Source organism: Amycolatopsis sp. NPDC023774, from assembly GCF_040639695.1.
Classification (GTDB): Bacteria; Actinomycetota; Actinomycetes; order Mycobacteriales; family Pseudonocardiaceae; genus Amycolatopsis.
This window is the reverse complement of record NZ_JBFAAJ010000001.1, coordinates 1,058,717-1,115,262: the sequence shown is the minus strand read 5'-3', so window position 1 is coordinate 1,115,262 and position 56,546 is coordinate 1,058,717. Positions and strand designations below refer to the sequence as shown.

General features: G+C 69.9%; 55 protein-coding genes and 1 pseudogene (2 of these 56 running past the window's edge). 19 read left to right on the top strand and 37 right to left on the bottom strand.

Going from position 1 to position 56,546, the window contains the following annotated elements; all coding sequences use genetic code 11:
• The 3 genes from AB0F91_RS05645 to AB0F91_RS05635 form a co-directional block, all read left to right on the top strand.
• Positions 1-285, top strand: the 3' end of a protein-coding gene (locus AB0F91_RS05645; protein ID WP_360595012.1) for a hypothetical protein. The gene continues 285 nt to the left of window position 1, outside the view; the window shows 285 of its 570 coding nt (coding positions 286-570); the start codon falls outside the window, past its left edge; its stop codon occupies positions 283-285.
• A 227-nt stretch (positions 286-512) separates the two neighbouring features.
• A complete protein-coding gene (locus AB0F91_RS05640) occupies positions 513-959 on the top strand; it encodes a helix-turn-helix transcriptional regulator (RefSeq protein WP_360595010.1) in 447 nt (148 codons plus the stop codon).
• A 2-nt stretch (positions 960-961) separates the two neighbouring features.
• A complete protein-coding gene (locus AB0F91_RS05635; protein WP_360595008.1) occupies positions 962-1,492 on the top strand; it encodes a toxin in 531 nt (176 codons plus the stop codon).
• A 515-nt stretch (positions 1,493-2,007) separates the two neighbouring features.
• Here the strand turns inward: AB0F91_RS05635 and AB0F91_RS05630 are convergent.
• Positions 2,008-5,334: an aminotransferase class I/II-fold pyridoxal phosphate-dependent enzyme gene (locus tag AB0F91_RS05630; protein WP_360595006.1), complete on the bottom strand. Its 3,327-nt coding sequence runs from the start codon at positions 5,332-5,334 to the stop codon at positions 2,008-2,010.
• A 177-nt stretch (positions 5,335-5,511) separates the two neighbouring features.
• A complete protein-coding gene (locus AB0F91_RS05625; RefSeq protein WP_360595004.1) occupies positions 5,512-6,453 on the bottom strand; it encodes an NAD-dependent epimerase/dehydratase family protein in 942 nt (313 codons plus the stop codon).
• A gap of 362 nt (positions 6,454-6,815) precedes the next feature.
• Between AB0F91_RS05625 and AB0F91_RS05620 the strand changes: the two genes are divergently transcribed.
• Genes AB0F91_RS05620 through AB0F91_RS05610 form a run of 3 tightly spaced genes read left to right on the top strand, consistent with a single transcriptional unit; the run spans position 6,816 to position 8,855 of the window.
• Entirely contained in the window at positions 6,816-7,406 is a 591-nt protein-coding gene (locus tag AB0F91_RS05620; protein WP_360595002.1) for a TetR/AcrR family transcriptional regulator, read from the top strand.
• Positions 7,407-7,462: 56 nt separating this feature from the next.
• On the top strand, positions 7,463-7,690 hold the full coding sequence (locus AB0F91_RS05615; RefSeq protein WP_360595190.1) for a hypothetical protein: 228 nt from the start codon (positions 7,463-7,465) through the stop codon (positions 7,688-7,690).
• Positions 7,691-7,721: 31 nt separating this feature from the next.
• Positions 7,722-8,855, top strand: coding sequence for an MAB_1171c family putative transporter (locus tag AB0F91_RS05610; RefSeq protein WP_360595000.1), 1,134 nt, complete (start codon positions 7,722-7,724; stop codon positions 8,853-8,855).
• Between the two features lie 27 nt (positions 8,856-8,882).
• Here the strand turns inward: AB0F91_RS05610 and AB0F91_RS05605 are convergent, their stop codons facing one another.
• The 15 genes and pseudogenes from AB0F91_RS05605 to AB0F91_RS05535 form a co-directional block, all read right to left on the bottom strand.
• The gene (locus AB0F91_RS05605; RefSeq protein ID WP_360594998.1) at positions 8,883-9,530 is read right to left on the bottom strand and encodes a DUF998 domain-containing protein; all 648 of its coding nucleotides are present in this window, start codon (positions 9,528-9,530) and stop codon (positions 8,883-8,885) included.
• A gap of 52 nt (positions 9,531-9,582) precedes the next feature.
• The gene (trxA, locus tag AB0F91_RS05600; RefSeq protein WP_360594996.1) at positions 9,583-9,912 is read right to left on the bottom strand and encodes a thioredoxin; all 330 of its coding nucleotides are present in this window, start codon (positions 9,910-9,912) and stop codon (positions 9,583-9,585) included.
• Positions 9,909-10,291, bottom strand: a pseudogene (locus AB0F91_RS05595) (MerR family transcriptional regulator). Before AB0F91_RS05595 ends, trxA begins: the two are co-directional and overlap by 4 nt.
• Before the next feature lie 43 nt (positions 10,292-10,334).
• Positions 10,335-11,522 carry an FAD-dependent monooxygenase gene (locus tag AB0F91_RS05590; RefSeq protein WP_360594994.1) on the bottom strand — a complete coding sequence of 396 codons (1,188 nt, stop codon included), beginning with the start codon at positions 11,520-11,522 and terminating at the stop codon, positions 10,335-10,337.
• 121 nt (positions 11,523-11,643) lie between these two features.
• Positions 11,644-12,294, bottom strand: a complete 651-nt coding sequence (locus AB0F91_RS05585) for a TetR/AcrR family transcriptional regulator C-terminal domain-containing protein (RefSeq protein WP_360594993.1) — start codon at positions 12,292-12,294, stop codon at positions 11,644-11,646.
• 10 nt (positions 12,295-12,304) lie between these two features.
• Positions 12,305-12,787 carry a MarR family winged helix-turn-helix transcriptional regulator gene (locus AB0F91_RS05580; protein ID WP_360594991.1) on the bottom strand — a complete coding sequence of 161 codons (483 nt, stop codon included), beginning with the start codon at positions 12,785-12,787 and terminating at the stop codon, positions 12,305-12,307.
• Between the two features lie 39 nt (positions 12,788-12,826).
• A complete protein-coding gene (locus AB0F91_RS05575; protein ID WP_360594989.1) occupies positions 12,827-14,635 on the bottom strand; it encodes a feruloyl-CoA synthase in 1,809 nt (602 codons plus the stop codon).
• 83 nt (positions 14,636-14,718) lie between these two features.
• On the bottom strand, positions 14,719-15,195 hold the full coding sequence (locus tag AB0F91_RS05570; RefSeq protein WP_360594987.1) for a MarR family transcriptional regulator: 477 nt from the start codon (positions 15,193-15,195) through the stop codon (positions 14,719-14,721).
• A gap of 27 nt (positions 15,196-15,222) precedes the next feature.
• Positions 15,223-17,058 (bottom strand): asparagine synthase (glutamine-hydrolyzing), encoded by a 1,836-nt coding sequence (asnB, locus tag AB0F91_RS05565; protein WP_360594986.1) that lies wholly within the window; start codon positions 17,056-17,058, stop codon positions 15,223-15,225.
• 161 nt (positions 17,059-17,219) lie between these two features.
• Positions 17,220-17,810, bottom strand: coding sequence for a TetR/AcrR family transcriptional regulator (locus AB0F91_RS05560; protein WP_360594985.1), 591 nt, complete (start codon positions 17,808-17,810; stop codon positions 17,220-17,222).
• Between the two features lie 22 nt (positions 17,811-17,832).
• Positions 17,833-19,137 carry an ABC transporter substrate-binding protein gene (locus AB0F91_RS05555; protein ID WP_360594984.1) on the bottom strand — a complete coding sequence of 435 codons (1,305 nt, stop codon included), beginning with the start codon at positions 19,135-19,137 and terminating at the stop codon, positions 17,833-17,835.
• Positions 19,134-20,204 (bottom strand): branched-chain amino acid ABC transporter permease, encoded by a 1,071-nt coding sequence (locus tag AB0F91_RS05550; RefSeq protein ID WP_360594982.1) that lies wholly within the window; start codon positions 20,202-20,204, stop codon positions 19,134-19,136. The genes AB0F91_RS05555 and AB0F91_RS05550 overlap by 4 nt, the downstream gene beginning before the upstream one ends.
• Complete coding sequence (locus tag AB0F91_RS05545) at positions 20,201-21,079, bottom strand: branched-chain amino acid ABC transporter permease (protein ID WP_360594980.1); 879 nt, start codon at positions 21,077-21,079, stop codon at positions 20,201-20,203. Before AB0F91_RS05545 ends, AB0F91_RS05550 begins: the two co-directional genes overlap by 4 nt.
• Entirely contained in the window at positions 21,079-21,786 is a 708-nt protein-coding gene (locus tag AB0F91_RS05540; RefSeq protein WP_360594978.1) for an ABC transporter ATP-binding protein, read from the bottom strand. The genes AB0F91_RS05545 and AB0F91_RS05540 overlap by 1 nt, the downstream gene beginning before the upstream one ends.
• Complete coding sequence (locus AB0F91_RS05535) at positions 21,779-22,588, bottom strand: ABC transporter ATP-binding protein (RefSeq protein WP_360594977.1); 810 nt, start codon at positions 22,586-22,588, stop codon at positions 21,779-21,781. The genes AB0F91_RS05540 and AB0F91_RS05535 overlap by 8 nt, the downstream gene beginning before the upstream one ends.
• A 356-nt stretch (positions 22,589-22,944) precedes the next feature.
• Between AB0F91_RS05535 and AB0F91_RS05530 the strand changes: the two genes are divergently transcribed.
• Positions 22,945-24,939 (top strand): DUF6351 family protein, encoded by a 1,995-nt coding sequence (locus AB0F91_RS05530; RefSeq protein ID WP_360594975.1) that lies wholly within the window; start codon positions 22,945-22,947, stop codon positions 24,937-24,939.
• A 382-nt stretch (positions 24,940-25,321) separates the two neighbouring features.
• On the opposite strand, the gene AB0F91_RS05525 is transcribed toward AB0F91_RS05530, so the two are convergent.
• Together AB0F91_RS05525 and AB0F91_RS05520 are read right to left on the bottom strand one after the other, a co-directional pair.
• Positions 25,322-26,407, bottom strand: a complete 1,086-nt coding sequence (locus tag AB0F91_RS05525; protein ID WP_360594974.1) for a 5-aminoimidazole-4-carboxamide ribonucleotide transformylase — start codon at positions 26,405-26,407, stop codon at positions 25,322-25,324.
• Between the two features lie 549 nt (positions 26,408-26,956).
• Positions 26,957-28,426: an alpha/beta hydrolase domain-containing protein gene (locus AB0F91_RS05520; RefSeq protein WP_360594972.1), complete on the bottom strand. Its 1,470-nt coding sequence runs from the start codon at positions 28,424-28,426 to the stop codon at positions 26,957-26,959.
• A gap of 326 nt (positions 28,427-28,752) precedes the next feature.
• Here AB0F91_RS05520 and AB0F91_RS05515 point away from each other — a divergent pair, with 326 nt between their 5' ends.
• Complete coding sequence (locus AB0F91_RS05515) at positions 28,753-30,213, top strand: alpha/beta hydrolase (RefSeq protein ID WP_360594970.1); 1,461 nt, start codon at positions 28,753-28,755, stop codon at positions 30,211-30,213.
• Between the two features lie 50 nt (positions 30,214-30,263).
• Here AB0F91_RS05515 and AB0F91_RS05510 read toward each other — a convergent pair whose 3' ends face one another.
• From AB0F91_RS05510 to rho, 3 genes are all read right to left on the bottom strand, one after another.
• Positions 30,264-30,671 carry a YbjN domain-containing protein gene (locus tag AB0F91_RS05510; protein ID WP_220243591.1) on the bottom strand — a complete coding sequence of 136 codons (408 nt, stop codon included), beginning with the start codon at positions 30,669-30,671 and terminating at the stop codon, positions 30,264-30,266.
• 318 nt (positions 30,672-30,989) lie between these two features.
• Positions 30,990-31,481 carry a MarR family transcriptional regulator gene (locus tag AB0F91_RS05505; protein ID WP_360594968.1) on the bottom strand — a complete coding sequence of 164 codons (492 nt, stop codon included), beginning with the start codon at positions 31,479-31,481 and terminating at the stop codon, positions 30,990-30,992.
• A gap of 28 nt (positions 31,482-31,509) precedes the next feature.
• The gene (gene rho, locus AB0F91_RS05500) at positions 31,510-32,577 is read right to left on the bottom strand and encodes a transcription termination factor Rho (protein WP_360594966.1); all 1,068 of its coding nucleotides are present in this window, start codon (positions 32,575-32,577) and stop codon (positions 31,510-31,512) included.
• 576 nt (positions 32,578-33,153) lie between these two features.
• On the opposite strand from rho, the gene yidC reads away from it, so the two are divergent.
• Both yidC and AB0F91_RS05490 read left to right on the top strand, forming a co-directional pair.
• Entirely contained in the window at positions 33,154-33,558 is a 405-nt protein-coding gene (gene yidC / locus AB0F91_RS05495) for a membrane protein insertase YidC (protein ID WP_360594964.1), read from the top strand.
• A gap of 27 nt (positions 33,559-33,585) precedes the next feature.
• On the top strand, positions 33,586-33,819 hold the full coding sequence (locus AB0F91_RS05490) for a hypothetical protein (protein WP_360594962.1): 234 nt from the start codon (positions 33,586-33,588) through the stop codon (positions 33,817-33,819).
• Positions 33,820-33,822: 3 nt separating this feature from the next.
• Here the strand turns inward: AB0F91_RS05490 and AB0F91_RS05485 are convergent, their stop codons facing one another.
• Positions 33,823-34,218: a hypothetical protein gene (locus AB0F91_RS05485; protein ID WP_360594961.1), complete on the bottom strand. Its 396-nt coding sequence runs from the start codon at positions 34,216-34,218 to the stop codon at positions 33,823-33,825.
• A 107-nt stretch (positions 34,219-34,325) separates the two neighbouring features.
• On the opposite strand from AB0F91_RS05485, the gene AB0F91_RS05480 reads away from it, so the two are divergent.
• The gene (locus tag AB0F91_RS05480; protein ID WP_360594959.1) at positions 34,326-34,901 is read left to right on the top strand and encodes a carbohydrate ABC transporter permease; all 576 of its coding nucleotides are present in this window, start codon (positions 34,326-34,328) and stop codon (positions 34,899-34,901) included.
• A gap of 15 nt (positions 34,902-34,916) precedes the next feature.
• On the opposite strand, the gene AB0F91_RS05475 is transcribed toward AB0F91_RS05480, so the two are convergent.
• The 3 genes from AB0F91_RS05475 to AB0F91_RS05465 all read right to left on the bottom strand — a co-directional run bounded on the left by AB0F91_RS05475 (position 34,917) and on the right by AB0F91_RS05465 (position 38,737).
• Entirely contained in the window at positions 34,917-35,672 is a 756-nt protein-coding gene (locus AB0F91_RS05475; protein ID WP_360594958.1) for a metalloregulator ArsR/SmtB family transcription factor, read from the bottom strand.
• 456 nt (positions 35,673-36,128) lie between these two features.
• The gene (locus AB0F91_RS05470) at positions 36,129-37,592 is read right to left on the bottom strand and encodes a M81 family metallopeptidase (RefSeq protein ID WP_360594957.1); all 1,464 of its coding nucleotides are present in this window, start codon (positions 37,590-37,592) and stop codon (positions 36,129-36,131) included.
• Entirely contained in the window at positions 37,589-38,737 is a 1,149-nt protein-coding gene (locus tag AB0F91_RS05465) for an ROK family protein (RefSeq protein WP_360594955.1), read from the bottom strand. The genes AB0F91_RS05470 and AB0F91_RS05465 overlap by 4 nt, the downstream gene beginning before the upstream one ends.
• A 156-nt stretch (positions 38,738-38,893) precedes the next feature.
• Here AB0F91_RS05465 and AB0F91_RS05460 point away from each other — a divergent pair, with 156 nt between their 5' ends.
• From AB0F91_RS05460 to AB0F91_RS05440, 5 genes are read left to right on the top strand one after another with little or no spacing between them, the layout of a single operon-like run.
• Positions 38,894-40,711 carry a peptide ABC transporter substrate-binding protein gene (locus AB0F91_RS05460; RefSeq protein ID WP_360594953.1) on the top strand — a complete coding sequence of 606 codons (1,818 nt, stop codon included), beginning with the start codon at positions 38,894-38,896 and terminating at the stop codon, positions 40,709-40,711.
• Between the two features lie 4 nt (positions 40,712-40,715).
• Complete coding sequence (locus AB0F91_RS05455; protein WP_360594951.1) at positions 40,716-41,675, top strand: ABC transporter permease; 960 nt, start codon at positions 40,716-40,718, stop codon at positions 41,673-41,675.
• Complete coding sequence (locus AB0F91_RS05450; RefSeq protein ID WP_360594950.1) at positions 41,672-42,502, top strand: ABC transporter permease; 831 nt, start codon at positions 41,672-41,674, stop codon at positions 42,500-42,502. Before AB0F91_RS05455 ends, AB0F91_RS05450 begins: the two co-directional genes overlap by 4 nt.
• The gene (locus tag AB0F91_RS05445; RefSeq protein ID WP_360594947.1) at positions 42,499-44,124 is read left to right on the top strand and encodes an ABC transporter ATP-binding protein; all 1,626 of its coding nucleotides are present in this window, start codon (positions 42,499-42,501) and stop codon (positions 44,122-44,124) included. Before AB0F91_RS05450 ends, AB0F91_RS05445 begins: the two co-directional genes overlap by 4 nt.
• Positions 44,121-45,011: an ROK family protein gene (locus AB0F91_RS05440; protein WP_360594946.1), complete on the top strand. Its 891-nt coding sequence runs from the start codon at positions 44,121-44,123 to the stop codon at positions 45,009-45,011. The genes AB0F91_RS05445 and AB0F91_RS05440 overlap by 4 nt, the downstream gene beginning before the upstream one ends.
• Here the strand turns inward: AB0F91_RS05440 and AB0F91_RS05435 are convergent.
• Positions 45,008-45,757: an MBL fold metallo-hydrolase gene (locus AB0F91_RS05435; RefSeq protein WP_360594944.1), complete on the bottom strand. Its 750-nt coding sequence runs from the start codon at positions 45,755-45,757 to the stop codon at positions 45,008-45,010. The two genes, AB0F91_RS05440 and AB0F91_RS05435, sit on opposite strands and share 4 nt — an antisense overlap.
• Positions 45,758-45,843: 86 nt before the next feature.
• Here AB0F91_RS05435 and AB0F91_RS05430 point away from each other — a divergent pair, with 86 nt between their 5' ends.
• On the top strand, positions 45,844-46,830 hold the full coding sequence (locus tag AB0F91_RS05430) for a helix-turn-helix domain-containing protein (protein ID WP_360594942.1): 987 nt from the start codon (positions 45,844-45,846) through the stop codon (positions 46,828-46,830).
• A gap of 311 nt (positions 46,831-47,141) precedes the next feature.
• Here the strand turns inward: AB0F91_RS05430 and AB0F91_RS05425 are convergent, their stop codons facing one another.
• Both AB0F91_RS05425 and AB0F91_RS05420 read right to left on the bottom strand, forming a co-directional pair.
• On the bottom strand, positions 47,142-47,663 hold the full coding sequence (locus AB0F91_RS05425; protein ID WP_360594941.1) for a hypothetical protein: 522 nt from the start codon (positions 47,661-47,663) through the stop codon (positions 47,142-47,144).
• Positions 47,664-47,884: 221 nt separating this feature from the next.
• Positions 47,885-48,262 carry a glycoside hydrolase family 2 TIM barrel-domain containing protein gene (locus AB0F91_RS05420; protein ID WP_360594939.1) on the bottom strand — a complete coding sequence of 126 codons (378 nt, stop codon included), beginning with the start codon at positions 48,260-48,262 and terminating at the stop codon, positions 47,885-47,887.
• A gap of 411 nt (positions 48,263-48,673) precedes the next feature.
• Here AB0F91_RS05420 and AB0F91_RS05415 point away from each other — a divergent pair, with 411 nt between their 5' ends.
• Positions 48,674-49,606, top strand: coding sequence for an MBL fold metallo-hydrolase (locus tag AB0F91_RS05415; protein WP_360594938.1), 933 nt, complete (start codon positions 48,674-48,676; stop codon positions 49,604-49,606).
• A 494-nt stretch (positions 49,607-50,100) separates the two neighbouring features.
• Positions 50,101-50,484: an aldehyde dehydrogenase family protein gene (locus tag AB0F91_RS05410; RefSeq protein WP_360594936.1), complete on the top strand. Its 384-nt coding sequence runs from the start codon at positions 50,101-50,103 to the stop codon at positions 50,482-50,484.
• 68 nt (positions 50,485-50,552) lie between these two features.
• On the opposite strand, the gene AB0F91_RS05405 is transcribed toward AB0F91_RS05410, so the two are convergent.
• The 8 genes from AB0F91_RS05405 to AB0F91_RS05370 all read right to left on the bottom strand — a co-directional run.
• Positions 50,553-51,557, bottom strand: coding sequence for an iron-siderophore ABC transporter substrate-binding protein (locus tag AB0F91_RS05405; protein ID WP_360594934.1), 1,005 nt, complete (start codon positions 51,555-51,557; stop codon positions 50,553-50,555).
• 16 nt (positions 51,558-51,573) lie between these two features.
• A complete protein-coding gene (locus AB0F91_RS05400; protein ID WP_360595172.1) occupies positions 51,574-52,374 on the bottom strand; it encodes an ABC transporter ATP-binding protein in 801 nt (266 codons plus the stop codon).
• Between the two features lie 33 nt (positions 52,375-52,407).
• Complete coding sequence (locus tag AB0F91_RS05395; protein WP_360594932.1) at positions 52,408-53,454, bottom strand: iron chelate uptake ABC transporter family permease subunit; 1,047 nt, start codon at positions 53,452-53,454, stop codon at positions 52,408-52,410.
• Entirely contained in the window at positions 53,451-54,470 is a 1,020-nt protein-coding gene (locus AB0F91_RS05390; RefSeq protein ID WP_360594930.1) for an iron chelate uptake ABC transporter family permease subunit, read from the bottom strand. The genes AB0F91_RS05395 and AB0F91_RS05390 overlap by 4 nt, the downstream gene beginning before the upstream one ends.
• A gap of 203 nt (positions 54,471-54,673) precedes the next feature.
• Positions 54,674-55,093 carry an Lsr2 family protein gene (locus tag AB0F91_RS05385; protein WP_360594928.1) on the bottom strand — a complete coding sequence of 140 codons (420 nt, stop codon included), beginning with the start codon at positions 55,091-55,093 and terminating at the stop codon, positions 54,674-54,676.
• 57 nt (positions 55,094-55,150) lie between these two features.
• Positions 55,151-55,729 carry a GNAT family N-acetyltransferase gene (locus tag AB0F91_RS05380; protein WP_360594926.1) on the bottom strand — a complete coding sequence of 193 codons (579 nt, stop codon included), beginning with the start codon at positions 55,727-55,729 and terminating at the stop codon, positions 55,151-55,153.
• Between the two features lie 89 nt (positions 55,730-55,818).
• Positions 55,819-56,202, bottom strand: coding sequence for a hypothetical protein (locus AB0F91_RS05375; RefSeq protein ID WP_360594924.1), 384 nt, complete (start codon positions 56,200-56,202; stop codon positions 55,819-55,821).
• 168 nt (positions 56,203-56,370) lie between these two features.
• Positions 56,371-56,546 carry the 3' end of an alkaline phosphatase family protein gene (locus AB0F91_RS05370; protein ID WP_360594922.1) on the bottom strand. 1,465 nt of this gene lie beyond the right edge of the window, so only the last 176 of its 1,641 coding nucleotides appear in the window; its start codon lies off the right edge, out of view; it ends in the stop codon at positions 56,371-56,373.

Genomic DNA, 56,546 nt, shown 5'->3' with positions numbered 1-56,546 from the left:
AACGGCTCGCCGCAGACCGGCGTCGTGACAGTGCCCGCGGGCGCCGGCAACCCCGGTTCGCAGGCGCCGATCTGGCTGGACGACAACGGCAAGCAGACCACCGCCCCGCTCACCCACGCCGACGCGGTGACCAACGGCGTGCTCGTGGGCACCTTCACTTGGCTGTGCGCGATCGGCCTGCTGGCCGGCGCGTTCTGGATCGCCCGGCGCGTACTCGACCACCGGCGCGCGGCGCGCTGGGCCGACGAATGGGCGCAGCTCGCCGGCCCGGAGGCAGTTCGCTGAATCCGGCTGCCTCCGGGCCCGGCCGGCGGACCGGCGGAGCGACACCCCCAGCGCCGCCCCGCGGCAGTGCAACGCCTACCGCTAAGACTGTGAGCAGCGCGAGTTAACTAACAGCTAACTCGCGCTGCTCACAGTCTTGTGCAGGGGAGCCCTGATTGTCAACTGTCAGCTAATCTGGGATAGTCGACCTAGCTGAGAGCAATCGGTCGCTGACCGGAGGGGCGGACATGTCCAGTGACTCGAGTGATGACCCTCGGCCGACGTTGGCCTCCAGGCTCGACGATCTGTTCCGCACGGTGCGTCCGCAGGGCAAGCACTGGACGAACGCCGAGGTTGCCGCCGAGCTGAAGCGCGAATCACCTGAGCTGAAAGTCGGCTCGGTGTACCTGTCGCAGCTGCGGTCGGGCAAGCGCACCAACCCGTCGCAGGAGCTGCTGGCGGCGCTGGCGAAGTTCTTCGGGGTGTCCGTCGCGTACTTCTTCGACGAGAAGGTGGCAGGCGACGTGCTGGGCGAGCTGGCCGCCATCGAGGCGATGCGGCAGGCCGGCGTGCGCGCCGTCGCGATGCGCGCGGCGGGTATGCGTGAGGAGAACCTGCAGGCGATCACCACGATCATGGACCAGTATCGCCAGATGCAGGGCCTGCCGCCGGTCAGCGACGAGGCGGCGGGCTGAGCATGGCGCAGGAGCGTCGCGACCAGCTCAAGCAGATGCGCGAAGAGGGCGCGCCACGGATCGCCGAGCTGGACCTGCCGGAGGGTTGCGACCTCCCGACGCTGTGCGAACGGCTGGGCACCATCCGCGAACGGCCGATCACCCTCGTGCCGATGCCCATGCCGGCCTCCCACCCGTGCGGTATGTGGGTCGCGGCGCAACAAGAAGACCTCATCTTCTTCGACGCCAACACCACCGGCGCACACCAGGAGCACATCATCTTGCACGAGCTCGGTCACATCATCTGCTGCCACCGCGGCTCGGGCCTGCTCGACGACGAGAGCGCCCGGTCCCTGTTCCCCAACCTCGACCCGGACCTCGTCCGCGACATGCTGATGCGCGCCACCTACGACGACGCGCAGGAGCAGGAGGCAGAGATCATCGCCTACCTGCTGTCCGAGCGGTTGGGCGTCGTGCCGGCTGCTGCTCCGGCCGCGAAGCTCCCGGCGGCGGAGGAGAAGCCGATCGACCGGATCGAGCGAATGCTGTTGTAAGCGCTCACGTCTCCCGCTGGCGGGCTCCCCGGCCGCGCTCCTGTCGCCTGGGACCGTCTCGATTCCGGAGCGTCGCCATGAGCCGCGAGACCAGCGATGAGGCCTACGTGCTCGACCTGTGCGACGAGGTCCTGGGCGAGCCTGGTCATCGCCAAGCCCGCTTCGACTGGCTGCTCGGTGATCCCGGACGAGACGGCCGCGCGCGCAAGCTGCCGGTCGACAGCTACCGTCCGGGGCTCGGCTTGGTGGTGGCGTACCGGGAACTCCAGCACGATCAGCCGGTCAGGCACTTCGACAAACCAGACCAGCGCACTGTCAGCGGCGTCCACCGCGGCCGGCAGCGCGCCCGGTACGATCGGCGCCGAGACGAGCGGATCCCTGCCCACGGACTGCGCTTGGTGGTCATCAAGCCCGGCGAGCTTTTCGCGAACCGGCGCGGCCGCCTGCTCCGCGACCGCGAATCGGACTTTCCTCCTGTGCTGCGGGCAAACTCCCCCGCTGACCGTTTTCGGAGCTTACTTCTCCCGCAGGCGGGCGAGTTCCGCGGCCACCGTTGTCGTCGTGTACTCCAGTTGTGCGGGGTCGTGGTCGCTGGTGAGGAAGAAGCGCAGGCGGGTTTGGGATTCGTCGACGGCCGGGTGGAGGAGCGGGTCGACGATGATGCCGCGGTCGTAGAGGGCGCCGGCCAGGCGCAGCGTCGTGGTGGAGTCGCCGATGACGCAGGGGACGATGGGGGTCGCGGAGGCTGAGCCGGTGGGCAGGCCCGCCGCCTGAGCCAGTCGCAGGAACAAGCCCGAGTTTTCGCGGAGCCGCGCGAGCCGCGATGGTTCCGTGCGCAGGACGCGCAGGGCGGCCAGCGAAGCGGCGGCGCTGGCGGGCGTGAGGCCCACGCTGTAGACGAAGCCCGGCAGCGAGTAGCGCAGCCACTGGACAGTGCGCGACGAGCCGGCCAGGTAGCCGCCGCAGCCGGCGAGGGATTTGGAGAGGGTGCCCATCCAAAGGTCGACATCGGACCGCTCGACATCGAAGTGTTCGCCGACGCCGGCGCCCGTGGTGCCGACCGTGCCCATGCTGTGGGCCTCGTCGACCATCAGCAGGGCGCCGTAGCGCTTCTTCACCTCGATCAGGCCCGGCAGGTCGGCGAGGTCGCCGTCCATGCTGTACGCGCCCTCGACCACGATGAGCACCCGGCGGAACCGCGCCTGCGTGCGGCGCAGGACGTCTTCGAGCTGCGCGACGTCGTTGTGCGGGAACGGGCGGCGCGTCGCGCCGGAGAGGGCGCAGCCCTGCAGGATGCTGTCGTGCGCGAGCGAGTCGTGGACGATGAGATCGCCGGGACCGACGAGGTGGCCGATGGCGCTCACGTTGGTGGCGTGGCCGCTCACCAGCGCGAGGCAGTCAGCCGTGCCGAGGAACGTCGCCAGCTCCGTCTCCAGCTGACGCGTGAGGTTGCGCTCGCCCGCGAGCAGGCGGCTGCCCGACACCGAGGTGCCATAGCGTTCCACCGCGTCGTGCACCGCGGCGGTCACGGTGGGGTGGCCGGACAGACCCAGGTAGTTGTAGCTGGAGAACGACAGGTACTGCCGGCCGCCGACGGTCGTCGTGCTGGTCACCACACCCTGGTGCTTGCGGAAGTACGGGTTCGGCACGCCGAGGTCCGAGAACTCCCGCAGACGCCCGTCGATCGCCGCGGCCTCGGGGAAGTCGTCGATCGACGCCGTGGCCGGGTCGAACGCGACGGTCTCCGAAGTCAGTGGCGCGGGCACCGGCACAGCGGGCGTGATGATCCCCGCCACCCTACCGACTGTGACACCGCGCTCTTGCTCGATCTCGAAGCGCTGCCCGGGGAAGCGCTTACGAAGGTTGGCTTCCAGCTCCGTCAGCATGAGGGAATCGAACCCGAGGTCGTCGATCAACGCATGCCCGGCGCACAGATCACCGACTGGGAACGCGCTCGTGCGCGCGACCTCCTCCAGCACCACGGACAGCACGTCCCGCGACGACGGAATAACCTGTGGCTCAACGGGTTCCGCCACCACCGAAGCGCTGAGAGGCGGCAACGACCGCGCCTTCACCCGCTTCGCCTCGTCGACGACCCAGTGGTTACGCGGGCTGAGCGGGCTCGGCGGCAGTGTGCACGGCGGCGTCCGGCCGATCACGGGCCGCAGCCCGGCGCCGGTCACCGCCCGCGCGGCCAGCTCCAGCAGCGGCAGCTCCGGCGCGGGTACTTCGGCTCCCGGCGCCACGACACCCGCGTACGTCGCCGGCGCCAGCTCCCCCGTCGTCCCGGATTCCAGCGCGACGGATGCCGCCAGCAGCTTCGGCACCGCGTCGGCGGCGTCGGCGGCCACCACGGCGAGCCGTTCGGCGAACAACGTGCGGCGCGCCAAAGTGGACGCCACCACGGCCGGCGGCAACGGCTCGCGTGAGAGCACCTCCGCGACCTCACGTGCGTGCCGGGCCAAGCCCGCGCGGTCGCGCGCGGTCAGCAGCAACAACTGCGGTCCGGCAGGAGAAACCGTCGGCGCCGCGGGGGATTCCTCGATCACCACGTGCGCGTTCGTTCCACCGAAGCCGAACGCGCTCACCCCCGCGCGACGTGGGCCGTCGGCCGTCCACGGTGTCACCTCGCCGGCCACCCGCAGCCCGGCCTCGTCGAGCGCCAGGTGCCCGGCGGGCTCGAAGTCCGGCTGCGGCAGAATCTGTCCCTTGTGGACCGACAGCACCGACTTGATCAGCCCGGCGATACCGGCGGTCCCGAGCGAGTGCCCCACCACGGACTTCGCGGCACCGAGGTACGCGGGAGTGGTCGCGCCGCGACGCAGCTCGGCCAGCGCGTTGATCTCCACGTCGTCGCCCACCGACGTCGCCGTGCCGTGCGCTTCCAGGTACCCGATGGAGCCGGGCTCCACATCGGCGTCGCGGTACGCGCGGCGCAGCGCCAGCAGCTGGCCCGACTCCTGCGGCATCATGCCGCCCTTGACCGTGCCGTCGTTGGACAGCCCGACGCCGCGGATCACCGCGTAGATCCGGTCGCCGGCGGCCTGCGCGTCGGCCAGCGGACGCAGCACGAGCACGCCGGCGCCTTCACCCAGCACGAACCCGTCGGCCCGGCTGTCGAACGGCCGGCACTCGCCGGTGCGGGAAACCGCTCCGATGCGGCACAAACCCACCAGCAGGTCCGGCGTGAGCACCAGCTGCGCGCCACCGGCCACGGCGATGCGGCAGCGGCCCGCCCGCAGCGCGAACACCGCGTTGGCCACCGCCGTGAGGCCGCCGGAGCAGGCGGCGTCGAGCGCGTAGCTCTCGCCGTGCAGGTCGAACACAGAGCTGATCGAGCTCGGGCCCATGTTGAGCAGCAGCCCGGCCATGGCCGTGGCGTGCAGGCCGCCGACGGCCGAACCCGCCTCGGCCAGCTCGGCTCCCGCCGAGCGGCCGAACTCGCCGCCCGCGAGCTGCCGCAGGCGAATGTGAAGCGTGCTCATCTCGCGGTAGCCGCTCTCGGACAGCGACATGATCACCGACGTGTCTTCGCGCTCGAAGCCGCCGGCCTCCCAGCCGGCGTCCTGCAGCGCTTCGCGGGTGAGGTCGACCAGCAGCCGGTGCTGCGGGTCGAGTGACTTCGCCCGGCGCGGCGGGATGCCGTAGTGCCCGGCGTCGAAGTGGCCTACGTCGTCGAGCTGCGCCATCTTGTCGGAGTACGCGGCCGACGTGTCCCGGAAATCGTCGTTGTAGAACGAGTCCCGGCGCCACCTCGAATCCGGGACGGTCCTGAACTGAGGTTTCGGCTCACTGAGCAGATCCCAGTACTCGTTCACGTTCCGCGCGCCGGGAAACGGCACCCGATACCGACAATAGCGATGTCCGGTCGATTTCCGATTTTGTGCGCAGCAGATCCCCAAGACGCCATGACAGAACTTCCTCGCGCCGATCGCCCACCCAGTAGGTGAGAGATTGCCCCGTGGCGATCGAATTTTCAAGAGCGTCCCGCAATTCGTGCGAAAATCCCCGACCGCGCGTCAACCCACGGTAGCCAACCGATCACGCCACCAGCGCACCGTCGCCTCCGCCTGCTCGCGGAGCGGGGTGGCTTCCTCGCCCGAGAATTCCGTGAAGGCACGGGAATCCACCACGAACGGGCGGTCGAACTGGTAGTGCACCTCCTGCAGTTCTCGCAGCAGGGGCGAAATCACGGCGGCCAGCCGCAGCAACGGCGCCGGAAGCCGTTGTACGCCGACCGGCGGCACATTCGCCGCTTCGCACAGCACGCCGACCATCACGCGCGACGAACGGGCCGGCAGCGTCGGCACGTGCCACGCGCGACCCCACGACTTCTCCTCCGCGGCAACGCGCACCAGCGTGCGCGCGACATCCGGGACGTAGGTCCAGCTGTGGGGCGCGTCCGGGTCGCCCATCACCTGAACCTTGCGTCCCTTGAGCACCGCCGGCACCACGCGCGAGCCCAGGTGCCCGCCGTCGGTCACGCCCGGGCCGAAGAAGTCCGACGCCCGCACCTCGGCGGCGCGAATCCGGCCCTGCTCGTGCAGATCGTGCAGTTGCTTCCACAGCTGCGCGCGCACGCGGCCCTTGGGTCCCGTCGCCTCGAGCGGCAGGTCCTCGGTGATCGGACCTTCGACGGGCCCGTAGCCGTACAGGTTCCCCAGCGCCACGAGCACGGCACCGGTCGCCTCGGCCGCCGCGGCGGTGGCGTCACCCAGCGGTGGCCAGTCGCGCGTCCACCGGTGGTACGGCGGGCTCGCGCACTGGTAAATCGCGTCAGCACCCTCGGCTGCGGCGGTCAGCGCGGCACGGTCGGTGGCGTCGAGCACCACGTGCTCGAGGCCCGGCTCCTCAGGCCGCGGCGACCTGCCGATCACCTTCACCCGCTCGCCCCGGTCAGCGAGCAGCCTCGCCGTCGCCGCCCCCGCCGGCCCGAACCCGATCACCACGTGAAGACTCATGCGCCACACCATAGTCAGCCCGGTGAGCGGGATTGCCTTTTCAGGTATCCGTAACTCCGGGTTCACCGCGAACTTCTTCGGACAGTTGTCCGTAAACCTCTCGGACGCCTCACGACCCCACATCAACATGCCCGGCTGTGCTGATCGTTGCCAATCCGACCGTCACAGCGGGAACGGTTGCCAGCCACGGAAACCGTCCGGTCACGTGCCCGCCTGCTTTGGGCCGGATTGGCGACACCGGCTCGCGATTAATCGGATTCGCGGCGGTCTTCTTACTGACCGGAGCCGATTTTCGGACCCTAGGCGGCCGACGGGCGTTGGTGTAGGGTCGCCGATCATGGACAGTTCCGACAAGGGTGCCTATGTCTTCTGAGGATCTCCCCCGGCTCGTCAAGGCCACGGCTCGCCGCCAGCTCGCCGAGACCGGTGCGACCGGTCTGACGCTGCAGACGGTGGCCGTCGGAAGTGGCGTGACCGAGGCCGAGGTGCAACCGTTTTTCGGAGATCGTGACGATCTCCTGACCGCCTTGATCATCGACGCTTACAACGCCTCCGGCGAGGCCATGGAACAGGCCGATCCCGGCGAGCGGGAAACGGATCCCGGCGCGCGTCTGCTGGCCATCACGCGCGCATTGCGCGAATGGTCGCTCGCGAACCCGGCCGAGTTCGCCTTGCTCTACGGCTCGCCCGTGCCCGGCTATGCCGCGCCGGAGACCACGGTGGGCCCGGCTTCGCGCACACCCGCGGCGCTCGCCACGGTGCTGCGTTCCGCGCTGGCGGCCGGATCCCTCACGCCGCCGAGCCGGCCACTGCCCGGTCCGACGCTGGTGACCGCCGAGGCCGTCGCTCTCTTCGGCGGACAGCCCGAAGCTCCGTACGGCGATCTGCTCGAACGCGGGATCGTGCTGTGGACTCTGGGGACGCGCTCACGACGGCATTCAACCGCTGCTTGATCCGCGAAGTGAGCTCCTGCACCTGGTCGTAGATACGCCGGCGCTCGGCCATCTCCTTGCGGATCTTCTTGTCCGCGTGCATCACGGTCGTGTGGTCGCGGCCACCGAACGGCTGCCCGAGGAGCAACCTGATCGGCCTGCTGGTGTTCCAGGTGTTCAGCCGCATGCACGACAGCGTTGCCGACCAGTCGGCCTTCTTCGACTACGCGGTGGCCGTGGCCGCGGAAGCAGTCGGCTTGGCCGTACCACTCGAAGGCAGCCGGCGCGAGGCCGTGAACGCCTGAATCTCGAGTTCCACAACTGGGGTGGTCTGGTGTGAACGCGCTGAAGATCGTGCTCTTCGCGTCGTCCGCGGTGTCGTCGTACGCCGCGTTCCTCTACAAGCTGGCGTCGATCCGGCGCGGCTGGGGTGACATCGGGTACGTCACGATGATGGTGACGCTGGTGCTGCAGTGCCTCACGTTCACGATGGGAGCGGTGTCGCTCAGCGTCGTCACGTTCTTCGGCGTGCAGAACCTGGCCATCCTCCTCCTGCACCTCTCGGCGGTCGCCTACTGCATCAGCGCGCAGATCCTGCTGATGCAGTGGGCGAACCCGCTCTCGGAGGTGCGGCGCGCGATCCGGGTGTGGATCATCGCCGGCGTCGTGCTGTGCGCGGTGCTCACGGTGCTGTTCTTCATCGGCAACCGCCCCGGCACGCCGGCGTCGGCGTTCGGCACCGGCAGCAGCGATCCGGTCATCCTCGTCTACTTGTTGCTGTTCATCGTCTCGCAGGCCGTGCCGTGCGTGACGATCTACCGCCAGTGCATCCCGTATGCGCGAAGCACCTCGAAACCGTGGCTGCGCCGCGCTTTGCGGATGCTCGCGGCCGGCGCGGTGGTGCTGTTCCTGTACTGCGCCGCGCGCACGGTGAACATCGTGAGCCCCATGTTCGGCCTCTCGGTCAGGCCGTGGGCGATCGCCGCGTCACTGTTCAGCGCGCTCGGCATCGTGATCGTGTCGCTGGGGCTGACCATGCCGTCGTGGGGCGGGCACGTGTCGAACCTCCTTGCATGGGGCCGGAACTACAGCTCCTACCGCGCGCTCTACCCGCTGTGGCACTCGCTCTACGAGTCGTCGCCGGGCATCGCGCTGGAGCCGCCGTCCGGCGCCGACCGCCAGTGGTCCGACCTGCGCTACCGCCTGCACCGCCGCGTGATCGAGATCCGCGACGGCTGGCGGGCGCTGCGGCCGTACATGGACCGCGCCGAGTCCTCCCAGGCCGAAGCGGCGGACCAGGCGCTGGTCGAGGCCACGAAGATCAGGCACGCGCTACGGGCGAAGAACTCCGGCGTCACCCCGGCGCACAGCCAGGACAACGGCAGCTTCGACGACCACGACGCCAAGACGTTCGCCGCGGAAGTCGAGTGGCTGACGCAGGTTTCGACCGCCTACGGCCGACTGGACTGACCCATTCCGTCCAAAGTGGACCGAGTCTCAGGCCTGGACCAGTTCGCCGCGGTCGTGCGGCAGGTCGGCCAGTAGCGCCTCGCCCTTCACGAGCCACGAGACGCCGAACGCGATCACCGCGAGGGATTCCAGCCACACCGTCGGGTGCAGCGAAGCCGTGGCCGCGTCGAAGAAGAGCCCGTCGACGACGATCAGCACCAGCGCCGCCAGCATCACGCCACCGCACACCCGGTAGACGACGTTGCGCACGGCTTTGCGCGAGGTCGGCGACGGATCGGCGGACTTGGTGAACAGGAAGAAGCAGAAGAACGCCAGCGTCAGGAAGAAGATCGCCGCGAACACGAGGTGCGCCACGCCCATCGCGCGCTCGGTGGCCGTCGGCGAAGCCGGGCTGGTCGGGAAGAGTGCCACGCCGATGGCCGCGACCGCCGCGACGTTGCCGGCGATGTCGTCGATCCGCCCGTAACCCCGGTAGGAGACGAGGAAAACGCCGATGGCGCACATCGCGCCAACCAAGACGTCGCGCATGTCGCTGTAGTAGTAGCCGCTCAGCGAACCCAGCAGGCCGCCGCCTTGCAGCAGCTCCTTGCCGAGGATCACCACGAACGGCAGCGCGAGGCCGAGCACGCCGATCGCGCGGCGGAGGAAGAGGAACGAGCGCACGAGGGTGTTCACAGTTGCCTCCCCGATGTGGTCCACCACTATTTTTACCGGGTCGGCCAGGTTTTCACAGCGTGACGCGGGTGGTTCCCCCAACCTTGTCGAGTTCGGCGAGCAGCCGGCCCTTCGAACGGGCGCCGACGATGGTGTGCACCGGTTCGCCGCGGTGGAAGAGGATCAGCGTGGGCAGCGACATGACCTGGTACTTCCGCGCCGTCTCAGGGTTGAGGTCGGTGTCGATCTGATGCACCGTCAGGGAATCCGCCCGCTCGGCCGCGATCTCGGCCAGCACCGGCGCGATCATCCGGCACGGCGGGCACCACTCGGCCCAGAAATCCACGAGCACCGGCTTGTCGTGGTCGAGGACGTCGGCGGCGAAGGTCGCATCGGTGGTCATCGGGTCTCCTCGGCAACACAGGGGTCCCGCCGGGCCGAAGCCTCGGCAAGCTTGTCCATCAACGCGATCCGCACGGCGCCGAGGTCGGCCAGGCATTTCTCGACTTCCTGGAGCTTGCGCCGGTACACCTCGACCGATGCCGGGCAGGCGTCGCCGGACTCGTGGCCGGTGCGCAGGCAGTCGACGAACGGGCGGGTGTCTTCGAGGGTGAACCCGACCGTGCGCAGCGCCTGGATCTCGCTGACCAGCCGGAGGTCGTCCTCGTTGTACTCCCGGTACCCCTTCGCCAACCGCCCGCCGGAAGGAGCCCCTGCGCCTCGTAGAAGCGCAGCGCCCGTGGTGTCGTCCCCGCCCGCCGGGCGAGCTCGCCGATCCGCATGCGTCCGACGGTAGACCTTGACGTGCGCGTCAAAGGCAACCTCTCAGCCCGCGACCTTGCCGGTGTACTCCTGGTACTGCACCGCGTTCGCGGCCCGCATGCTCAGGTAGTCGAACACCTTGCTGAACACGGGGCCGGTCAGCATGCGGTACATCCGGTTGCGGTTGCGCAGCTTCTTCTCGTTCTCCGGCACGAGGAACCCACCCGAGCCGGCACCGTTCTTGTGGCCGATGTGCGCCGGCTTGCGCAGGCGCTGCTCGTACTTCTCGAACGCCGCCACGTGGTCGCCGTTCGCTGCCGCCAGCTCACCGGCGAGGATCTGCGCGCCCATCATCGCCAGCCCCGTGCCGGAGCCGCCGGGGCCGGCGCACCACGCGGCGTCGCCGAGCAGCACCACGCGGCCCTTCGACCACTTGTCCATGCTGATCTGGCCGATGGTGTCGAAGTAGAGGTCCGGAGCGTCGTCGATCGCGCTCAGCAGCCACTTCATCTCCCAGCCCGCGCCGGCGAAGACGTCGGTCACGATCTCCCTCTGCCGCTCGGGGTCCGGCCGGCCGTAACCACGCGGGTCGCCGCGGAAGTACAGGATGACGGTCACCGTGTCGCCGTCGCGGCCGCTGTAGACCATCGCGCCGCGGCCCGGCTCGTTGAAGATCAGGCCGCTGTGGTCGAGCGCGAGGTGGTTGGGCGCGCTGAACGCGGCGACGTGGTAACCGAGGTCCTTGCGGAAGCGCGCCTCCGCGCCGAACGCGGCCGTACGCACCCCAGAGTGCACACCGTCGGCGCCGACTACGAGGTCGAACCGGCGGGGCGCGCCGTGACGGAAGGTCACCTCGATGCCGTCGGCCTTCTCGGTCAGCGACGTGACGCGGTCGCCGAACACGTACTCGGTGTAGTCCCGGGTGCGCTCGTAGAGGATGCGGGCGAGGTCGCCGCGAAGGATCTCGAGCTCGCCGCTGGCGAACGAGCTGGGCACGGTCACGATCGGCTTGCCCGCCGAGTTCAGCAGCAGCTGGTCACCCATCGCGGTCTCGTACTTGCGCAGCTCCTCGGTGAGCCCCATCGCGTCGATCAGCTTCATCTGTTCGCCGCGAAAGTCCACGGCCTGGCCACCGGGGCGCAGCACCGGCGCCGCCTCGACGACGGTCACGGAGTAGCCGTGGTGGTGCAGCCAGTAAGCGGCCGACGGCCCGGCCACGCTGGCACCGGAAACGAGCACGGTCTTGGTCATCGCTGGATCCCTTCTCGGGGTTCGGCTTTCGATGACGCAAGACTGCGGCCCGGCGCTGACCACGCCCGCACGGTGCGCTGACGGTGGTGGTGCGCGCTCGTCAGCGGGCTCTCCGCGCTCGTCAGCGCAGGCCGCGAACGCCCGCAACCAGCAGGTCGACACCGCGGGCGAAGTACGAATCCTCGTCGCCACACGCGGCGAGCGCGTCGGCGGCGGCCGAGACGTTCGGGAAGCGTTCGGGCGACAAGGCGGCCAGCGCGACCCGCTTGCGCTCCACGGCCTCCTCGCGCGAAGACGCGGGGTGGACGTCGGTGGCACCGGGCTCGGCCGTCACGAGGGTGACGCTCGCGCACAGCAGGTAGCCGCCGAGCTCCGCGGCTTCCTCGGCCGTGAAGCCGGCTTCGCGCAGCAGGCCGAGCACGTGGTCGGCCACGGTGAGGCCGGGATCGGACTCGAGGATGCGCGGCGGGACGAGGTCCGCGACAGCGGGGTGGGGGCGCACGGCGGCCAGCACCGCCACGAGCGCAGCTCGCAGCCGCGCGTCCCAGGGACCGTCGGAATCCGGCAACGAGACGTCCGCCAGCAGGCGTTCGGCCAGGCCCGCCACGAGCTCGTGCTTGTCCTTGAAGTGCCAGTACAGCGCCATCGGCGTGACGCCGTGGTCCTGCGCGAGGCGGCGGATCGTCAGCGCTTCGAGGCCTTCGCGATCGGCCAGGGCGAGCGCGCCGTCGACGATCGTGTCGCGGCTGAGCTTCTCGCGCGTTTTGGCCACGAACTCGACTTTACCTCGTACAGGGGCCGTCTTCGTCGTCCGCGTTCAACCGCGAGACCATGCGGTCGAAGACGCGTTCCAGCACCTCGAGCTCGTCGGGTTTGACCTGCTCGAAGAAGTACCGCCGCACGGTCTCCACGTGCTCGGGCGCGGCCGCTTCGATCGCTTCGCGCCCGGCCGGCGTGAGACGCACCATGGCGCCGCGCGCGTCGTCCGAGCAGTCCTCGCGCGTGACGAGGCCGCGCTTCTCCATCCGGCTCACGTGGTGCGACAGCCGGCTGCGGTCCCACCTGATCTGCATCCCGAGGTCGCGCATGCGCAGCACGTCTCCTGGCGCATCCGAAAGCGGCACCATCAGCGTGTAGTCCGGGCCTGAAAGCCCCGCGTCGCGCACGAGCTGCCGGTCGATGGCGCCGTTCAGGGACCGCTGGAGCAGGTGGAACAGCTTCCAGACGTGCAACTCGCGCTCGTCGAGCCAGCGTGCGTCCGTCATGAAGTGAGTCTACCCAATTTGTTGACGCATCACCAATGATCACCCCGCGACGATCACCGCGGCGTCCGGTTCACCAGCGTAAAGACGCTCGACGAACGCCACGCGACGGACCAGCACGCGGCGCTGGTTCAGATAGCCCTTGTCCGTGATCTCCCCCGCGTCGAGGTCCGGCGGCTCGGCCAGCACCACGAGCCGCTCGACTCGGCCCGCCGACCCCGCCGCCGCGTTCATCGCGGCCAGCTGCTTCCCGACGTGCGCGCGCAGCTCGGCGTGCATCACGCAGCCGTCCGAGGACTCGAGCGAACCCGCGAACAAGGCCCGCGCTTCAGCGTCGTTGAGCCAGGCCAGCGCGCTGACGTAGGAACGGTTCTCCCCCGCGATCACCGCGTCGGACAGCAGTGGCACGGCCGAGAGCAACGCCGTGCGCAGCGCACCGACGCGGACGAAGGTGCCCGTGTCGAGCTTGAAGTCCTCCGCGATCCGGCCCCCGGACAGCAGGCCGGAGTTGGGGTCGTCCGAGGCCGGCCCGGCGGCGTCGCCCGTGCGGTAGAAGCCTTCCTCGTCGAAGGCCGCGGCCGTGAGGTCGGGCCGGTGCAGGTAGCCGGGCGTCACGGAGGCGCCGCGCACGCGGATCTCCCGCGCCTCTCCCACGGGCGCGAGCTTGACCTCCAGCCCCGGCAGCGGCACGCCGATGCACCGCGAGTCGTCGAACGGGAAGTGCGCGCTCGTCACGGCGGGCGCGGTCTCGGTCGCGCCCCACGAGCTCGTCAGCGGCACGTCGACGCCGGCTGCCCTGGCCGCACCGGCCAGCCGCGTGCGCAACGCCGCCGGCAAGGCGGCCGCCGCGTTGAACAGCAACCGCAGCCGCGAGAAGAACACGCGCGCGAAGTCGGGGTCCTGCTCCAGCACGGGCACCAGCTGCGCGTAGCCGGCGGGCACGTTGAAGTACAGCGTGGGCTGGGCCGAACGCAGGTTCTCCAGGCTGCGGCCGAACAGCTGCGGCGCCGGTTTGCCGTCGTCCACGTAGAGCGTGCCGCCGTTGTGCAGCACCAGATCCACGTTGTGATTGCCGCCGAAGGTGTGGCTCCACGGTAGCCAGTCGACGAGCACGGGCCGCTCCTCACCCAGGAACGGCCACACCTGCCGGATCGACTGCTGGTTCGCGCACAGCATCCGGTGCGTGTTGAGCACGCCCTTCGGCGCACCGGTCGAGCCCGACGTGAAGAGCACCTTCGCGAGCGCGTCCGGCCCCGTCGCGGCGTATGCGGCTTCGAGCTGCTGGCCGGGCGAAGTCGCCAGCAGATCGTCGAGGGATTCCGCACCATCCACGACGTGCACCTCACGCGCCAGGACCACACTCGCCCGATCAACTCCAGGTGCTTCGACGGCGGCGAGCGCCTTCGCGAAGGGACCGCCGGCCTCGGCGAAAACCAGGCCCGGGTTCAGCACCTTCGCGATCTGGCGGATCCGCGCGTGGTCGCCGCTGAGCAGGGAGTACGCGACACTGATCGGCGCCACCGGGACACCGGCCGTCAGCGCGCCGAGGGTGAGCACGAGGTGCGCGACGGAGTTGCCCGAGAGGATCATCACCGGCCGGTCCGGCCCCAGACCGCGATCGAGCAGCGCCTGCCCGAGCGCGTCGGCGCGGCGGCGGACCTCGCCGTAGGTCAGCGTCGCCCAGCCGTCGCCGTCGCGTTCGGCCACCAGCGGGTAGCCAGGATCGACTTCGGCCCAGTCGCGCAGCATCGTGGCGACGCTGCGCGGGTAGGTGCCCAGCGGGTCGCGGGAGCGGAAGACGACGCTCCCGTCCGGCCGGTCCTCGCGTTCGACGTCCGGTTCAGCGAACATTCGACCGTCTCCTCCTCGAGACCCGCCTGTCTCACACTGTGCTGCTCGTTACGAGTACCCATCCACTTTGATCAGCTTCGTAACTATTGTGGGTCGCGAGGAATTTGTCGAACATCAGTTTCCGCGCCGTCGGTCATCCGGCGCAGCACCGCGCCCGCCTTGAGCAGCAGCTCGACCTCGTCCTGCTCGAGTTCGCCGAACCGCTCCACGAGCACCCGTGACTCGTCGCGCACCACCGCGCCCAGCCGCCGCCGGCCCTGCTGGGTGAGGTGCACGTAGCTCACGCGCTTGTCGCCCGCGTCGGCCGCGCGCGCGACGAACCCGGCCTCCTCCATGGCGTGCACGACCTTGGTGGCCGTCGGCTGGGAGCAGCCGACCTCGTCGGCCAGCGCGCCGATCCGCAGGGGCCCGGAGCGGGCCAGCTTGGCGAGCACCAGCAGTTGCGTGCGCGGCAGGTTGTCGGGTGGCGCGGCGCGGTGCAGCTCGCGCAGCAGCCGGTACAGCGACAGCACGAACTGGAACGCCTCGTCGGCGTCGACGTCCGGCGACTCGCCCACCATGGCCCGCTCCTCACCCTCGTGGTCACCTCACCGGATGCGCAGCTCCGGTGAGTACAGATCGAACCAGGTCGCGAAGTTCAGCACACGCTCCACGAGTGGCCGAAGGAAGGGCACGGTGTCCTCCCGGGCAAGCAGCGCCGTCAGCAGGCCGCGGTCGAACAGGTCGAACACGGGGTGCGCCGGCGCGGCCAGCAGGTCGCCGACCTGGTCGCGCAGGGCTTGGAGGTACTTCGGGTCCTGCGTCGACGGGTACGGGCTTTTCACTCGTTCAGCCACCGACACCGGCAGCACGTCGCGGGCCGCCGCGCGGAGCAGGCTCTTCTCGCGGCCGTCGAACGTCTTCGTCGTCCACGGCGTGTTGTAGACGTACTCCACGAGCCGGTGGTCACAGAACGGCACGCGCACCTCGAGGCCGGTGGCCATGCTGAGGCGGTCCTTGCGGTCGAGCAGAATGCGCACGAACCGCGTGAGGTGCAGGTAGCCGATCACGCGCATGCGACGCTCGTGCTCGGTCTCGCCGGGCCGCGTGCCGGCCTCCGCGACCGCCGCCGAGTACGAGTCCCGCAGGTGCGTGGCAAGGTCCAAAGAGGACCGCACACCCTCGGCGAAGATCTGGCTCACCCCGCGTTCGCCCGACTGCAGCCGCCGCGCGAGCCACGGGAAGGTGTCGGCCTGCTGCACCTTCGGGTCGTGGAACCACGCGTAACCGCCGAAGACCTCGTCGGCCGACTCGCCGGACAACGCGACGGTGGAGCGCTCGCGGATCGCGCGGAACAGCAGGTACAGGGAGCCGTCCATGTCCCCCAGCCCCGTCGGCAGGTCGCGAGCCCGCACCACGGTCCGGCGCACGGCCGGGTCGGCGAGCTCCGCCGAGTCGAGCACGATGTCCTGGTGCAGCGAGCCCACGTGCTCGCGGACGTCACGCACATACGGCGCGTCCGGAGTGGACCGCAACGCGTCCGGCACGAAGTTGTCTTCCTGCCCCACGAAATCCACCGCGAAGCTGCGCACCCGCTCGTCCTGATCGGCCAGCTGCCGCGCGGCCAGCGCCGTGATGACGCTGGAGTCGAGGCCGCCCGAGAGCAGCACGCAGCGCGGCACGTCGGCGACGAGCTGACGGCGCACGATGTCGTCGAGCAGCTCGCGCACGTGCTGCACGGTCACGCCGATGTCGTCGGTGTGCTCCACCGGCTGGAGCTGCCAGTAGCGGCGCACCTGCAGGCCGGTGCGGTCCAGCGTCACGACGGTGCCGGGCTCGACCTCCCGCATGCCCGCCCACACGGCCTGGCCGGGGTTCTTGGTGAACGACAAGAGCTCGCGCAGGCCGTCGGTCTCCACGACGGGCCGGATTTCGGGGTGCGCGAGGATCGCCTTGGGCTCGGAGCCGAACAGCAGCCCGTCGCCGTGCAGCGCGTAGTACAGCGGCTTGATGCCCATCCGGTCGCGGATCAGGACCAGGCGCTCCTCCCGCGGGTCCCAGATCCCGAAGGCGTACATGCCGTTGAGGCGCTCTGCCAGGCCGGTGCCCCATTCCAGGTAGCCCCGCAGGACCACCTCGGTGTCACTGCCGGTGGTGAACCGGTGCCCACGCGCCTGCAGGTCCGCGCGCAGCTCGGCGAAGTTGTACACCTCACCGCTGTAGGTCAGCGCGACCGTGGCGCCGGCCTCGGCCGTCATCGGCTGCGTGCCCAGCTCGAGGTCGATGATGGCCAGGCGCCGGTGGCCGAACGCCGCGTGGCGGTCGAACCACGTCCCGCTCGCGTCCGGCCCGCGGCACGCCATGGTGGCCGTCATGGCCGCCACCGTCTCCCGCTCACCCGCCAGGTCGCGGCCGTAGTCCACCCATCCCGTGATCCCGCACATGTCCAGCCCCCGGACTGTTCAGAGAGAAACATTCATAGGGAATGAAACTGGTTTGCGAGGGCGAGCGCCACCCGGACGAACCGGACGTAAGCGTGGCGATCCGGCCAGGCCGCGGGCGTTTGCGCAGCTGGGGAGCTCGGGAGCGGCTTGAGTGACCTGCGTCACGAAGTGGGGTAGAGCCGGCCCATCAGTTCGAGGACCTCCTCGATCATCTGCCCCGCCTTCGCCTTCGACGGAGCGGCCGCGACCTCGCGCCCGGCCTCCGTAGACATCGCGGTGAGCGAGAGCACGAGCATGTCCGAAAGCGGCCGGGTGTGGCCGTTGACCAGCGTGGCGTTGGCCGTGAGCCACTCCCGGAACCGCTCGCGGGTGAGCAGGCCGAAGCCCGCCGGGCCGTTCCCGGACAGGAACAGCCGGGCGAGCTTGCGCTCCTGCCAGCACCCTTCGAGGTAGGCGCGCGCTCCGGAGATGTAGAGCCGGAGCGCGTCCTCCTCACCCTGCGCCAGCGCCGTCCGGAACGCCTTGGCGGACCGGTGCTGCTGGCGGCGGTTGTATTCGTTGTACAGCGTGATGTACAGATCGGACTTGGCGACGAAGTGGTGGTAGAGGCTGCCGATGCTGGCGCCGGCCCGTTCGGCGATGGCGGCCATGCTCGCCTGGTCGTACCCCGACGCGGTGAAGACCTCACCGGCCGCCTCGAGCAGCGCCGCGCGGGTCGCTTGCGCCCGCTTGCTCCCTGTCGCCTCCGTCATGGCGTGATTGTGCCGGACGGACTCACGCCGCAGGGATGCCGTTGGCCGGAGCCTGTGGTTGCGGTTGCGTGTAGGGGGCCACGGGACCGTCACCGTCGTCGGTTGTGAGCGGCGTTCCGGACGGCACCTGCTTGCCGTCCTTGATGGTCGCGATCTGCCCGCCGGTGTAGCCCGCGTGCGAGTCCGCGCCGTAGCGGAACGGCACCAGGCCCGGCCCGGTCAGCCCGCCCTTCTTCAGCGCGTCGATCACGCCCTGGCGCGTGGGGTTCTGCCCGGCGCGCGCGAGCGCCTGCGTGAATGTGTAGGCGTAGGCCATGGCGTAGTAGACGTTGCCGTCGAAGGGCACATTCGGGATGTACTGGTCGTGGATCTTCTTGAACAGCGCGGTCCACGAGTTGCTCGTGTCGTCGAGCGGCGGCAGGTAGGCCGACGTGACCAGGCCTTCGATGAGGTCCTGGCCCTTCACCGACGAACCCGCCTTCTTGGCGAAGTTCTCCAGCAGCCCCGACACCGTGATCGGGTCGGCGCCCACACTGGACGCGACGAGCGTCGGCGAGTAACCGAGCTTCAACGACGTCAGCTTGAACAACGCGGTGTAAGCCGGGATCGCCTCGAGCACCACGACGTCGGCCTTCGACGCCGCGATCGCCGACACCTGCGCGGCGACGTCGGTGTTGCCCGGCTGGTACGGCTGGCGCGAGACGACGAGGCTCTGGTCGATGTACTTGTCTAGACCCTTCATGCCGTCGCGGCCGAAGTCGTCGTCCTGGTAGAAGTACGCGACCTTCTTACCGGCGAGGTTCTTCTTCACGTAGTCGCCGAGGATCTTGCCCTCCACCGTGTAGTCCGGTTGCCAGCCGAACGTGTAGGGGTTCTTCTCCGGCTGGTCCCAGCAGGTGCAGCCGGACGCGACGAACAGGTCGGGCACACGCGAGGAGTTGAGGAAGTCCACGACCTTCGTGTGCGTCGGCGTACCGAGCGAGCCGACGATCGCGAACACCTTGTCCTGCAACACGAGCTGCTTGGTCAGCGTGACGGTCTGGGCCGGGTTGTAGGCGTCGTCGAGGTACTTGAGGGTGATCTTGCGGCCGTTGATGCCGCCGTTGGCGTTGACGTAGTCGAAGAACGCCTTCGCGGCCGGGCCCTGCTCGCTGTAGCCCGGCGCGGCCGTGCCCGTGAGCGGGATGGTGGACCCGATGGTGACGCTGTCGGCGGTGATCCCGGGCGTGGATTCCGCGGCGTCGTCACCCGAAGCGCAGGCGGTCGCGGTGAGGGCGACCACCGCGGCCAGGGCGACCGCAACGGATGCTGGTCGGCGTACGGTCATCTTCTCGTCTCCTGACGGGTCTGGAGTGGACGGACGAAACGAGCCTTGAGCAAGGCGCCGAGCCTGCGGACGCCGGACTGGATGCCGCCGGGGAACGCGATGATCACCACGATCAGCACCAGCCCGTAGAGCACGAGCGGGATGTTCGCGTAGATCCCCCGGGGCAGGTCGGCCTGCTGTGCGAGGTCGGCGGTCCAGTTGGGCAGCAGGGTCACGATCACCGCGCCGTACACCGCGCCGGCGAGACTGCCGAGCCCGCCGAGCACCGCCGCGGTGAGCAGGGACAGGGAAAGCGCCAGCGTGAACGCGCCCGGGGCGGCCAGGCTGTTGACGATCGCGAACAGCCCGCCCGCCAGGCCCGCGAACGCCGCGCTGATGCCGAACGTGACGATCTGCGTGCGGGCCACGTGCACGCCCGACAGCGCGGCGGCCTGCTCGTCTTCGCGCACCAACCGCATGTCGCGGCCGATCCGGCTGCGCGTGAGGTTGGCGAGCAGGAACAACGTGACCACCAGGCTGAAGCCGCAGAGCCAGGCCTGCCAGCGTTCGAGCGGGAAGGTTTCACCGAGGGAAAGCGGGGGCGGGTCGGCGGTGACGATGAGGCCGTTGGCGCCGCCGAGCAGGTCGCGCAGGCCGTGGTAGTCGGCCAGCGACGGCAGGCCGACGGCGAGCGCGAGCGTCGCACCCGCCAGGTACGGGCCACGCAGCCGCGCCGCCGCCACGCCGACCAGCGAACCCAGCGCGCCACCGACGACCACCGAGCCGAGCAGCACGAGCACAAGCGGCCAGTCGAGGTGTTCCAGCAGCAACGCCGTGGTGTAGGCGCCGACGGCCACGAACGCGCCGTGGCCGAGGGAGATCTGGCCGGACAGTCCGGAGAGGACCGTCAGACCCGCCGTCGCGATGGCGGTGTAGCAGATCTGGGCGAACTGCAGGTTCGCGAACGAGTCGAGCGAAGTCGTCACGAAGTACAGCACGATCAGGCCCAGCACCGAGAGCGTGAGGTGGCGGACCAGGGTGGACCGCTGCCAGAAGCGGACCGGTGCCGCCGCGGCGAGCGCCGTCATACCCGCCGTCCCTTCGTCGAACCGAACAGCCCTTGCGGACGCAGCATCAGCACGCCGATGAGGACGACGAGCGAGGCCAGCGTGACGATGTCGGACCCGAGGTAGCCGGCCACGTAGCTGAGCACGATGCCGAGCGCGAGCCCGCCGACGACGGCGCCCGGCGGGCTGTCGAGGCCGCCGATCACCGCGGCGGTGAAGCCGAACACCAGCACCGCGTCGAACGCCGTGGGACTCACGAACGTGCTGGGCGCGACGAGCACACCGGCGATCGCGCCGACCGCCGCGGCCAGGGCCCAGCCGACCGTGAGCATCCGCCCGACGCGCACGCCGAGCAGGCGCGCGACTTCCGGTGCGAACGCCGAGGCCCGCATGCGCAGGCCGAGGTTCGTCTTGCGGAACACCAGCGCCAGCACGACCATCACGACCAGGACCACGAGCACGATCCACAGGTCGTTGGGCGCGAACAGCAGCTGCCGGTCGCCCGCCTTGAACCCGGCGATGCCGAACGCCGGCGGGTACGAGCGCGGGGTGCCACCGAAGAGCATCCCGGCCACACCCTGCAGAAGCACGAGCAGGCCGAAGGTGACCACCACCGCGTCGAGCGGCGCTCTCTTCTCCACCGGCCGCACGAGCACGCGTTCCACCACGGCACCGAGAACCAGTCCACTGAGGACGGCCACGATCAGCGCGAGCCAGTACGAGCCGCCGTGGGAGACGATCGTGTAGGCGATGAACGTGGTGATCATCAGCATGCCACCCTGGGCGAAGTTCACGATCCGCGTGGAGCGCCAGATCAGCACGAGCGCCAGCGCGACGGCCGAGTACACGGCCCCGCTGGTCAGCCCGGCGAGGGTCAAGTCGAGGAAGCGGCCCATCACACCTCCAGGTAGGCGCGGCGCACGCGGTCGTCGGCCGCGAGGGTGTCGGCGGTGTCGTCGGCGACCTTGCGGCCGAGGTGCAGGACGACGGCCCGGTCGGCGACCGACAGCGCGGTCGCCGCGTTCTGCTCAACCAACAGCAGCGTGAGGCCGTTCTCCTCGCGCAGCGTTCGCAGCACGGCCACGATCCGGGCCGAAACCCGTGGTGCGAGGCCGAGTGAGGGTTCGTCGAGCAAGAGCAGCTCGGGCCGGCTCATCAGCGCGCGGCCGATCGCGAGCATCTGGCGTTCGCCGCCGGAAAGCGCTTCCGCGCGCTGGTGACGGCGTTCGGCCAACGGGGGGAACAGGTCGTACATCTCGCCGGTGCCCGAGCGCAGCCAGTGCCGGTCGCGCCGCCACAGGCCCCCGAGGCGCAGGTTCTCCTCCACCGTCAGTTCGGCGATCACGCCCCGACCCTCGGGCACGTGTGCGACGCCGAGGCGGACGAGGTCCTCCGGGGCCAGGCGCGTGATGTCGTGGCCGTCGAGCTGCACGGCGCCGTCGCGCGGGCGGTGCAGACCGCTGAGCGCGCGCAGCAGCGTCGTCTTCCCGGCGCCGTTCGAGCCCAGCACCGCGGTGATGGATCCCTGCTCCACCACCAGGTCCACGTGGTCGAGGGCTCGCACCGGCCCGTAGTCGACCACGAGACCGCTGACGTCAAGCATGTGCACCGCCCTCCCCCGCGACCGCCGCCACGGGGTCGCCCAGATAAGCCCGCTGCACCTGCGGGTCGGCCCGCACCTGCGCCGGCGTGCCGCGGGCGATGACCTCGCCGAAGTCGAGCACCACGAGCCGGTCGCACAGGTTCATCACGAAGTCCATGTGGTGCTCCACGAGCATCACGGTCGTGGCCGGCGCAAGGCCGCGGACGATGTCGGCCAGCTCGCCGACCTCCGTCGCCGACAGGCCGGCCGCCGGTTCGTCGAGCAGCAGCAACCGGGGCTCGCTCACCAGGGCGCGCGCGAGGGCGACGCGTTTGCGCACCCCGTAGGGCAACCCGGCGCAGACCCGGCCCGCGTCACCGTCGATCCCGAGCTCGCGCAGCACGTCCCGCGCGCGGCCGGCGAGGGCGCGTTCGTCGCGGTCGGCCCAGGGAGACCCGAGGAGCGCGCCGCCGAGGCTCGTGCGCGAGCGGTGCGTGGCGCCCGCGACCACGTTGTCCAGCACCGTCAATCCGGCGAACAGACCGAGACCTTGCAACGTGCGGGCGATGCCGTGGCGGGTGAGCCGCTCGGGCCGTGGGCGCTCGAGGGCTTCGCCGGCGAAGGTGATCGTGCCCGAGTCGGGCCGTACGAACCCGCAGATCGTGTTGAACAGCGTGGTCTTGCCCGCGCCGTTGGGGCCGATGACGCCGAGTACACACCCGGCGTGAACCTTCAGGGAAACCTGCCTGAGCACTTCGAGCCCGCCGAAGGAGACACAGAGTCCCTCCGCGCGCAGGAGTACAGGATCCTCGACCACGCTCACCCCACCGCCTCGTTGCAGTGACACCGGCAAAGCAGAATCCGATTCGGACGCGACGAACAGTACAGACATCTCCCTGGCTTGCCCAGACCCGTTGCCGGGCTGAGTTCGCGGTTACCGAAGCTTGATCCGGGCGGAGGGTGATCAACTGGTGTGGCCGAATGTTGTTCTGGCTAAGTAATGCGTGCTATACCCGGCACTTGCGTGGCACCGCACCCGAGCGGTGCCGTGAGCAACGAGGTGCGAAGTTGAGAAACCGTACTTGGCGCTCGACCGCGGTAGTGGCCGCTCTGGCCGTGCCGGTCCTCCTCACCACAGCGGCGACCTCGGCCGTCGCGCAACCGGGCGAGCATGCTCGGTTGGCCATCACGACCGTCTCCAACCCGCGGCCCGATCTGGTCAGTGGCGGCCAGGTCCTGGTCAGAATCACACCGTCGGACGCGCGATCCGCCGTGCACGTCTCCGCCGGCGGACACGACGTCACACGGGCCTTCCACGCCCAGCCCGACGGCAGCCTGCTCGGGCTCGTCACGGGCCTGCGCGACGGGCCCACCGACCTCACCGCGACCGCCGGCCACGGTGACCGCGCGAGCGTGCGCGTGGTGAACCACTCGATCACCGGCCCGGTGTTCTCCGGGCCGCAGCAGAAACCGTTCTACTGCGAGACCACGGCGTTCGGCCTGCCGCCGGCGACCATGCCGCTGTGCAGCGCGCCGACGCAGGTTACCTACCAGTACAAAAACACCGCCGGAAAGTTCGTGGCCCTGGCCGACCCGGCGAGCCGCCCGGCCGACCTCGCCACGGCGACCAACGGCGCGCCCTACATCGTGCGGATCGAACGCGGCACGATCGACCGCGCGGTGTACGAGATCGCCGCGCCGGCCTCCGGGCCGGCCACGCCGTCACCCTTCACCGCGACGCCCGGCTGGAACGGCAAGCTGGTCTACACCTTCGGCGGCGGCTGCAACTCCGGCTACCACCAGGGCGCCGGCACCGGCGGCGTGGTCAACGACCTGTTTCTCACGCAAGGCTACGCGGTGGCGTCGTCGAGCTTGAACGTGCTCGACAACAACTGCAGCCCGATCATCTCGGCCGAGGCCGCGATGATGGTGAAGGAGCACTTCGTCGAGACTTACGGCCCCGTGCAGCACACCATCGGCTGGGGCGGCTCCGGCGGCGCCATCCAGCAGTACGACATCGCCGAGAACTACCCCGGCATCGTCGACGGCATCATCCCCGGGGTGTCCTTTCCCGACCCGATCACCACGGCCGGCCCGGTGGCCGACTGCCGGTTGCTGAACCGGTACTTCGCTTCTGCCGACTTTACTGACGCTCAGAAGCTCGCGGTGGCGGGCTGGAACTCGTACTCTTCGTGCCTTTCGTGGGACGCGACCTTCGCCAGCCGCGCGACCGCCACGGACAGCTGCAACTCCGCCATCCCGGTCGACGTGCGGTGGGACCCGGTGACGAACCCGCACGGCGTGATCTGCAACTCCAACGAGCAGTTCGCGAACCAGCTGGGCCGGGATCCTCGCACGGGTTTCGTGCGCAACACTCTCGACAACGTCGGTGTGCAGTACGGGCTCGACGCGTTGAAGGCCGGTCAGATCTCGGCGGCGCAGTTCGTATCCCTGAACGCGTCCATCGGCGGGTTGGATTACACAGGCAAGCCGGTGGCGGCGCGGTCTTCGGCCGACCCGAAGGCCCTGGACGCGCTGTACCGCGACGACATCTTCAACTCGGCGTCGTTGGGCCTGGCGTCGACGCCGATCATCGACCAGCGCACGGACCTCGACCTGGCGGGCGCCGGGAACGACATCCACACCTCGGAGTGGTCATTCGTCCTGCGGCAGCGGTTGCTTTCGGCCAATGGGACCGCGGCCAACCAGGTGATCATCGCCAACCACCCGACTGCTGCGGAGCAGGCGGCCGCCAGCGCGTACGAACTGGATGCGATGGACCGCTGGCTGACGGCGATTTCTCAGGATCATTCGGGGCGGAGTGCTGCTGCTCGCGTCATCGCCAACCGGCCCCACGACCTTTCGGACGGCTGCTACCTGTCTGCGACCCAGCGGGTGCAGGAGAAGCTGACCGACCCGTCGTCGGGCCAGTGCGGTGCGCTTTATCCGGTCGCGGAGAACACCCGGATGGCGGCCGGTGAAGGTTTGGCCATGGATGTACTGAAGTGCCAGACAAAGCCGCTGGACTTCGGCTCCTACCCGGTGAAATTCACTTCCACCGAAAAGGCCACTCTGAAGCAGACCTTCCCGACGGGCGTCTGCGACTACCGTCGTGACGGCATCGGGGAGCGCAAGCCTGCGGGCGTGTGGCGGAACTACGGAAGCCGCGCGTAAGTTCGGTGGCTGCACCTGCGGCCGGCCGCTTCCTCGTCAGGAGGAAAGGTACAACTTGACGAGGGAGCGGCCAGCCGTCCCTTCTCAGTGCACTCTATCGTGAAACTGGGATCAAATCAGTCCCGAGATCGAACCGCTCCACCCCAGACACTGCTGGCGAGCGCCAGAGGGAACGCTCGCTATCAACAGCAACATTGCTGACTTCGGAAATGACTGTCGATGCTGCAAAGCCGGCGGGGCGCAGAAGTGCCTCCGGCACCACTGCGGGCAGATCCTCAGGATGCCGAGAGGATCTGAACCATGGCAACGCAACCTCTCTTGCGTGCTCACAACCAATGGCCGATCTCTCGTCGGGGTGCACTCTGGCGGGGAGCCGCCTTCCTCAGTGGTGGAACAGGCGCAAACCGGTGTGGGTCAGGCGCATGCCGTGTTGCGCGCACGCGGCGGCGACGTCCGCGGAACGCGTAGAGCCGCCGGGCTCCACGACGTGGCTGATGCCGATGGTGGCGGCGTGCTCGATGTTGTCGCGGAACGGCAGGAAGCCGTCGGAGGCGAGGGTCGCGCGGCTTTCCCACGGCCCGGGGTCAGGCAGAACTGGTGAGACACCGGGGAAAAGCGCAGTGAATTCCGCTTCCTGTGCCGACGTGAGGCTGCCCTCTGCGAGGCGGATCTGCCAATTGAGGCGGTCCTGCCGGGGCATGCCGTCAACCCGGGGCAGTCCGCGCACCACCGGGTGGCGGCGCAGCCACCAGGTACGCGCCTTGCCGACGGCCAGGCGGACGCAGTCGACGCGGTTCTGCTGGCCGGCGCCGATGCCGAAGGTCATACCGCCGCCGACTACGGCGACGGAGTTGGACTGCGTGTAGCGAACTGTGGCCAGGCCGAGCAGGGCGTCGCCCGGAAGCCCGGGCGGGAACGAGGCACGATCGCGGCGCTGTTCGACGACGACGCCGTGGATGTCGCGGCGCTCCCACTCGGGTGGCTCGCAGGCCGGATCTGCCTCCAGGACGAGAAAACTGCCGGCTTTCTTGCGGGCGAGCACTTCGAGCGTGCCGGGCTCGAAACCGGGCGCGATCACGGCGTCGGAGATCACCCGTGACAGCAGGTCGGCCAGCTCCGCGTCGACGGGTGCGGAAACAGCGACGACGTCACCGAAGCTGGACTTCGGATCGGCGTCGCGGGCGCGTACGTAGGCGCCGGTGATTGGGCCGGGTTCGGTGACGCGCCAGGTCTCCCGCATCACGTCGTCCAGCGGGCCGGCCGTGGCCACACCCGCCGGAGACACGTGTTTGAACGAGGCCGCGACCACGGTCCCGCTGGCGGCCGAGGCCGTGCGAACGAGCTGCCACGCGTTGAGCGCGTCGAGCAGGTTGATGTAGGACGGGGTTCCGGCAAGGACCCGCAGTGGCCCGCCGGCCAGTACCCGGGCCTGCTGGTGGGGGTTCATGCCGTAACGCAGATTCGTCACGCGAAGCGCTCCTCAGTGCCGGACACCGAGGAGCCCCCAGGCGGACGACGCTCCCGTTGCTCACGCTCCCCGGTGGTGGCCCACCCTCGCCAGTCGCGCCCGGCCAGGCTACCCGAATACGTGACCGCCACGAAATCGGATCGAGCTGGTTCTCAGTCTCGGACGCCGCCCGCGCCGCACGGGCCTGGCCACGCAGATCGGCTGGGAGAACCTCCGCCTGCGCAGTCAGTTTCAGCATTTCGGCGACAAGGCGAGAGTCAACGCGCGGCATTTGAGCCATCTCAACCAACCATGGAACAGCCAGCGCCACCCAGTATGCAGCCGATCCGGAGCGGAAACTCCATGCCCGCCAAGAATTTGCCAGGAGCCCCGAGAATTCGTCGAGGCATGCGGCAAGACTCCTCTCGAGAAACGGGGAGATCAATACATAGCCGCACGCCTCCAGGGCAAATCTTCCTTGGAATTGACTCCACACCCGTCGAGTCCCGGTTCTGACGACGGCCCGCACTCGAGCGGCGCGCGTGCGGGCCGTCGTCAGAAGACCACGGGTCAGAAAAGCTTGCGCTCAGCCGCCTGGTTGATCAGCGTGCGACCGTCCTCCGGGAGGAGGAAGTGCTGGGTCTCCAACCGCTGCACCACGTCCGCGACCTGTTGCCGGTAATCGGCGGTGCTGTAGTACAGCGAATGAAGCTGCGCAGTGTCGAAATCCCGGTGCGTGCCGTAGAGGACGCAGAACGAGCTGAGCGGGTTGTCGAGATTGGCGGGAGAATTGATGCCGTCATTGAGGCCCGTCGGGACTTCCACGTCGGGCAGGCGGATGCCACCCTGGGCGAGGCCGAGGGAGTCGCGCGCCAAAGCAGCCGGTGGACCGGGGTCGATCAAGGCCAGTGGCGCTGCGCGGCGAGGCGCGATGCCGCGGCCGACCCACTTGTCGAGCGCGTCGTAGGCGGCGTGGAAGATCGCCCAGGACTCGACCTGGCTCGGGCCGGGGTTGGTGCAGGCGAAGGGGGCCTGCTCGCCGAACTCGCGGGACTGGACGGCGCCGAGTGTGGTGCGGAAGTCGTTCGGGTCGGTACCGGTCGAGTAGGCGGGCACGTGTGAGGCGCCGGCGATTTCCCACGTGCGCAGGGAACCGCTGTCGGGCGCGGTTTTGCTCGGCACACCGGCGCCTCGATAAACGTCGTTCTCGGTGTAGACGCGGATGGCCTTGGTGCCGACACCGTCGCGCGGCGGCAGGGAGCTGTCGGAGAGGGCCAACAGGAAGCCGTCGTAGACGTGGCGCAGCGGCTGCACGGTGTTGTAGTACACCCCGAGGTAGCGGCCGGACTGCGAAGCGCCGCCTGCGTACACACGGTCGATGCCGAGGTCGGCCAGCGGGTTCTTCTTGCCGCGGCCCTTGAGCAGCTGCGCGATCTGCGTGTAGATGTCGAACGACTGCGAGTCGTCGAGCACGGCGCCGCCGCCCGTGACGTCGAGCGAGCCGTAGCGCTGCGGGCTCCACTGGATGAGGCCGAGGCCGGCCGTTGCGCCGGTGGTGGCGCCGTTGACGCCGACGCGCTGCACCGAAGCGCCCACCCAGGTCCAGCCGTTGCGGACGTAGTAGTCGGCACTCGTGCCCCACTCGGTGTCGATGTCGTGCCCGGCGGTCACATTCTGCCAATCGACCACCGCGACGCCGGCCGACTTCGCGGGCTTCACCGGGCGCCGCACCACGATCCGGGTCATGTACGGCGTGGTGCCCAGCGGGGTGGCGGCCTGCTTCTGCTCGTCGACGGTCGGGTTCGGGTGGTACCGCGTGGCGGTGCCCGAGATGAAGAACTCTTCCTCCTCGTAGCCGGCCTTCTTCAGGTCGTACGGCGTCGAGTAGAAGACGTAGTCGTGCGCAGGATCCCCAGGTTTGCCCTGCGCCGGGATGGGACCGGTGATCTTCGCCGGGCCGTTGCCCGGGGCCGAGGTCGGGGGCTTCGACGGCAGGGCCTTCGCGGCGGGGGCGGCGAGCGCCGGCGTCGCGGCGAGCAAGAGAGTGAGCGGTGCCAGGAGGATAGTGGTTCGCAGTCTTCGTTGAGTGCGGTTTCCGGACATGTACGTCCCTTCACGAGGGTGACAGCCTCTTTCCGGCGCCGCTAGTGAACGCCCGCTTAGTGAGCCATGTCAAGAATCTCATTCGGTTTTGGCCGACAGTGGTGGGCCGATTAGCCCGGACGTACGACAGTGGACACCGAACTCCGTTCTGTTGCCAGGAAGTCCACATCAGACGGCGCCGCACCTTCGCCGGGCCGGGCCGGCGTTCTTCTGGCAAGATCCACGCCCGAACGGTTGATCTTCACCACCGGAAGGCGTGGCGCATGGCCCTGGGCAGGAAGCTGACCGTCGTCACCGCGGCGGCCACCACATTCGCGGCCCTGCTCGCCGCCCCGGCCGACGCCGCGCGCGAGACCGTCGACTGGAAACCGTGTCCCACCGCCGCCGGCGTCGACTGCGGCACGGTCATCGTCCCGATCGACTGGGCCCATCCGGGTGGCGGCACGATCCAGCTCGCCCTCGCGCGGCGCAAGGCCACGGACCCCGCCCACCGCATCGGCTCCATCCTCATGGACCCCGGCGGCCCGGGCGGCGAGGGCGCGGGCGAGGTACAGGACGGCTGGACCCTGTCGCCGGCCATCACCGCCCGCTTCGACACCGTGGGTTTCGACCCGCGCGGCGTCGGGCAGAGCAGCCCCGTGCGCTGCGGCCTCACCGAGGTCACGGCCCCGAACCCCCAGCTGCCGAAGAGCGTCGCCGAGTTCCGCCGGCTCACCGCGCGCAACCAGGCCCTCGGCACGAGCTGCGCGAAGGTGACCGGGCCGCTCGCCTCGCACGTCGACACCACGAGCGTGGCCCACGACATCGACGCCATCCGCGCCGCTCTGGGCGAAAGCAAGCTGACGTACTACGGCACTTCCTACGGCACGCTCATGGGCCAGGACTACGCCGAGACCTACCCGGACCGCCTCCGCGCGCTGGTGCTCGACGGGACGATGGACCACTCCGTGCGCAGCACGTGGGAGTTCCTGAGCTCACAGACCCGGGCCACGCAGGAGATGTTCGGCCAGTTCGTCCACTGGTGCGCCACGACTCCGTCCTGCGCCCTGCACGGCCAGGACGTCCGCTCGGTCCTGGCCCAGCTCTACAGCCGCGCCGAACACGGCGACCTCGGCACCCCCGACGATCCGCTGGACCCCGTGGCGTTGATGGGCATGATCACCCACGCCTTCTACGGCCCCGACTGGTCCGGCCTCGCCACGAGCATGGTCAACCTGCGCGACGGCACACCCGCCGAGTCCGCGTTCGGCGACATCACCGTGCCCACCTCGTTCAGCAGCATCTTCTGCTCCGACTGGCGCCTGCCCGTCAGCGGCTACGGCGAACTCGAAACCTTCCGCCGCTCCCTCAGCGCGATCGCCCCGGACATCCGGTTCTCACCCCTGGCCTGGACTTCCGCCACCGGCTGCCTCGGCTGGCCAGGCACCGTCCGCGACCCGCAGCGCGCACCGGGCTTCCTGGGCAATCTGCCCGTGCTCCTGCTCAACAGCCGCTACGACCCCGCCACGCCGTATTCCTGGGCCCAGCACGTCTCCCGTCAAACCGGCGCCCCCCTGCTGACCTACGACGGCTGGGGCCACAGCGCGTACTTCAAGAACAGCGATTGCATGGTGTCCACCACGGACAAGTTCCTGATCGACGGCGTGCTTCCCGCACGCGGAACCCACTGCGCCGCCGTGGCCCCTGGTCCGTCGAAGTCCAGAATGGACGGACCCGCCTACTGAGCCGAGAAGGGCCTTCCAGGTTTCCCGGGAGGCCCTTCTCGCGTCACAGGTCAATAATCGTCACGTCCGGTGAACTGCTGCTCCAGCAACTCCGCCGACCCGGCCACCAGCTCCAGCGGGTCTGTGAACTCGTTGATGTCGAGATTCACCAACGGCAACGAATGCCGCAGGACCACGTGCTCCCCCATCACCACGATCCCGCCGACGACGAGCGTGTGCCCCACTTCGGTCAGCACGTCGAGCAGATCCACCTCGTCCACCCGCGCGAACGGCGTCGCGATCTGCACCCAGTCTTCCTTCTTGTCGAAGACCTCGTGCGCGACCACCACCACCTGCGCGCGCCCGGTTGTCTCCGCATCCTCCCCGAACGCCATGCGAATCCGCACCTCGTCGGGCTCCTCCCGGATCACCCGGTACTCCTGCCTCATGAACGCGACCAGATCGGCCCATCCCGCCACGCGGCTTCCTCCGTTTCGTGAGCGAACACCGGGAAGCGTAGTGAAGGTCTGACGGCCAGGCTGGACGTGTCGTCAATGTCCGTTTCGGCCCGCTCAGCCTGGCGACCGCGGTGAACCCGTCATCCACCTCTCCCAGCCGCTGATCTGCGGCCAGAAGGAGTTCGATGAGCTGCAACAGATTCGACGCGAGCCCCGCCACCAGGTCCAGCCACGCGCGCTCGGTCTGGGTCACCAGGTCGACGACGTGCTCGGGACAACTCATCCCTTTGACAACCCATTACCGCGCACACGTCAACCGGGCGAGGAGGGCGAGCCGGATCAGCGCAGAACCTCGGAGACAGCGCGGCACGAGTCCGCCGCCGACTCTTGCTCGTGGATCAGACACGCGGCCTGATAGGTGAGGTCCTGCAACAGCGCGCGCTGCTCAGCGGTCAGCCCGCCCAGCACGGCTTCCTCCACGGCGGCGACGCGGCGCTCGGCGTCGGCCAGCGCTTCGCGGCCCGGGGCCGTGGCGACGATGCGGCGCACCCGGCGGTCTTCCGGTGCGGGCTTGCGCTCGACGAGATCCGCGGCGACGAGCTCGTCGATGAGGTAGGTCATCACCGTGCGGTCGATGCCGAGATACGCGGCGAGCGCGGCCTGCGTCGGGATGTCCGCGTGGACGACGGCGGCGAGGACCTGGAAGCCGCGCGGGCCCTGGGGCAGGCCGGCGAGGACGTGGTCGGCCTCGGCGTTCCAGCGGCGCAGCACCGTGCCCAGCGCCCAGCCCAGGTTGCCGGCCGGGCGGTTTTCGGGCCCGTGTGTCGCCATGGTCCGAGATTACCTCCCGTGCCCGCGCTCACGCGGCGAGCGCGGCCGTCGTGCCGAGGGAGGCGGCGACCCGGGCGACGAACTCGGCGTTGGACTTCGTGGTGCGGACCTGGTCGAGGAACTGCTCGGTCGCGCGCTTGGGGTCCTGGCCGGACAGGGCGCGGCGGACCTCGTTCATGACCTGGAGTTCCGCCGCCGGCACGAGCAGCTCGTCGCGGCGGGTGCCGGAGCCGAAGAGCTCCACGGCGGGGAACACGCGGTTGTCGGCCAGTACGCGGTCGAGGCGCAGCTCGGAGTTGCCGGTGCTCTTGAGCTCTTCGAAGAACACGGTGTCGGCCAGCGAGCCGGTGCCGACGAGCGCCGTGGCGATGATCGTGAGCGAGCCGCCGCCCTCGATGTTGCGCGCGGCGCCGAGGATCTTCTTCATCGGGTGCAGCGCACTGGCGTCGACACCGCCCGAGAGGACACGGCCCGACGTGCGCGCGGCGAGGTTGTAGGCGCGGCCGAGGCGGGTGAGCGAATCGAGCAGCAGCACGACGTCGCGGCCGCTTTCCACGAGCCGCTTGGCGCGCTCGACGGCCAACTCGGCCACGGCCACGTGCTCGGACGGCTTGCGGTCGAACGTCGACGCGACGACCTCACCGCGCACTGACCGCTCCATGTCGGTGACCTCCTCCGGCCGCTCGTCGGCGAGCAGCACCATGAGGTGCACGTCGGGGTGGTTCACGGCCACCGCCTGCGCGATCGCCTGCAGCACCGACGTTTTCCCGGTCCGGGGCGGCGCCACGATCAGCGCGCGCTGCCCCCTGCCGACGGGCGCGACGAGGTCGAGCACGCGGGTGGTGAGCTGGTGGCGGGTGATTTCGAGGACGAGGCGCCGGTCGGGGTGCACCGGCGTGAGCCGTTCGAACTCCGGGCGGTTCCGCTCCGGAGGGGCACCGTTGACCGAGACGACCTGCTCGCCGTCGACGACGATCTCGTCGCCGCGCCGCAGATTGTGCTTGCGGATCAGTCCAAAGGGGACAGACAGGCCGCCCGGCATGTAGCCGAGGGTGGCGGTCTTGCCGTGGATGTCGAGAATTCCTTGGTATGACATGGTTTTGACTCCTTGAAAGATGAAAGGCGCGATCAGTGGGACCGCGAAACGAACGAACGTCGCATCGAGGGCGACGCGGGTTTCGTGAAAGTGAGAACTCCCCCGGGCGGCCGGGCCGGCATCCATGGGGATCGAGTTGAGCATAGCGCAAGGGCGCCGAGGACCACAACAGGCTTCAATCGCGGCGACGGAGAAAGGGGGACGTCACATGCACACGCTGCTGCACCTCGCGTTCCCCGCCGTGCACGTCTTCGACCAAACCGGCCCGGCGGCGATCCTCGCGTTCGCCTCCGTCGTCGCCGCGCGCCTGCTCGTGGTCCTGGTCGTCAGCAACGCCAACCGCGGTGAGCCGGCCGCGTGGACCGTCCCGGTCCGCGCCCGCCGCACCGCGCTGAACCAGCGCTCGCGTCGCGCGGCCTTCCTGCGGCTGCGCGATCCCGGCGCCCCGGCCGAAGCCGGCCTCGCGCTCCCGGGTCGCACTCCCCGGCTGCGTAAAGCCTTACCAGATCAGTCCGATCAGGACGGTCCGCAGCCGGTTCCGCCTGCCCTGAATCGACTTTCGCCTGGAGTGCTGTCATGCCCGAAATCTTCGACGTGCCCGTCGCCGGCGCGTACCACCTCGTCCACTGGCTCGCCTCGGCGACCGCGCCGATCACCGGATCGTTCGCCGCCGCCGCCGCGATCGTGCTGTTCACCGTCGCGGTGCGGCTGCTGCTGGTGCCGTTCGCCCGAGCCGCGGCGCGCGGTCAGCAGGCCCGCACGGCGCTGGCCCCGGAAATCCGCAAACTGCAGGAGAAGCACGGCAAGAACCGCGAAAGGCTCGCGGCGGAGATGGCGAATCTGCAGCAGGAGTCGGGCACGTCGATGTTCGTCGGGTGCCTGCCCATGCTCGCGCAGCTGCCGTTCTTCTCGGTGATGTACCACCTCTTCAGCACCGCCGTGATCTCCGGCGCGCCCAACGCCCTGCTCGGCAGCACGTGATTCGGCATCACCCTCGGAGCCCACGGATTGGCGGCGGCACCGGTCGTGTTCGTGGTGGCCGGCCCGCTCGCGGTGGTGGCGTGGTTCTCGATCCGGTGGCAGGACCGCCAACGCGATCTCGCCGCTCCCGGCGCACGGTTCCTGCGCCTCCTGCCTTATGGAACGGTCGCGGCCACCACTTTTGTTCCCTTGGCCGCTTCGCTGTACCTGCTGACGACTACGACGTGGACGGTCGTGGAGCGGGCGATCCTCAATGGGTGAGCTTCAGCCCAGCCGCAGGCCCGGCGGCAGTCGCAGGTCCGTCACCGTGCCGTCCGCGGCGACAGTGACGTCGAGGGTGCCGCCGGCCAGTGGCAGGTCCGTCACGCGCAGGGCGCCCACCGGGCTGGGCCGCGGCGGGTCCAGGGTGACCCGCCCGGCGGGCACGTCGACGCGCAGGCCCAGGAAGGTGACCAGCAGCGTCACCGCCGACGCCGCCGCCCAGGCCTGCGGGCGGCACGACGCGGGGTACGGCAGCGGCGACGACACGTCGTCCGTGCCGTAGCCCGAGAACAGCTCCGGCAGGCGGTTGTCGAACCCGCCGGCCGCGTGCACGAGCTGCAATCCCAGTGAACCGGCGCGCGACGACTGGCCCGCCGCGTGCAGGCCACGGACGACCACGGCCGTGTCATGGGGCCAGACGGAGCCGCAGTGGTAGCTAGCAGGACTTCCCGCGCTGGGCACTGAACTCGATCTTCGTCTCGGTCACGATCACCGTCGGCCGGGTCGTGTTCAACTCGATGGCCGGCTACGTGCTGGCGCGGCTGCGGTTCCGCGGCCGCAGCGCGGTGTTCGGCGCGATCGTGGCCGTGCTCGCCGTGCCGAGCGTGGTCCTGCTCATCCCGAAGTTCCTGGTGCTCAACCAGTTCGGCATGTACGACACGTACGCGGCGATGATCATCCTACTGCTGGCCGACGCGTCGGGCGTGTTCATCATGAAGCAGTTCTTCGAGAGCGTGCCGCTGAGCGTGGAAGAGGCGGCTCGCATCGACGGTGCCGGACCGCTGCGCACATTCTGGTCTGTGGTGCTGCCGATGTCGAAGCCGGCACTGATCACCATGACGATCCTGGCGTTCCAGGGTTCTTGGAACGAGCTGCCGCACTACATCGTGTCGCGGCAGGACCCGGCGCTGAACACGCTCACCACCGGCGTCGCCTCGCTCGTGTCCGGCGAGCTCGGGCAGGGCAACCAGTTCCCGCTCAAGCTCGCCGCCGCGCTGCTGATGACGGTGCCGGTGGCGATCGTGTACTTCGTCTTCTCGAAGCGCTTCACACGAGGCACCTACGAGGGTGTCGACAAGTAGCCAAGGCCCGAAAAATCAGGGCATGGTCCACGGCTGCTGGGGCAGCACGTGGCCGGTCTCCAGCAGCGACTTGAGGTTCGCGAGCACGGCCGGCCAGCCGCGGCCGACGTCTCGCTTGGCCTGCTCGTCGGGCAGGTCCTCGTGGGTCACGGTGAGCCGCACGATCGCGTCGTACTGCTCGACGTCGTACGTCGCGCGGGACGGCGGGATCTCCGGGTTGCCGACGTCGTACCAGCTGGTCACGAGCCGTTTCGGCGGCACGGCCTCCAGCACCTCGCCGTAGACGTCGGCGATGCCGGAGCCGTCGACGCGCACGTGCTCCCAGCGGGAGCCGGGCTGCCAGTCGGACTCGTTGCGGTGCCCCCAGTACTGCCCGGTCAGCTCGGCGTCGGTGAGCGCCTGCCACACCTTCTCCGGTGTGCTCTCGATGTAGGTGACGTAGACGTAACTCGGCTTGTCGGTCATGGCATCCTCTGCTCGGCGTTTGACGGCGCTCAGCGCGCGCAGCCGGGGGCGTTCGAACTTGTCCACCCAGCGTTCCTGCATCTCGTGCAACGGGACCGGATTGAGGTAGTGCAGCTTCTCCCGCCCACGGCGCACCGTGCTGACCAGGTTCGCCGCCTCGAGGACGGACAGGTGCTGCGTGACTGTCTGGCGCGTCATGTCCAGGCGGGCGCACAGCTCGCCCAGCGTCTGCCCGTTGTCCTCGTGCAGCTGGTCGAGCAGGTAGCGCCTGGTCGGGTCGGCCAGCGCTTTGAAGACTCTGTCCAATAAAGCTCTATCCAGCTCCGGTTGCACACCAACAGTAATGCAGGCAGATGACTGCATGTCAAGCGCTGCGGCATACTGGCCTGGTGAAGAGGGCGGTCAAGGCCTGGACAGTGGCAGCAGCCGGCAGCGGGCTGCCGTCGACCCTGCATGCGGTGATCACGCGTGGTGATCCGCTGGCGGCGACGCGTGCGGCGGGCACACTGGCGCCCGGCGGCAAGGCCGGGCTGGTACGGGGCGCGCTGGTCCACGGGCTCGTGTCCGCCGGCTGGACGGCCGCGCTCGCCTACGTGGACCGCCGCCGGCCACTCTCGGTCGCCGACGGGGTGGCCGCGGGAGCGGCCATCGCGGTGCTGGACCTGGAGATCGTCGGGCGGCGCAACCCGGCGATCCGGGCGCTGCCGCGTGGGGCGCAGTGGCTGGACCACCTTGCCTTCGGCGCGCTGACGGCCGTCGCGCTCAGAGCAGCTCGGGCTTCAACGGCGGGTCCGCCATCTCCGCGTCGAACGGGAACATCGGCCGTTCGATCCCGGCGTGCCCGAGGCGCAGCAGGTCTTGGTCGACGCCCCCGGGCGTGAGGGCGAGCAGCCAGTCTGCGGCCATGTGGTACAGCTCCGGTTCCAGGTAGCCGATTTTCACGATCACCACGTCGGCTTCACGCGGGTGCAGGCCGAGGGCGAGGAAGTCGGATTCCAGGTGGTACGGCTTGCGCCGCGCGGTGACGATCACCCGCAGGCCGCCGACGGCGAACACCACGGCCGTACCGGCGACCGGGTCCGAGGCGTCGATCGCCTCGACGCGCGCGGTCACCGGCACCGGGCCGTGGGGGCCGGAGTCGACTTTTCCGCCCAGCTCCACCGAAACCGTGGCACCCAGCCCGGCCGATACCGCTGTCGCGACGGCTTCGGGGTCCACGATCGCCGCGTACAGCGTGGTCAGGCCGGAATCCACAATGGCCGGAGTGCGCAGAAGGACGTCCAGGCTCCAAGACGTGTCTCCGGCACCACCGGCGGTCGGGTTGTCGCCGGAGTCGCTGACGAAGAACGGCCGCGCGGTCGACGTGACGGCCCGCGCCAGGCAGTCGGCCAGGGTTCCCGTCTGGGCGACGAAGGCAAAGTCGCGCCGGGCGTCCCAATAGGACTTCGCGAGCCGTTCGGCCTGCTGCAGGAGCACGTCTTCATCGTCGCCGGACACGACCACGGCGGCTTGGCAACGCGGCTCGTCGGCCCAGGCGTAACCGACCCAGATGGCGGCGTCGAGCACACCGTCGAGCGCCTCGACCTCGTCGACGGCGGCGTAGACACTCTTGGCGGGTTCGAGGCGAGTGCTGGTCTTCTCGCCGGGCAGCAGCACCGGCACCTGCACCCACGCCTTCTTGGGCTTGCCCCCGTGACGCAGGCGAGCGGCGAGGTTGCGCGCCGCGCGCTCGCGCGTGTCCCACGCGTCGGTGTGCGGGGCCTTGCGGTAGCAGGTGATCAGGTCCAGTGCCGTGGCCAGCTCGCGCGAGACGTTGCCGTGCAGGTCCATCGACGCCGAGATGAGCACCGAAGGCCCGAGGATCGAGCGGATCTCCGTGGCCAGTGCGGCTTCGACGTCCGTCCGGCCGACCACGCTCATCGCGCCGTGGATGTCGAAGAACAACCCGTCGAGACGCTCCGCCGCGCGCACCCGGGCCACGATCTCCCCCGACAGCTCCGCGTACGCCTCTTCGGTCACCGCGCCGCCGGGCAGCGAACGGGCGTGCACGAGCGGCACCCACTCGATGTCCTTCGTCCAGGAAGGACGGTCCTCGCGCAGGAAGGGGTAGCGGGCCAGCAGTTCGTCGCCGCGCGTCACGTGGAAGTCGGCCACGGTGGAGCGGTGCGGGGAGAACGTGCTCGATTCGATGGCGATCCCCGTGATCCCGATCCGCACCTTCGTCATCGTCTGCTCCGTATCGCTTCGTCGAAGACCTCGTCCAGCACCAGCGCGCCCGCGCCGTACAGCCCGGCGTCCGGGCCGAAACGCACCCGATCGATGCGCAGCTCCCTGGTGGCCAGGGGAAGACAGCGTTCGTAGAGCGCGCCGCGCACCGCCGCCACGAACGCCTCCGAACCCGACAGCGCGCCGCCGAGCAGCACTTCGTCGGGGTTGCCGAAGTTCACCACCGTGGCCAGCACTTCGCCGAGCTGCAGGCCCGCGCGCCGCACGGCGGTGGTCGCGTCCGGGTGCCCGTCCTCCGCCGTCGCCATGACCTGGGCGGTGCTGTTGATGTCCACCCCTTGCTCGCGCAGCTGCGCCACGAGGGCCGCACCGCTGGCCACCGTCTCCAGACAGCCGCGGTTTCCGCAGGTGCACGGCCGATCTCCGGCCGCGGGCACGCGCACGTGGCTGATGTCGCCCGCGACTCCCGCGCGGCCGCGGTATAGCCGGCCGGTCACGACCAGCCCCGAGCCGATGCCCGTGCCCGCCTTCACCACGAGCAGAGTGCGCCCGGGCGGCCCGGCAACGCTTTCGCCAAGCGCCTGCAGGTTCGCGTCGTTGTCCACCGCCACGGGCAGGTCGAAGTGCTCACGCAACGCGTCGCGCACCGTGAACCCGCGCCAGCCCGGCATGCGCGAGGGCAGCGTGATCGTGCCCGCGCCGACGTCGACCGGTCCGGGGAACGCGACGCCGATACCCAGCTGCCGGCCCGGGCACCGCGCCTCGGCCGCGACTTCCCGCACAGTGTTGGCGAAAGCCGCGACAACCTGCACCGGTTCACGGTTGATGTCCAGCGGCCGCTCGGTCACGTGCAGCAGGTTGCCCGCGATGTCGAGCGCGCCGATGCGTACGTGGCGCGAACCGACGTCGGCGGCCCAGACGTGGCCGAACCCCGCGTCGACCGACAACAGCTTCGGCCGCCGACCGCCGGCCGAGCTGCCCTCGCCGGACTCGACGAGCACTCCGGCGGAGATCAGCGCCTGCGTCCGGACGGACACCGTCGACTGCGGCAGACCGAGCACGCGCGCGAGGTCCATGCGCGAGACGGCGTGCTCATGGGCGACGAGCCAGAGCAGCCGCAGCAGACCGGCCGGATCCTGAGCCACGGCTGTCACCTACTTACTTCATGCCTGATGTAACTGTCCGGAAACTTGCCCTCGAAATCACCTCTTGGCAATTTCCAACACGCATGCGACATTACACGGCAACCTAGAACAGGCCTAGACCCTCGACATCGACTTATACCAAGGATGTTGGAAGTGATGCGGATGGCTCGACACCGGTGGCGCGCCGCGCTCGGGGTCACGCTCGCCGCCGCGCTGGCGCTCTCCGGCTGCGCGACGAGCCGCGAGCAGCACGGCGGTGGCGCGGGCAAGCCGGTGACCGGGGGCAGCGCGCGGTTCGCGCTGCCCCCGTCGGCAACCCCGAACTGGATTTTGCCGATCTCGATCCCCGGCTACGGCGCGAGCTACAACGGCGCCATCCGGGCCGAGCTGTTCGTGCCGCTGTACAACTACGACGGCAGTTCCGGCTCGGTCACGCTCGACGATCCCTCCAGCGCCGCCGACGCGCCGAGCTACTCCGCCGACGGCAGGACCGTGACGATCACGCTCAAGCCGCTCACGTGGTCCACCGGCGATCCCCTGAGCAGCCGCGACGTCGAGTTCTGGCTCAACCTGGTGCGCGCGGGCAAGGACAACTGGGGCAAGTACTCCGAAGGCCTGATGCCCGACAACATCAAGGCCTTCCACGCGATCGACGACCACACGTTCACGCTCACCCTCGACAAGCCCTACAACGCCGACTGGTTCACCGCCAACCAGCTCAGCCTCGTCGTACCGATGCCGCAGAAGGCGTGGGACCGCACGAGCGCGGGCGGTCCGGTCGGCGACTTCGACCGCGACCCCGCCGGCGCGAAGAAGGTGTTCGACTTCCTGGTGGCTCAAGCGAAGCAACTCGGCACGTACTCGACGAATCCACTGTGGAAGGTCGTGAACGGGCCGTTCACGCTCGCCGGCTTCGCCGCGTCGGGCCAGGTGACGCTGAACAAGAACCCCGAGTACACCGGACCCGACGCGGCGAAGCTCGACACCGTGCAGTTCCTGACTTTCACGAGCTCTTCGGCCGAGTACAACGTGCTGCGCGCCGGCGGTGTCGACTACGGCTACGTGCCGACGTCGAACCTCGGCCAGCGCCCGAAGCTCGAGGCGCAGGGCTACCGGATCGAACCGTGGAACGGCTGGTCGATCACCTACTCGCCCTTCAACTTCAACGACCCCCAGCTGGGCGCCGCGTTCAAGCAGCTGTACGTGCGCCAGGCCCTGCAGCACGCCGTGGACCAGGACGGCATCACCTCGGTGATCTGGCGCGGTACGGCCCGCGTGGACTACGGGCCAGTGCCGCAGGACAACGACGTGAAGTACCTGTCGGCACGGCAGAAAACCAACCCGTACCCGTTCGACCTCGACGCCGCGCGGAAGCTGCTCACCGGTCACAGCTGGAAACCCGGCTCCGACGGCGTTCTCGAGTGCGCGTCACCCGGCAGCGGGCCTGCCCAGTGCGGGGAGGGCGTCGACGCCGGCACGCGGCTGTCGCTCACGATGCTGACCGAGTCGGGTTCCGACGAGACCGACGGGACGATGCAGGAGCTGCGCTCGGAGCTGTCGAAGATCGGCGTCGAGATGAAGATCAACGCGCAGCCGCTGAACACCGTGCTGGCCAACGGCACGGCGTGCAAGCCGGCGGAACCGTCGTGCTCGTGGCAACTCTCCTACTTCGGCACGCAGGGCAGCTGGTACTTCCCCGCCAACCCCAGCGGTGAGGACTTGTTCGCCACCGACGCCGGCACGAACTTCGGCAGCTACTCCGACAAGCACGCCGACGACCTGATCACCGCGACCAACCTGGCCACGGGCGATCAGCCGATGCTCGACTACAGCGCCTACCTGGCCGAGCAGCTGCCCGTGCTCTGGCTGCCCAACCCGCCGTACCAGGTGTCGGCGATCGACACCGCGCTGCGCGGGGTGAACCAGGATCCGCTGGCCGGGCTGCAGCCGCAGCGCTGGTACTGGACGAGGTGAGGACATGACCCGCTACCTCCTCAAGCGGCTCGTGCTGGCCGTGGTCGTGGTGCTGCTGGTCACCGTGGTCACGTTCGTGCTGCTGCACCTGCTGCCCGGTGGCCCGGCGCGCGGCGTGCTCGGCGTGAAGGCCACGCAGGAGCAGATCGACGCGTTCAACAAGGCCCAGGGCTTCGACCACCCGCTGCCCGTGCAGTACTGGGAGTACCTGGTGCGCCTGCTGCACGGCGACCTGGGCGACTCGTACACGCAGAACTCCCCCGTCTCGGCGCTGCTGGAAGAGCGCGTGCCGAAGACGCTGCTGCTCACCGCGATCTCGACGTTCCTCGCGATCGTGGTGGCGCTGCCGGTGGGCGTGTGGCAGGCAGTGCGGCGCGGCAAGGCCGCGGACCACGTGACCACCGGGGTGACGTTCCTGCTCTACGCCACGCCGGTGTTCTTCCTGTCGCTGGTGCTGATCATCGTGTTCGCGCAGGTGCTGCCGTTGTTCCCGGCACAGGCCGCGCAGGGCGAGACGATCGGTGAGCTGCTCTCGCAACCCGGCTCGCTGGTGCTGCCGGTGGTCGCGGGCATGGGGGCGGCGCTGGCCGCGTTCAGCCGGTACATGCGAGCGTCCACTCTGGACAACCTCGCCGAGGACTACGTGCGCACCGCCCGCGCGAAGGGCACGCCGGAGCGCACGATCATCTGGCGGCACGTGTGGCCCAACTCGCTGACGTCGGTCGTGTCGATGCTCGGCTACTACGTGCCGGTGGTGTTCAGCGGCTCGCTGGTGGTGGAGTCGATGTTCAACTACCCCGGCGTCGGCCTGCTGTTCTGGACGGCGGCGCGCAACGCCGACTTCCCCGTGCTGCTCGGCGTGGTGCTGGTGATCGCCGTGGCGACGGTGATCGGCTCGCTGCTCGCGGACGTCGTGCAGCTCGTGATCGATCCGCGCGTGCGGGTGACGGGGGTGCGGTCGTGACCGTCTTTTCGCGAGTGTTCGCGCGGCGCACGGCGCTCGTCGGCGCGATCCTGCTGCTGCTGGTGATCCTGTTCTGCTTCTTCGGCCCGTTGCTCTACGGCACCGACCAGTCGCACACCGACCTCGCCGCCGCGCGGCTCGGACCCGGCAGCGGGCATCCGCTGGGCACCGACGACCTCGGCTACGACGTGCTCGGCCGGCTGATGCTGGCCGGGCGGACCTCGCTGATCATCGGCGTGCTGGCCGGCCTCATCGCCACCGCGATCGGCGCGGTGTGGGGCGCGATCGCCGGCTACACCGGCGGCTGGCTCGACACGGTGCTCATGCGCGTGGTCGACACCGGCGTCGCGATCCCCGCGTTGTTCCTGCTGCTGGTGGCGGCCACGTTGGTCACCCCGAGCGTCGGGGTGCTGGCGCTGATCATCGGCTGCGTGTCGTGGCTGGTGCCGGCACGGCTGATGCGCGCCGAGACGGTGAGCCTGCGCGAACGCGACTACATCCGCGCGATCACGGTGCTCGGCGCGAGCCGCACGCGGGTGGTGTTCCGGCACGTGATCCCCAACGCCATCGGCACTGTGGTGGTGAACGCGACGTTCCAGATCGCCGACGCCATCCTGCTCGTGGCGTACGTGAGCTTCCTCGGCCTCGGCGTGCCCGCGCCGGACACCGACTGGGGCGCGATGCTGTCGAAGGGCATCACGTACACGTTCGACGGCGCTTGGTGGCTGATCCTGCCGCCGGGCATCGCGATCGTGCTCGTGGTGTGCGCGATCAATTTCCTGGGCGACGGACTGCGCGACGCGTTCGCGGTGAAGGGACGGCGATGAGCGAGCCGGTGCTCGACATCCGTGACCTGCGGGTGTCCTACGGGGACGGTGACCCGGCGGTCGACGAGTTGTCGCTGACGGTCGAGCCGGGTGAGATCGTGGCGGTGGTCGGCGAGTCCGGCTCGGGCAAGAGCACGGCCGCGCTCGCCGTGCTGGGGCTGCTGCCCGCGTCGGCTTCGGTGTCCGGGGCGATCGAGCTGGCCGGGCAGAACGTGCTCGAACTGCCCGGCGAGGAGCTGCGGAAACTGCGCGGGCGGAGCGCGGGCATGGTGTTCCAGGAGCCGATGACGGCGCTGAACCCGTCGCTGCGCATCGGCTTCCAGCTCGCGGAGGCGATCCGTAACCACGACCCGGAGCGGCGGCGGCACAAGCACTACTTCCCGCGGTGTGTGGAACTGCTGGAACGCGTGGGGGTGCCGGAGCCCGAGGCGCGGCTGAAGCAGTATCCGCACGAGCTTTCCGGTGGGTTGCGCCAGCGTGTGATGATCGCGATCGCGCTGGCGGCGCGGCCACGGCTGATCATCGCCGACGAGCCGACGACGGCGTTGGATGTCACCGTTCAGCAGCAGATCCTCGACCTGCTGAGGGACATCCGGGACACCGAAGGCACGGCGACGCTGCTGATCACGCACAACATGGGCGTGGTGGCGGACGTCGCCGACCGCGTGCTCGTGCTGCGGTCCGGACGGCTCGTGGAAGAGGCTCCGACGGCTGAGCTGTTCACCGCCCCGCAGGCCGCGTACACGCGGGAGCTGCTGGCCGCCGTGCCACGGCTGGGCACGGGCGAGCACGCCGCCGCGGCGGCGGCGCCGGACAAGCCGGTGCTGGCGTTGACGGACATCGTGGTGGAGTACGGCGGAAAACGGGCCGTGGACTCGGTGTCACTGAGCGTCGGGCCGGGCGAGATCGTGGGGCTGGTCGGGGAATCGGGTTCGGGCAAGACGACGCTGGGCAACTGCGCGCTGGGCTTGGTCACGCCGAAGTCGGGCCGCGTCGAGGTGCTCGGCGGCCCGTTGCCACGCGGCACGGGACGCTCGGCGCGGGCGGTGCGGCGGCAGATCGGCGCGGTGTTCCAGGATCCGGCGTCTTCGCTGGACCCGCGGATGACCGTGGGCCAGACCGTGGCCGAGCCGCTGGTCATGCACACTTCCGCCGGACGCTCCGAGCGTCGACGACGCGTACGCGAGCTACTCGACGCCGTGGAGCTGCCGGAGTCGCTGATGGAGCGCTACGGCCACGAGCTGTCCGGCGGGCAGCGCCAGCGCGTGAGCCTCGCCCGGGCGCTCGTGCTGGGGCCGAAGCTGCTGATCGCCGACGAGCCGACGAGCGCGCTCGACGTGTCCGTGCAGGCCGTGGTGCTGGACGTGTTCAAGCGGCTGCACGAGCAGTACGGGTTCGGCTGCCTGTTCGTGAGCCACGACCTCGCGGTGGTCGACAGCCTGTGCGACCGCGTCGCCGTGCTGCGCGGCGGCGAGCTGGTGGAACAGGGGCCGGCCGCGCGGGTGCTGCGGGAGCCGTCGCATGCCTACACGCAGGCGTTGCTGCTGTCCTCGCCCGTGCCGGACCCCGCGGTGCAGCGGAGCCGCCGGGACGCGCTGGCGGACGTGGATCCCGCGGCGTGAGCGAAGTGTGGGCCGGAGTCGACATCGGCGGGTCGAAAACGCTGGTGATCGTGTGTGATGCCGACGGCCGGGAGCTGGCGTCGGCGTCGGCGGATTCGGGTGCGCACCTGGGTGGTGCGGTGATCCTGGACCGGGCGGCCGCGCTGGTTCTGTCGCTCGCGCCCGGCGAGCTGTCCGGGGTCGGCGTCGGCGCGGCCGGCGTGGTGGAGCCGGAGACCGGGACGATCGTGGTCACCGGCGACTCGTTCACGGGCTGGGCGGGCACGGCCGTCAACGCGGGCCTTTCCGTGCGGTTGGGCGGGGTACCGGTGGTGACGGAAAACGATGTGAACGCGTTCCTCCTCGGCGAACTGTCCACAACGGACCGACACGTGCTCGCCGTCGCGCTGGGCACGGGTGTCGGCGGCGCGTTGTACGTGGACGGCTCGCTGCTGCACGGCGGCGGCACGGGGGCCGGCGAAATCGGCCACGTCGGCACCTACGGCCCGGCACCGTGCACCTGCGGGCAGACCGGGCACCTGGAGGCCTACGCGTCCGGCCGGTCCCTGGCCCGCCGCTACACGGAGGCGACGGGCGTTTCCCTGCCCGCCGAGGCCGTCGCGGCCGCCGCGCTGGACGGTGACGAGGCCGCGTTGGCAGTGTTCACCGACGCCGGGCGCTTCCTCGGCGAGGCGATCACGCACGCGTGCGGCCTGCTCGGCATCGCGACGGCCGTGGTCGGCGGTTCCGTGACGAACTCGTGGGCGCTGCTGGAGAAGCCGATGCAGGAGGCGCTGACCGAGCACCCCCTGCTGTCGGGTTCTCCGGTGGACGTGCGGCTGGCGCGGGGTGGTGCGAAGGCCGTGGCGCTGGGCGCGGTCGCGCTCGCCCGTTCCCCGCGGCCTTAGCCGACCTCGGTTTCCTCGCCCGGCTTGAGCAGGTGCAGCCTTGCCGCCTTGCCGGCGAACGCCTCCTCCAGCGTGTCGGCGCCCTGCGTGAAGTGCCCCCAGCCCTGGAAGTGCAGCGGCACCACGTCGGCGGACCCGAGGATCTCCGCGGCCTCGGCGGCCGACGGGCTCGGCAGCGTGAGGAAGTCGTCGATGAGCGGCGTGCGCGCCCCGCCCGCGAACAGCACGGCGATCGGCACCGGCCCGACGCGGTCGGCGATCTCACGCACCAGCGCCAGCGACGCGTTGTCGCCGCTCACGTAGACCGTCGGCAGGCCTTCGGCGGACAGCAGGAAACCGGTGACCTCGCCGACCTTGGGCTCGGAGCCCTCCGGTCCGTGCAGCGCGGGCATCCCGGTCACGCGCACGCCCCCGACCTCGGCGTGCTCCCAGTTCGGCAGCGCCTGGGCCGTACCGCCGAGGCGCTCGGCCGCGGACGCCGTGGTGAGCACGAGCGGCGCCGTCTCGAGGTACGCGCGGCCGCCGTGGTCGAGGTTGTCCGGATGCTGGTCGTGCGACAGCAGCACGGCGTCCACGGCGCCGACCTCGGCGGGGCTCGCCACCGGCCCGGTCGTCTTCACGAGCACCCGGTTGCCGATCGGGTAGTTCCCCGGCTGGTCGAACGTCGGGTCGGTCAGGAACCGCACTCCGCCGTAGGTGATCAAAGACGTCGGACCGCCGAGGTGGCGCAGCGAGAAAGTGGTCATGCCGCCATCCTGCCTCGGTCGGCAGGCGATCGGTGAGTGGCAGTGAAGCCGGTCATCGATGAGATCCTGCCAGCTACCCTCCAGGGGTGCGGAAGATCGCGTTGGTGCTGTTCGACGGGGCCCGGTTGTTCGACACGGCCGTGGTCGACGAGGTGTGGGGCGCGCGCAGCGGGCCGGGGGCCGAGTTGCGCAAGTGCGCGGCCACGAAGGACCCCGTGCGGCTGACGGGAGGCGCCACCGTCACTCCGGAGCGGACGTTGGCCTGGCTGCGCACGGCGGACGTCGTCGTGGTGCCGGGCCTGGCGAACCTCGACGCGAAGCCCGCGCCCGAGCTGCTCGCCGCGTTGCGGGCGGCCCATCGTGCGGGCGCGCAGGTGACGGGGTTGTGCCTGGGCGCGTTCGTGCTGGGTGCGGCCGGGTTGCTGGACGGGCGACCGGCCGCCACGCACTGGCGCTTCACGACCGAGCTCGCACGGCGGCATCCCTCCGCCCAGGTCGACCCCGGCGTGCTGTACGCGGGCGGCGAGGGGGTGTGGACGTCGGCGGGCGTCGCCGCCGGGATCGACCTCTGCCTGCACCTCGTGCGGCTCACCCAGGGCGCGGACGTCGCGGCGGCGATCGCACGGACCATGGTCACGGCGCCGTTCCGCTCGGGCGGGCAGGCGCAGTTCATCACGGTTCCCACGCCGCCCCGCGACGAGGAACCACTGGCCGCCGTGCGGGAACGCGCGTTGCGGGAGCTGCGGCGGCCGTTGACGGTCGCCGAGCTGGCGGGCTGGGCGTCGATGTCCGAGCGCATGTTCGCGCGCCGGTTCGTGGCCGAGACGGGCACCACGCCCGTGCGCTGGCTGCTGGACCAGCGCATCGCCCGGGCACAGCAGCTGCTGGAGAGTTCCGACCTGCCGGTCGCCGAGATCGCCGGCTGTTGCGGGTTCGGCTCACCGGTGTCGTTCCGGCAGCACTTCACCCGCCACGTCGGTGTCGCGCCCAGCCGCTACCGCACGGACTTCCGACCCTCGACCACGACGCCGGACCGGTCCACTCTCGCTCCCGTCGGAAACCGGACGACGTAAGTCTTCCCCGGCTCGCCCAGGCCGCCGGCCTCCAGCCGCGAGGCACCCTCTTCGGCCTGGGCGACCGTCTCGGTCTCGACGAGGACCGGGGGTACCGTTCGCGTCGCGGACCACGTGCGCGGCGCAGTCCACCGCCGCCTCGAAGTCGCCCACGTCGACCTCGTAGTCCTCCACGACCCGCGGCCGATCCGGCCACCACGACAGTGACCAGCCGCTCCTGCTCCGCACTGTCCCACCACTCGACCACGGCCCGGTCGTGCGCCATCGCGATGGCGGCGGTGTACTGCCTGTCGCCGCGACAGGTCCCGGCGTCACGGCGCCGGCGTCCAGGTGCCGGTGTCCGTGTGGGAGTGTCCATTGCGGACACCGGTGACCGTCACGACGTTCTCGCCGGACTGGAGGGTGACCGGCCAGGGGTAGGTGTGGTCGGGTGAGGCGGCGGGCGCGCCGACCGGGGTTCCGTTCGGGGTGAGCGCAACCGTGTCCACCCCGTTGCCGCACGCCTTCACCGTGGTGGCCGCGGTCGTGCGGTCGGTCCAGCGGCGGCTGGTGAGGTAGCCGAACGGCGTGGTCGTCCAGTGGGCCTTGTACCAGTAGAACGCGTCCTTGCGGACCCGGCGGTCATAGGTGACCAAGCCCTTGTCGTTGCGGCCGAGGATGTCGCCTTCGGCGCGACCGTCGGAGGCGAAGTCGAACATGTTCCACCCGAACGTGCCCCACAAGCAGGGCCGCGTCTCGATCTGTTTCCACGAGTTCCGGTGCACGAAGGTCTCGTACCCCTCGGGGTTCACGCGCGACGGGATCACCGGCGGCTTCACCGTGGAGTGCTCCACGTGGTCGTGGATGCTGTCGCCGGCGCCGTACTCGCTGATCGCGATCTTGCGCGCGGGGTCGGCCGCGTGCAGCTGGTCGGTCCACGGGCCGGGGCCCGAGCGCGGACAGGTCGTACCAGCCGTAGTACTTGTTGTACGCCGCGAGGTCCGCGTGGCCGGACACGGCGGCCTGGCCTCCCTTGTGGTTGGCGGACACGGAAAGCCGCGCCGGGCCTCGGCCTTCACCTGGTCGGCGAGGGCCTGCAGGATGCCGTGCGTCGGTGACGTCGTCGTTCTTGGCCTGCTCGTTGCCGATGCCCCAGAACGCGCTGGACGGGTGGTGGTCGTTCTGGCGGATGAGCTCCGACATCTGCTGCGTCGGTGACGCCCATCTCGTCCATGAGGTCGAAGTCCCGGTCACGTTGCCGGTCGGCCACGGCCCAGCCCTCGTCGAGGCGGTCCTGGTGCGCGTTGATGCCGTGGAGGGCGACGTGCGTTCCGTTGAGGAAGAACTCTTCGTCGGGGTCCACCGCGGGTTCTCGGAGCCCCAGGGTTCGCGTCACGGTGTCGGTGACGCGACCGGTGCGCGCGTCGAGGAAGTCGACGGTCGCACTCGGCACCGGCCACGTCGGCCCACACCCTCGTCATTCACGGATATGAAGGCGGGTCGTCAGGTTGAACGGTCCGTAGGCGGCCGGCCACCGAGGAGTCAACGCGCGAACCGGACAAAGGCGGGTCAAGCGCCGGAAGCAGTATCAAAGTTCTGAACCGCGCCCATGAACCCCCGGAGGAAGTATCACGATAAGTAACGTCACCCTCACCAACAGCCGCCAGCCTGAGGGAACTTCGAACCGGAGGTATGGTCTGCCCGTCGGCGTAGGGAGGTAACTGTCCGGACTGTGCGACGTAGCACACGATGGGCTCACAGCCTGCTGACATACGGCCGCCTGGTCTATACCATTTGCAGAGCAGTGATCCACTACCATGCAGTGGTCCGGGATCACGGCGGCGCAGCCCACGAGGGGGACCCCATGCCCGCCATCAGGCGAAACATCGTGCCGCTCAGGTACTCCGACCCGAGCGTGGTCGCCTACGTCCGCAGCCCGACCGACTGGCTCGTGTCCAACTGCGGCTGGATCCGCGGCCGATCCGGCGTGATGCTGGTCGACACGTGCGGCACCGAGCGGGACACGCTGGACCTGGTCAACGACGTCCGCAAGTACTCGACCGTCGAAATGCCGCTCACGCTGGTACTCACCCACGCCCACGGCGCACACCACAACGGCGCCGGCGTGGCGATGCGCAACGGCGGGCGCATCCTCGCCGCCGAGTCGGCCGTGTCCGCCGTGCGGGCGGGGCCGCAGCGGTACGAGGACACGTTCGACTGCAAGAACTGGGGCACGCTCGAAGCGCCGAAACCCGAGGCCGTGCACGCCGTCACCACGCCGCGCGAGGTCGACCTCGGCGGGGTGGTCGTGGAGGTCGTGCCGTTCCCCGGCGTCGCGCACACCGACGGCGACCTGGTGGTGTTCGAACCGAAGACCGGCACGCTGTTCACGGGCGACCTGCTCTCCGTCGGCTCCACGCCGATGGCGCTGCACGGCTCGATCCCCGGCTGGCTCGATGCGCTTTACTGGCTGGACAAGACTTTCCCGACCGTCCGCACCTTCGTGCCCGGCCACGGCGCGCTCAGCCACCCGGGCAGCTTCCCGGTCGCCGTGCTGCGCACCTACCTCAACTGGCTGCTCGACGCGACCACCCCGGAAACCCCCGACTTCGCCGAGCTGGCCACGATCGCGCGCCGCCGCTGGCCGAACTGGAGCAACCCCGAGCGCCACGTCGGCAACCTCATGCGGGCGCACGCCGACCAGCACGGTCGGCCACTGCAGGAGAAGACGGCGCTGCGCGCGATCCTCGACGCGGTGGGCGGGAAGATCGACCTCGACGCGCGGCTGGGCCTCTAAGACCCGGTCATCCGCCGCCGCAGCCCCGAAGGCGTCACCCGTACTCCGCCCGGAACACCTGCGAAAGCCACGGCTGATCCGTGGTCCCCCAGCGCGCCGCGACGGCCGCGATGCCGCGCCCGCCGGCAGCGGGTCGGTGAGGTCCCGGCGCACCGCCTCGAGCCGCAGCTTGCCAACGGTGCCGCCGAACGTCTCGCCGGAGTACTCGAACAGCCGGTGCAGCGAACGCGGCGACATGTGCATTCGGCGCCGCCCCGTTGCGGCGCGAACCACAGGGTGGACCGAAGCTCTACACAACAGTTGTCGCAGCGCGCCAGACTTGCGTTCGTCGGCGTGTGCGGGGTCGACCGCGCACAGAACGACCTGGGCGATGCCGATGAGGCGAAGCTCGCGGGCCGATGCGTGGAGCCACTCGCTCGTGGACGCTTTCGCCGCTCCGCGCACCGCGCCCGGGTGGAGGGCTACATCGCGAAGGGCAAGGCCGAGGCGAACGGGTGACCACCGGCGGCGGCCGGCCGAACGGCCGCGACGTCGGCTGGTTCGTCGAGCCGACGATCTTCGCCGACGTGGGACAATTCGGCCACGATCTCGCGCGAGGAGATTTTCGGCCCGTGCTGTCCGTGATCCCCTACGCCGACGAGGCCGACGCCGTGACCATCGCCAACGACTCCGGCGTCGGGCTCGGCGGCACCGTCTGGACCACCGACCCAGACCGCGGATGGTCGTGGCCCGGCGCGTCGAGACGGGCGCGATCGGCGTCAACACCTACCTGCCCGGCCTCGCCGCGCCCTTCGGCGGGGGTGAAAGCCAGCGGCATGGGCCGCGAGCTGGACCCGGGCAGCTACCAGCAGTTCAAGGCGATCCACCGCGGCGCCTGACGCCACAAGCGCGCAGGCCTCCCCGGATCGCCCGGGGAGGCCTGCGCGGTGTCAGTGTGCGAAGAAGGTCAGCCGAGGTACTTCTTCAGGTCGTCGAGCACGTGGTCGGCGCCGATCGGGCCGAGGCCGAGGAACCACACCTCGTCGGAGACGCGGATGGCGTGCTGCGACTTCACGGCGCTCAGGCCCGCCCACAGCCCACTGCTCGTCACGGCCTTCTCGTCGGCGTTCGGGCCTGCGCCATAGCTGGAGTAGAAGATCCAGTCGCCGTTCGCCTCGTCGATGCGCTCGCGCGAGATCTGCTTGGCCAGCTCGTTGATGTGCTGGTTGTCCGGCCGCTGCAGGCCGACGTCGGAGAAGATCACGCCGATGAACGACAGGTCGCCGTAGATCCGGATGCCCGTGGAGTGGAACCGCAGCAACGAGATCTTGGGGTTGCCCTTGATCCCGGCCTTCACCTCGTCGGCCTTCTTCTGGTACGCGTTGAGCGCCGCCACGGCCTTGTTCTCCTGGCCGAGCGCCGCCCCCACGAGCAGCAGGTTCTCCTTCCACGGGAAGCCCGGGCGGATGCTGAACACCGTCGGCGCGATCTTCGACAGCTGCGGGTACAGGTCGTTGGCGCGCAGCTTGCTGCCGAGGATCAGGTCCGGCTGCAGCGAAGCGATCTTCTCGAGGTTGAGGTTGTCGGTGCTGCCGATCGTCGGGATGCCCTTGGCGCGGTCGGCGAGGTAGCTCGGCACACCGGTCTGGCCGGCCGTGGTGGCCATGCCGACGGGCGTGACGCCCAGCGCCAGCACGTCGTCGAGCTCACCGCTGTCGAGCACGACCACGCGGATTGGCGCCTTCTCGATCTTCGTCTGGCCCAGCGCGTGGGTGACCGTGCGCGGGAACACGCCGGGGCCGACGTCGGCCTTCAGCTTGGCTGTCTCGGTGTCGGCCGTGGAGAACAGGCGGCCGCCGGTGGCGACGTCCTTGTCCCCCACGCCCGAGGTGGTCGTGTTGGCGGGCTGGCTGCACGCGCCCAGAAGCGTCGCGGCGGCGAGGACGCCGACGACCTTGGTCCATCTGGCCATCGTGGAGTGTTCCTTCCTAGGGCTGGGTGGTGGGGGCAGCGGCGCGGTGGCGACCGATCGGGACGACCATGGGGGTGCCGGACACAGGATCGGCGATGATCCGGCAGGGCATGCCGAACACGTCCTCGACGAGCTCGGCGGTGAGGATGTCGCCGGGGGCGCCCTCGGCGGCGATCGACCCGTTCTTCATGGCGATGAGGTGATCGCCGTAGCGGGCCGCGAGATTGAGGTCGTGCAGCACGATCACGACGGTGGTGCCGTCGTTGTGGTTGAGATCGGCGAGCAGGTCGAGCACCTCGACCTGGTGGCTGATGTCGAGGAACGTGGTGGGCTCGTCGAGCAGCAGCAACGGCGTGCGCTGCGCGAGCGCCATCGCGATCCACACGCGCTGGCGCTGCCCGCCCGAGAGCTCGTCGACGGGCCGGCCGGCGAGCTCCACGGTGTCGGTGGCCAGCATCGCGCGCGCCACCGCGTCGTCGTCCTCGTCGTTCCAGCGGCGGAACACGCCCTGGTGCGGGTAGCGGCCACGGCCGACGAGGTCGGCGACCGTGATGCCCTCGGGCGCGGTCGGCGACTGCGGCAGCAGGCCGAGCACCCGGGCGACATCCTTGCTGCGCAAGGAGGAAATGCGCTTGCCGTCGAGGAACACCGCACCGGCCGAGGGCGCGAGCAGGCGCGCGAGGCCGCGCAGCAGCGTCGACTTACCGCACGCATTGGTCCCGACGATCATGGTGACCTTGCCCTCGGGGATGCGCACCGAGAGGTCCTTCACCACCGTCACGGGCCCGTAGCCGAGCTCGAGACCTTCGGTGTGCAGGGTGGGTGTCGTCGGTTTCACGCGCCTTCTCTCTCAGACTCGGCCGGCCCGGTTCGCCGTGGCGAGGAGGTACAGCAGGTACGGCGCGCCGACGGCCCCGGTCACCACACCCACCGGCAGCTGCGTGCCGAGCAGGTGCTGCGCCACGAAGTCGCCGAGCAACGTCACGAGCGCGCCGGTGAGGGCGGGCGCGACGAGGCCGACGCGGGCGCCGCCCACGAGCCGCGTCGCCACGGGGTTCGCCACGAACGCCACGAAGCTCACCGGCCCGGCCGCCGCCGTGGCGAACGCGGCGAGCGCGGTGGCGACGAGGAGCAGCAGCAGCCGCATGCGTTCCACGCGCAGGCCGAGCCCGGCCGCGGTGTCGTCACCCAGCTGCAGCCCGGTGAGCGCGCGGCTCAGCAGCAGCGCCGCCGGGCCGAGCACCACGAGGGCGATCGCGAGCGGCACCACCTTGTCCCAGCTCGCGCCGTTGAGGTTGCCGGTGAGCCACACCAGGGCCTGCTGCGCCAGCGTCACGTCGGCCCACGTCATCAGGTACGACACGATGCTCGCGAGCACCGCGCCGACCCCGACGCCGATGAGCACGAGCCGGTAGCCGTTCACGCCGCCGCGGCGCGAGAGCACGTAGATGATCACGCCGGTGAGCAGCGCGCCGACGAACGCGGCGGCCGAGAGCACCGGACCGGACACTCCGAACAGGACCAGGCAGATCACCGCGGCGGCACTGGCACCCTGGGTCACGCCGATCACGTCGGGGCTCGCCAGCGGATTGCGCAGTAGCCGCTGGAAAAGCGCGCCGCCGAGTCCGAACGCGACACCCACGAGCACGGCTGCCACGGCGCGCGGCAGCCGCAGCTGCGTGACGACGTAGGCGCCGCCTCCCGTGCCGTCGCCGAAGAGGATTTCGGGCAGCTGTCCCACGGGGACGTTGAAGTCGCCGACAGCCAGCGACAGCGCGAAAACTCCGACGAGCAGAACGAAGAGCACGAGCGACACGAGCCACACCCGCGCCGCGCCCTGGCGGCGAGCGGCCGACACCGCTTTCAGCGCGTCGGGCAGCTGCAGGGGCGGCTTCACACCTTCACCAGCTTCCGGCGCCGCACCAGCACGATGAACACCGGCGCGCCGATCACGGCGGTCACGATGCCCACCTGCACTTCGGCCGGGCGCGCGATCACGCGGCCGATGACGTCGGCCACGAGCAGCAGCAACGGCGCCAGCAAAGCGGAGTACGGCAGGAGCCACCGGTGGTCGGGCCCGGTGATCAGCCGGGCGACATGCGGCACGGTCAGCCCGACGAAGGCGATCGGACCGGCGATCGCCGTCGCCGATCCACAGAGGACGACGACCGCGAGCGCGCAGACCGCCCGCGCCACAGCCACGTTCTGTCCCAGTGCGCGGGCGACGTCCTCGCCCAGCGCCAGCGCGTTGAGCATCCGCGCGGCCACCAGCGCGAGCACCACGCCGACCACGATGAACGGCACGGCCTGCGTGATCGTCGACGTGTCGCGCCCGGTCAGCGAGCCCACCTGCCAAAAGCGGAACTGGTCGAACGTGGTCGTGTCGGTGAGCAGCAGCCCGCTCGTCACGGACTGCAGCGCCGCGGTCACCGCCGCGCCCGCGAGCGCCAGTTTCACCGGCGTGGCACCGACTCGGCCGAGCGCGCTGATCCCGTAGACGACCACCGCGGCGGCGGCCGCGCCGGCGAAGCCGAACCAGACGTATCCGGTGACGGTGGCGATACCGAGCGTGCTGATGCCCAGCACCACGAACAGCGCGGCACCCGCGTTCACACCCAGCAGGCCCGGGTCGGCGAGCGGATTGCGCGTGGCGCCTTGGATCACGGCGCCGGACAGTCCCAGTGCGACGCCCGCGAGCACGCCCACGAGCGTGCGCGGCAGGCGCAGCTCGTGCACCACGAGGTGATCGGGATTCGAGGCGTTGTAGTGGAACAAGGAGTCGAGGACCGTGCCGAACGACAGCCCGCGCGATCCGACGGCGATGCTCAGCGCGGCGGCGAGCACGAGCGCGGCGAGGAGCACCACGAGCCCCGCCGTCAGCGAGAGTGTTCTCGGGCGGGCTCTCTCGGCCACAGTCGGTTACCTTCACTCACAGGGTATTAGGCTTGGCTACCCTACCCCGCGCGCGGCGCCGCCGTCGTGTGGTCATCACCACGGTCATCACGTGTCATCACTGCTACACCGCCTGGTGATTTCGCCGTGGTGGGCGAAGCATCCCCGAAAGCCGAATGGGGTCCGTCACCGCGGTGACGGACCCCATTTCGCGAAAGCTCGGCTCAGGCGTTGGCCTTCTTGCGCGGCGCACGCTTGCGGGCCGGCTTGACGGGAGCCGCTTCGACCTCGTCGATTTCTTCTTCACGCTCTTCGTAGGCCTTCACGATCTCCGCGGGGAGCCGGCCCCGGTCGGACACCTTGAAGCCGTTGGCCTCGGCCCACTCCCGCATGAGGCGGTTGCGCTCCCGATCGGCCGCGGACGACGTCGCCCGCGGCGCCTGCCCGGCGGCCATGCGCACCTTGCGGCCTCCGACGCGGCGGGACACGCTGACGTAGCGCGCGAGCTCATCGCGAAGCGCGGCGGCGTTGTCTTCGGACAGATCGATCTCGTAACTCACACCGTCGAGGCTGAAGGGGACGGTCTGATCGGCAATGCTGCCGTCGATGTCGTCCACCATCTCGACGTGAACCTTCTGCGCCATGGTTCGTCGTTCCTTCACCTTCTACAGGACGTGCCTGGGGGAACCCTATCGTGTCGACTAATGCCGCGCGGTGCTGGACACCCATTCCTCTCGGGAGAGCGCGTACTCGACATCGCCGTGTTCCGCGCCTTCCAGGTATTCCGGCCACTCGAGGAAGAAGGTGCGCACGAGCTCCAGCCCCGCCTTCTCGAGTACCCGCCGGGAACGGGTGTTGACCGTCATCGTCGTCGCGACGACCCGCTCGGCACCGAGTTCCGCGAATGCCTTGCGGAGCACCGCTTGCAGCCCTTCCGTCGCGAACCCGCGCCCCCACACCGCAGGCCGCAGGCGGTATCCGACTTCGGTACCGCCGCCCTCGAGACCACGGCTCGTCGCGGGCCGCACCGAGAACCACCCGGCGAATTGGTCCGTCCCCGAATTCACGGCGGCGAAACACCCGAACCCCGCGGGCAGATCCCGGTATTCCGCGAGGAAACCCGGAAGTGTCGCGCCTTCGACGACTTCACGGGACACCGGACGGCCGTCGTCGACGAAGCGCATCACCGCGGGATCACCGTGGAGATCCGCGAGCGCGCCGGCGTCGGCGGGTGTGAACCGGCGCAGCCGCAGTCGCGGCGTTTGGGTCCACGTGGCCATGGCGGGGATTGGACCAGTGTGGCCGCCCGAGCGCAAGGGGCATTTCCGAACTATTGGCCCCTGCCGGAAAATCGCCGCGGAAAATGCGCTCAGCCGCGCGTGAAGCCGCCCAGGTGGTGCGGGAAGACGGTGATCGGCACGCCCGCGCCGGCCAGGTCGCGCAGCATCGTCAGGATCGAATCCGTGGGCGTGCCGTGGACGCGGATGCTCGTGGTGGCCGTGAGGTTCGCGCGGAACGCCGGGTCGGCGTGCTCGGTGAGCACGCGCATGTGGTGCTCGAACGAGTCGGTGTCCGGGTGGATCTGCACGAACTCGACCTCGGTTCCGTCGGCGCTCGCGTACTCGTGGAACGCGATCAGGCGCGGCTCGTGGTCGTCGACGAACCGGGCCCAGCCGGGCGCGCGGCCCTGCTCGGCGTCGAACCTGCCGGGGACCACGCTGTTGGTGGCGATGAAGACGAACGGTCCGGTCACGGTGACCACCTCCGCCTACTATCCAACCAGTTGGTTAGTTGACTTGCCACTGGAATCACCGTCGCGTTCGCCACAGCAGGCGGGCGCGGAAAGGCCGAAGGCCACCGGGTTCGGAAACCCGGTGGCCTTCGGAACTGGGTACTACTGGTGTTCGGTCCTACGCGGTGTTCAGTGGTGCCCGTTCTTCACGACCGCGCCCGACTTCGGGTCCAGCGGGAGCTTGCCCGCCTGCGGCCGCCAGAAGTCGAACATGTTCCACAGACCGCCGGCTCGGGTGTCGAACGACGAGTCGCCGATGCGGCCGGTGGACCAGTTGTCCTCGATGAACTGCAGAACCGAGGTCT

What these genes read in the sequence shown, in the direction of transcription:
- AB0F91_RS05640 (WP_360595010.1), top strand. Translation starts at nt 513, where the DNA reads ATGTCCAGTGACTCGAGTGATGACCCTCGGCCGACGTTGGCCTCCAGG.
- AB0F91_RS05635 (WP_360595008.1), top strand. Translation starts at nt 962, where the DNA reads ATGGCGCAGGAGCGTCGCGACCAGCTCAAGCAGATGCGCGAAGAGGGC.
- AB0F91_RS05625 (WP_360595004.1), bottom strand. Translation starts at nt 6,453, where the DNA reads ATGAGTCTTCACGTGGTGATCGGGTTCGGGCCGGCGGGGGCGGCGACG.
- AB0F91_RS05620 (WP_360595002.1), top strand. Translation starts at nt 6,816, where the DNA reads ATGTCTTCTGAGGATCTCCCCCGGCTCGTCAAGGCCACGGCTCGCCGC.
- trxA (WP_360594996.1), bottom strand. Translation starts at nt 9,912, where the DNA reads ATGACCACCGATGCGACCTTCGCCGCCGACGTCCTCGACCACGACAAG.
- AB0F91_RS05590 (WP_360594994.1), bottom strand. Translation starts at nt 11,522, where the DNA reads ATGACCAAGACCGTGCTCGTTTCCGGTGCCAGCGTGGCCGGGCCGTCG.
- AB0F91_RS05580 (WP_360594991.1), bottom strand. Translation starts at nt 12,787, where the DNA reads ATGACGGACGCACGCTGGCTCGACGAGCGCGAGTTGCACGTCTGGAAG.
- AB0F91_RS05575 (WP_360594989.1), bottom strand. Translation starts at nt 14,635, where the DNA reads ATGTTCGCTGAACCGGACGTCGAACGCGAGGACCGGCCGGACGGGAGC.
- AB0F91_RS05570 (WP_360594987.1), bottom strand. Translation starts at nt 15,195, where the DNA reads ATGGTGGGCGAGTCGCCGGACGTCGACGCCGACGAGGCGTTCCAGTTC.
- asnB (WP_360594986.1), bottom strand. Translation starts at nt 17,058, where the DNA reads ATGTGCGGGATCACGGGATGGGTGGACTACGGCCGCGACCTGGCGGGT.
- AB0F91_RS05560 (WP_360594985.1), bottom strand. Translation starts at nt 17,810, where the DNA reads ATGACGGAGGCGACAGGGAGCAAGCGGGCGCAAGCGACCCGCGCGGCG.
- AB0F91_RS05555 (WP_360594984.1), bottom strand. Translation starts at nt 19,137, where the DNA reads ATGACCGTACGCCGACCAGCATCCGTTGCGGTCGCCCTGGCCGCGGTG.
- AB0F91_RS05550 (WP_360594982.1), bottom strand. Translation starts at nt 20,204, where the DNA reads ATGACGGCGCTCGCCGCGGCGGCACCGGTCCGCTTCTGGCAGCGGTCC.
- AB0F91_RS05545 (WP_360594980.1), bottom strand. Translation starts at nt 21,079, where the DNA reads ATGGGCCGCTTCCTCGACTTGACCCTCGCCGGGCTGACCAGCGGGGCC.
- AB0F91_RS05540 (WP_360594978.1), bottom strand. Translation starts at nt 21,786, where the DNA reads ATGCTTGACGTCAGCGGTCTCGTGGTCGACTACGGGCCGGTGCGAGCC.
- AB0F91_RS05515 (WP_360594970.1), top strand. Translation starts at nt 28,753, where the DNA reads ATGGCCCTGGGCAGGAAGCTGACCGTCGTCACCGCGGCGGCCACCACA.
- AB0F91_RS05505 (WP_360594968.1), bottom strand. Translation starts at nt 31,481, where the DNA reads ATGGCGACACACGGGCCCGAAAACCGCCCGGCCGGCAACCTGGGCTGG.
- rho (WP_360594966.1), bottom strand. Translation starts at nt 32,577, where the DNA reads ATGTCATACCAAGGAATTCTCGACATCCACGGCAAGACCGCCACCCTC.
- yidC (WP_360594964.1), top strand. Translation starts at nt 33,154, where the DNA reads ATGCCCGAAATCTTCGACGTGCCCGTCGCCGGCGCGTACCACCTCGTC.
- AB0F91_RS05470 (WP_360594957.1), bottom strand. Translation starts at nt 37,592, where the DNA reads ATGACGAAGGTGCGGATCGGGATCACGGGGATCGCCATCGAATCGAGC.
- AB0F91_RS05460 (WP_360594953.1), top strand. Translation starts at nt 38,894, where the DNA reads ATGCGGATGGCTCGACACCGGTGGCGCGCCGCGCTCGGGGTCACGCTC.
- AB0F91_RS05455 (WP_360594951.1), top strand. Translation starts at nt 40,716, where the DNA reads ATGACCCGCTACCTCCTCAAGCGGCTCGTGCTGGCCGTGGTCGTGGTG.
- AB0F91_RS05445 (WP_360594947.1), top strand. Translation starts at nt 42,499, where the DNA reads ATGAGCGAGCCGGTGCTCGACATCCGTGACCTGCGGGTGTCCTACGGG.
- AB0F91_RS05435 (WP_360594944.1), bottom strand. Translation starts at nt 45,757, where the DNA reads ATGACCACTTTCTCGCTGCGCCACCTCGGCGGTCCGACGTCTTTGATC.
- AB0F91_RS05415 (WP_360594938.1), top strand. Translation starts at nt 48,674, where the DNA reads ATGCCCGCCATCAGGCGAAACATCGTGCCGCTCAGGTACTCCGACCCG.
- AB0F91_RS05405 (WP_360594934.1), bottom strand. Translation starts at nt 51,557, where the DNA reads ATGGCCAGATGGACCAAGGTCGTCGGCGTCCTCGCCGCCGCGACGCTT.
- AB0F91_RS05385 (WP_360594928.1), bottom strand. Translation starts at nt 55,093, where the DNA reads ATGGCGCAGAAGGTTCACGTCGAGATGGTGGACGACATCGACGGCAGC.
- AB0F91_RS05380 (WP_360594926.1), bottom strand. Translation starts at nt 55,729, where the DNA reads ATGGCCACGTGGACCCAAACGCCGCGACTGCGGCTGCGCCGGTTCACA.